Source organism: Microbacterium sp. TWP3-1-2b2, from assembly GCF_049896145.1.
Classification (GTDB): Bacteria; Actinomycetota; Actinomycetes; order Actinomycetales; family Microbacteriaceae; genus Microbacterium.
Window position 1 is genome coordinate 222,724 of the sequence record NZ_JAFCTS010000001.1, and the last position, 56,456, is coordinate 279,179.

Below are 56,456 nucleotides of genomic sequence, written 5' to 3' on the forward strand. Positions count from 1 at the left end.
GGTTCTCGGGCTCGCGGTGCTCTGGCGCACGGAGAAGGTGCGCGTCGTGCTCGTGTTCCTTCTGATCGCGGTCGGAACCGCCGTCGTTCGTCAGGCCGTGCAGGCGCAGCAGTTCGGTATCGACTTCGACCTTGCGACCGCGCTCCAGTTCGCGGTGCTGCAGACCCCCTTCCTCTTCCTCGGCGCATTCATGGTGTCGGAGCCGTTGACGAGCCCTCCGCGGCGCTGGCAGCAGTTCTGCGTCGCGGCGCTCGTCGGCGTGCTCGCCGGATGGCCGATCTTCGTCGGTGATCTGTTCACGCTCGGTCAGGAGCGTGCCCTGCTGATCGGCAACCTGCTGGCGTTCGCCTTCGCATTGCGCGGATCCGTGCGGCTGACACTCGAGAAGCGCGAGTTCATCACCCCGACCGCACAAGAGCTCACCTTCCGCGCCAAAGGGAAGTTGAAGTTCCTGCCCGGCCAGTATCTCGAGTTGGACGTGCCGCACCACCACCCGGACGCGCGCGGCACACGGCGGGAGTTCAGCATCGTCTCGGCACCGGCCGATCTGCCGACGCTGCGGATCGCATACAAGAACGGCGATCAGAAGCATCCGTCGAGCTACAAGCGCGCGCTCGCAGCCGCGGAGCCAGGCGCCACGCTCGCTGTCACCGGCACCTGGGGCGACTTCGTGCTGCCACGCGGAGAGACCCCAGTGCTCATGGTGGCCGCGGGCATCGGCGTGACGCCGTTCGTCTCGCAGCTTCGACAGCTGCGCTCCGAAGGACGCACTCGCGATGTCGTGCTGGTCTATGTGGCCGCGGAGGCGTCTGAGCTGGCTTTCCTCGCCGAGCTCGCCGAGACCGGTGTTCGTACGGTGGTCTTCACCAGGGACGCCCCGGCCGACCTTCCGGCGCATTGGACGTGGGCGCAGGGCGTGCGTCTGGATGCCGAGGGCCTCGAACGCGTGGTCTCCGACATCTCGGCGCGCCATGCGTTCATCTCCGGCCCTCCGCGGCTCATCGCCGACCTCGCACCCGCATTGCAGAAGGCGCGCTCGCTGACGACGGACGCGTTCGCCGGGTACTGATCTTCCACACTGATGCCGGCGCTGACTGCCCGTGCCATGCACATCTGCCCGCCCGTGCCATGCACACCTGCCCGCCTGTGCCGTGCACATCTGCCCGCCCGTGCCATGCACACCTGCCCGCCTGTGCCGTGCACATCTGCCCGCCCGTGCCATGCACACCTGCAGGGTGATCGTACGGATGCAGGGCGACACGCCGCCGGATGACCCCACATCCGTGCATCGGCCCTGCATCCGTGCGCGATTCCCGACAGATGCAGACGGGTGACTCGTTCTGCACATTCTCGAGATCTGCGAGTCCGTCCACATTCTGAAGCGGGCGGCGTCTTGAGAGAAGTCGGCACGGCAGTGTTGTCGGATGCTGCAACCGACCCATCTCATCGCACAACAGGGCGGGATCGCTCGAGGGAGCCAGCTCCAGAGCCTCGGCTTCACCAGACGGATGCTGTCGACGGAAGTGGAGAATGGACACATCGTGCGTGTACGTCCGGGGGTCTTCGCCCTGCCATCCACCGTTGCGGAGGTCGTCGAGGCCGCTGCCCACGGCGGCGCGTTGACGTGCGCGTCGGCACTCAGGCTGCACGGCATCTGGACGCTGAACGACGATCCTGAGGTGCACGTCTGGCTGGGCGGAACGGGGAGAGTTCATCATGTCTCGGGGTGCTCGTGTGTGGGGCACTATTTCGCCGGGACCATGCAGCTCGGACTCGCTCCGCTGGAGATCGTGCTTGCGCACGTCTACCACTGCCACGGCGATGAGGCATTCTTCGCCGCATTGGAATCGGGGCTTCGACAGCGAAAGATCGCGTCTGCCGCGAGGAATCGCATCCGTTCGCGGATTCCGACAAGTGCCCGTTGGCTCGTCGACTTCGCCCGACCGGATTCTGACAGCGGCCTCGAATCGCTTCTGCGTCTGCGCCTTCACCTGCTCGGCATCCGTCTGGAATGTCAGGTGACGATACTCGCTGTCGGCATCGTCGACTTCGTCGTGGGAGATCGCCTGATCCTGGAGACGGACGGCAGGGAGAATCACGACGGTATCTCGCACCGACACAAGGATCTGCGCAGGGATGCAGCGGCTTCTCGGCTCGGCTACGAGACGCTCCGTTTCGACTATGCCCTCGTCATTCATGACTGGCCGACTGTCGAGGCGGCGATCCTTGCAGCGTTGGCGCGGATGGTCGAGCGCGGTTGACTCTCTCACCCCGGTGAATACGAGCACACCTGCAGGGTGATCGTACAGATGCAGGGCGACTCGCCGCCGGATGACCCTGCATCCGTGCATCGGTCCTGCATCCGTACGCGACCTCCGACTACGGGGTGGAGTCGGGAGCGGACGACGGTGCGGATGCCGGCGTCAGCGGGAAGCGCACGGTGAAGGTCGTATCGCCGGGGGCGCTCTCCACCGCGATCTCTCCGTTGTGGCCCTCCACGATGGCCTTGGCGATCGCGAGACCGAGCCCGGTGCCGCCGGTCTGACGGGCACGAGAGGTGTCTCCTCTGGCGAACCGGGCGAACAGCTCGTCGCGCACCTCAGGATCGATCCCAGGGCCGTCGTCGTGCACGCGGATGACCGCATCGTCACCCTCCCTGGCGACGCTCAGGGTGATCGTGGTGCCCTCCGGCGTGTGCGTCCGCGCATTGGCGAGCAGGTTCGCCACCACCTGATGCAGACGCCCGGCGTCGCCGAGCATGACCACTGGCTCCTCGGGGACGTCGATGATCCAGTGATGCGCCGGAGCGGTCGGACGCGCATCGGTGAGACCTTCGAGCGCCAGTCGGGTGAGATCGACTGTGCCGTGCACGAGTTCCTGTCCCTCGTCGAGACGGGCCAACAGCAAGAGGTCCTCGACCAACCGGGTCATCCGCAGCGACTGCGCCTGGATGCGCTCCAAGGCCGTCTGCGCGGTCTCCGGCAGCGCACGATCACGTAGCGACAGCTCCGAGTATCCGCGGATGGATGCCAGCGGCGTGCGCAGTTCATGACTGGCGTCCGCGACGAAGCGTCGCATCCGCTCCTCGTTCTTCTGACGCGATGCGAGCGAGTCGTTCACGTGATCGAGCAGCCTGTTCAGCGCAGCGCCCACCATCCCCGTCTCGGTGCGAGGGTCTGCCTCTGCGTCCGGCACGCGCTCGCTGATGGTCACCTCGCCGCGATCCAGTGGCTGATTCGCGACGCGAGTCGCGGTGCCCGCCACCGCGCGCAGCGGCCGGAGGCTCACTCGGATCGTGATCGCCGTCGTCAGGGCGAGCAGGATGAGTCCGCCGAGCGTGGCGAGCGTGATCACGGTGAGCAGCTGCGCCATCGTGCTCTGGACTTCGTCACGGGGGAGACCCGTGATGATTCCGACGCCGCCGTACTCCCTGACGGTTACTGAGAAGGATCCGAGCCCGTCGAGGGTCACCGATGTGTTCGGCGACTCGTTGACGGCGTCAGTGAGTGCGTCGAACTGCGAATCCGTGAGAACAGTCGTCCCGTCGGATGTGACCAGAGCGCCGCTGACCCCGTCCTCTGATGCGATCGCCAGGAGCAAGCCGGGATAGTGCTGGCCTGCGAGCACGTTCTGTGCGGTGAGCGGCCGGCCGGCGACCGTCAGGATCTGCGCCTGCTTAACGAGAACCGTCGTCTGGCTGGCGATCCGGTTCAGCTGATCCTGCAGGCGTCCTTCCAAGGATGTGCCGAGCGTCGCACTGGTGATGACGGCGACGATGATGAGGATGAGCGACACGAACCCGATGACGGCGGCCATCAGCCGCGTCTGCAGAGTCAGCGGGCGCCGCGCCATCCTCCTGGTGGTCAATTCGGGGCCTTGATCATGTATCCGACACCGCGGACGGTGTGCAACAGCGGGGCGCGACCGGCATCGATCTTCTTGCGCAGGTACGAGATGTAGAGCTCCACGACGGAGGATTTTCCGCCGAAGTCGTAGCTCCACACCCGATCGAGGATCTGGGCCTTCGAGAGCACGCGGCGCTCATTGCGCATGAGGTACCGCAGCAGCTCGAACTCGGTCGCCGTCAGTTCGATCTCGGCGCCGTCGCGCTCGACCTCGTGGCTGTCCTCGTTCAGCGTGAGATCGCCGACGCGGAGGATCGACTGACCGTCGTCCGTGCTGGCGAGGCCAGTGCGACGGATGATCGCCCGCAGGCGAGCGATGACCTCCTCGAGGCTGAACGGCTTCGTGACGTAGTCGTCTCCACCGGCGGTGAGCCCTGCGATGCGCTCGCTCACGGCATCCTTGGCCGTCAGGAACAGCACCGGTACGAGGTTGCCCGATTCACGGAGACGCCGCAGCACACTCATGCCATCGAGGTCGGGCATCATGATGTCGAGCAGCAGAGCATCCGGCTCGAAGTCGCGTGCCACCTGGAGCGCCTCGAGACCGGACGATGCGGTGCGCACTTCCCATCCCTCCATGCGCAACGCCATCGCGAGCAGGTCGGTGAGCATCTGCTCGTCGTCCACGGCGAGGATGCGCAGAGGTGAGCCATCTGGGCGGCGCAGTTCGGGCTGATCACTGGTCATGAACCCATTCTGAGGAATCACCTATGGGATTTCTATGGAATGCGCTATGGGTGACCTGTGAATGACAGCGATGGGTATCAGCCGATGATCGGCGCCTTCTGCTCCCAGATCGAACTCATCTCGGCGAGCGTGCGGTCCATGATCGACACCATCGAGGCCGCGGCCTTGTCGGCGTTTCCGGTCTGGATCGCTGTCGCGATGTCGACGTGCATCTGCAGTGCCTCTGGTGCGGGGAACTGGGGCATGAGGTCGTACTGGGTTCGGCCGGTGAGCACCTCCGCCACGAGATGGTGCAGTTGGGCGAACATCTCGTTCCCGCTCATCGTCAGGATGAGGGAGTGGAACTCCTTGTCCAGGTTCAGGAACTTCTCCGCGTCGCCTTCCCGCCCGGCAGCCCACAGCCGTCCCGCGAGGCCGACGAGGTCGCTCGCCTGATTCAGTGGTGCGCGCATCGCCGCCATCCGCGCGGCGGCAGGTTCGATGGCTCCGCGCAGTTCCGTGAGCGAGCGCAGCTGCGCGACTCGACTGGGGCCGGCGAGTCGCCAGCGGATCACCTGCAGGTCGTACACATTCCAGTCGGTGAGGGGCAGGACCCGCACGCCCACGCGCCTCTTCGGGGTGATGAGCCCCTGTGCCTCGAGCGCGCGCAGCGCTTCGCGGACCACCGACCGCGACACCTGGAATCGGCTCTCGATCGATTCGGTCGTGAAGGTCGTCTGCGGTCCGATGATGCCGGCGCAGATCTCTCGGCCCAGCGTGTCGAACACGAGGTTGCGGCGGCCCACGGCGGGAGCGGAAGCAGTGGACGAGACCGGATCGGCCTCGATGCCGGAGAGCGGGGTCATGGCTAGATCATATCTTTCTGATCACGGGTGTTGAATAGTATGACTTGTGGCTACTATCTTGGCCACTGAGCAGACGTAACGGAACATCTGCACCAGGGAACCTCGCGACGGAGCGCGGTTCAGGACGGAGTCACAGTGAAGTACCGATCCAAGACCGCCCGCTTCCTCGCGGCGGCAACCACGGCAGTCGTCGCAGGAACGCTGGTCAGCTGCAGCTCGGGCTCGGAGATCGACGAGAGCGAGGGAATCGAAGGCACCACCATTCGTGTCACCCTCGCCAACCACGTCTGGACCGAGACCATCAAGGAGCTCATCCCAGAGTTCGAGGAGGAGACCGGAGCGAAGGTCGAGATCTCTCAACTGGCGGAAGACCAGCTCTCAGACCAGTACAACGTCAAGCTCAATGCCGGCACTGACGAGATCGACGTGCTGATGTACCGCCCGCTGCAGGAGAACAAGCTGTTCGCCAGTAACGGCTACCTCTCTGACATCACCGAGCAGGTCGAAGACGATTCGGATTGGGACTGGTCCGATTTCCAGTCCGGACCGGCATCGCTGACCACTTATGAGGATGCGGTGGTCGGCGTCCCGATCATCACTGAGCGGACCGTCCTCTACTACCGCAAGGACCTGCTCGAAGAAGCGGGACTCGAGGTTCCGACCACTCTCGAAGAGCTCGACGCCGCCGCAGCGGCGATCCACGAGCTGCACCCCGAGGTCGCCGGTTACATCGGGCGCACCGGGAAATCCGCGGCCGTGACCCAGTTCAGCGCATTCCTGTTCAGCTCCGGAGGCCAGTGGATCGACGAGGACGGCGCCTCGGCGATCGACAGCGAAGAGGCCCGCGGCGCCTACCAGTACTACGGCGACCTGATCAGCAAGCACACCGACGCCACCATCAACCCCGAGATGAGCTGGCCGGAGGCGTTCGCAGTGTTCCAGCAGGGGCAGGCCGCGTTCATCGCAGATGCCGACAGCCTCTACAAGAACATGACAGACCCCTCGCAGTCGACGGTCTCGGAGCAGGTCGGCTTCGCCGCCTTCCCCGAGGGGGATGCCGGTTCGAAGCCGTACAACGTGGCGGCGTGGGCACTCGCGATCAACGAGAGCTCTGAGAATCAGTCTGCGGCGTGGCAGTTCATCCAGTGGGCGACCTCGAAGGAGATCACGCTCGAGATGTCGAAGCTCGGTGTGATGGGCGCTCGCACCTCGGTGTGGGAAGACGCGGACGCCACCGCCGAATACCCTGCCGAGCTCGTCGAGGCGATCAAGATCAACGGTGAGAACGGTGTGGGTGAGGATCGTCCGCTCGTCATCCAGGTCGCCGAGGCCCGTGAGATCGTCGGTGAGCCGATCGTCGCCGCGATCTCCGGTGGCGACGTGGATGCCGCGGCCGAGAGCGCGAACAAGGCGTTCGACGAGTTCCTCCTCGAAGACGCCTATCACCCTCGCCGATCCGGGCGCCCCCCGGTCCCGAACGGGGGGCGGCGACGGCAGACCCTCACGGAAGCACTCATGACTGCACTACGCACCCCCGAGGACGTCGGGGCGAGGGAGCACTTCAGCCTCTGGGCCAACCGGCATCGCAAGTGGCTGTTCGCAGGTCCCTCGATCGTGTTCACCGCGCTGCTGCTCGCGATCCCGCTGGGCTGGACGCTCTTCCTGAGCTTCACCGACGCCAAGCGCTCGGTCAGACGCAAGTTCGATTTCAACGGACTCGACAACTACGTCGAGGTTCTCACCGACACCGAACGCTTCTGGCCCGCCGTCTGGCGCACATTCGCATTCACCGGTGGAGCCCTCTTCTTCGAGCTGATCCTCGGGATGATCATCGCGCTGCTGCTGTGGAAGCCGTTCCGGGGTCAGGGCGTCGTGAGGACGATCATCCTGCTGCCACTGGTGGCGACTCCCGTCGCGGTCGGCATGATGTGGCGGCTCCTGTTCGAGCCGAACATCGGCTTCGTGAACGAGATGCTGTCCTGGGTCGGCATCCCCCCGCAGCCATGGTTGGCCGACCCGGCCACCTCACTGGCGACGCTGACGTTCGTCGACATCTGGCAATGGACGCCGATGGTGGCGCTCATCCTGCTCGCGGGGCTCACGGGCCTCTCAGAAGAGCCGCAGGAGGCCGCGAAGGTCGATGGAGCGAACGGCTGGCAGCGGTTCTGGTACGTGACGGTACCGCTGATGCGGCCCGTGATCATCGCCGCCGTGCTGCTTCGCGGCATCGACGCGCTGAAGACATTCGACATCCTCTACGCCACCAAGGGCAAGGGCGGTGGCGCCTTCCACGACGTCGAGACGCTCAATGTCTACGCATACGGGTTGAGCTTCGACTACAACGAGTACGGATTGGCGTCGGCGGTTCTCATCCTGTTCTTCCTGCTGATCCTGGGTGTGATCTGGGTTCTCCAGATGCAGAGAAAGGGCAAGGACTCATGACGACCACGGCAGACACCCGCACGCTCGTCACCGGCGGTGCGAAGCCTCCGATGCGGCGTCGGCGGAAGTTCCGCTGGGGCCCGGTCGGGCGATTCGTCGGGCTGGCGCTCATCGTGCTCGCCTTCCTCGGGCCGATCGTATGGATGGTGCTGGCGAGCTTCAAGCTCAACGTGCAGATCTACGATCCGACCAAGGCGTTCCTGTTCGATCCGACGCTCGAGAACTACGGCACGGTGTTCGATCCGCGCCGCGGCAACTATCTCGTCTACATCTGGAACTCGTTCTTCGTCGCCTTCATGGCCACGGGCCTCTCTCTCGTGCTCGCCGTGCCTGCGGCGTACGCGATGAGCCGATTCCTGATGAACAAATCCGCGATGGTGGTGCTGCTCGCGCGCATCATCCCCGGCGTCAGCCTGCTGGTGCCGTGGTACTTCATCTTCGCTCAGTTGAAGATGACCGGTGGCTACCTGCCGCTGATCCTCTCGCACATGTTCGTGTCGCTCCCGCTGATCCTCTACATCATGATGTCGTTCTTCGACCAGTTGCCGGAGGAGCTGGAGGAGTCAGCGCAGGTGGATGGCCTCACGGCGATCGGGGCGTTCTTCCGGATCACCCTGCCGTTGTCGGTGCCTGGCATCGCGACCGCGACGATCCTGTCGTTCATCTTCTCGTGGAACAACTTCATGTTCGCCCTCGTGCTCTCCGGCAATGCGACGAAGACGCTGCCGGTGGCGATCTTCGACTTCATCGGCTACGCCTCGATCGACTGGGGTGCGCTGATGGCGGCCTCGGTGGTCGTGACGACGCCGATCATGCTGATCGCGCTGTTCACCCAGCGCTACATCGTGACCGGACTCACCGCCGGCGCGACGAAGGGTTGAGGCATGGGTACGGGAAGCCCAACGTCGATCGTGGTGATGGGAGTGCAGGGGATCGGCAAGTCGACGATCGGCCGGATGCTCGCGCAGCGACTCGGCGCCCGGTTCATCGACGGCGACGAGCTGCACTCGCCGCGAAACGTCGAGCTCATGGCATCGGGGACGCCGCTTTCGGACGAGGACCGCGTGCCGTGGCTGCACGCCGTCGGCGAGGCTCTCGCCGCTCATGAGGATGGGGACGGCGTCGTGGTCGCCTGCTCCGCCTTGCGGCGCGAGTACCGCGATCTCATCCGCGGTCATGAACCACTGGTGTATTTCGTCGAGCCGTGGGGGCCCATCGAGTTGGTGCGCGAGCGGGTGGGCTCGCGCACGCACGAGTACATGCCGGCGTCTCTGCTGCAGTCGCAGTACGACACGCTCGAACCGCTCGCCGCCGACGAGCGCGGCATCCGGGTCAGCGTGACCGCCGAGCCGGATGAGATCGTCGATGTGGTCGCGAGCGACTACCGCTCGCAGACAGGAGGACTCGGATGACGGCCATGATCGACCGCGTCGAGTCCTTCCCCGTCGCGCCGCGCTGGCTCTTCGTCCGCATCGAGACCAGCGACGGACTCGTCGGCTGGGGCGAGGCGTCGCTGGAGGGCTACGCCGATGTCGTGAAGGCGGCGGTGGATCAGTTCGCCGAGTACCTCATCGGCACCGATCCAGGGCTCATCGAGGATCACTGGCAGGTGCTCACCAAGAGCCAGTTCTACCGTGGCGGTGCGGTACTCGCGAGCGCAGTGTCCGGCATCGACCAGGCGCTGTGGGACCTCAAGGGCAAGCGCCTGGGTGTGCCGGTGCACGATCTGCTCGGCGGTGCCGTGCGTGATCGGATCCGCGCGTACGGGTGGGTCGGAGGCGATGACCCGGCGGAGATATCGGACCAGATCTCGGCGCAGCTCGATGTCGGGCTCACGGCGGTCAAGATGAACGGCTCCGGGAAGATGAGTCGCAATGGGTCGGTGGCAGAACTCGACGCTGTCGTCGCGCGGGTCGCCAGTGCGCGCGCGACCCTCGGGCCCGACCGTGACGTCGCCGTCGACCTGCACGGTCGCTTCACTCTCGCGACGGCGCGTCGATTGGCGCCGATGCTGGAGCCGTTGCATCCGTTCTTCATCGAGGAGCCTGTCGTCCCCGAGAACTCGCATGTGATCGAGAGGATGGTGGATGCCACGAGCATCCCGATCGCGACGGGTGAGCGACTGTACAGCCGACAGGAGTTCCTCCCGGTGCTGCAGGCCGGCATCGCGATCGCGCAGCCCGATCTCTCGCACGCCGGCGGCATCTCCGAGGTGCGTCGCATCGCGTCACTCGCAGAGACATTCGACGCGGTGATCGCACCGCATTGCCCCCTGGGACCCCTTGCGCTCGCCGCGTGCCTCCAGGTCGGTTTCGCGACGCCGAACCATCTGATCCAGGAGCAGTCGATCGGCATCCACTACAACAAGGGCGCAGAGGTGCTCGACTACGTGCTCGACACATCGCCATTGAAGTTCGTCGACGGCAGCTTCGAGCGGTTGACCGGGGCGGGCCTCGGCATCGAGATCGATGAGAGCGCAGTACGTGAGGTCTCCTCACGCTGGGAGAGATGGCAGAACCCGATCTGGCGTCACGCGGACGGATCGGTGGCGGAATGGTGAACATCCCCAGGAGACGACCATGACCACCACGATGCCGGCCGTGATCAAACGCGGACCAGGACTCGAGGGGATCGCGATCGGAGCGGTGGAGGTTCCCATCGCCGCGCCGGGCCAGGCGGTCATCGACGTGTTGGCGACCGGGATCTGCGGCACCGATGTGCATATCGCCCACGACGAGTACGCGCATGAGCGTCCCGTCGTCATGGGACACGAAGTCCTCGGCGTCGTCTCTTCCGTCGGCTCGCAGACGGATGCGGGCTGGCTCGGAGCGAAGGTCGCGGTCGAGACGTATTTCTCGGCGTGCGAGGTGTGCGACATGTGCCGGGCCGGACGACGCATCCTCTGCGCAGATCGCCGCTCGATCGGGTCGTTCCGCAACGGCGGATTCGCGGAGAAGATGCTGATCCCGGTGCTCAATCTGCATCGCCTCCCCGACACGCCGGGTGACCTCGACGGCGTGCTGAGCGAGCCCCTCGCCTGTGTGGCGCAGTGTCTGCTCGATCCGCCTGTCGTGCAACCGGGGGATCAGGTGCTCGTCACCGGCCCTGGTGCGATGGGCCAGCTCGCCGCGCAGGTCGCGAAGGCATCCGGCGGTGTCGTCACACTCGCAGGGCTTCCTGCCGATGCCGAGCGCCTCGCCGTTGCCGCCGTCATCGGCATCGAAACCACGACTGAAGCGCCGGTGGGTGACTCGTTCGATGTCGTCATCGAATGCTCGGGGTCGGCACAGGGCTCCGCGGGTGCGCTGTACGCGGCACGTCGAGGAGCGCGCTACGTGCAGGTGGGAATATTCGGACGCGACGTCACGCTGCCGTTCGACACCGTGCTGTACAAGGAGGTCACCATCACCAGCGGCTTCGCATCGACTCCGACGTCATGGCGCACGGCGATGCGGCTCATCGAGGAGGGCGATGTCGTGCTGACCCCGCTCATCACCGAGCAGGTGCCGTTGAACGACTTCTTCGAAGCCCTGGATGCCGCAGCGCGCGGCGCGGGGCTGAAGACCGTCGTCGTGCCGAAGGACGGACGGGTTCGCTGACGGCGAAGGCCGGATGTGCGCGGTCCGGCCACGATGTCGGCGTCGCTCGCTAACGTGAGCGCATGACAGAAAGCCAACTCACAGTACGTCCGGCGACGCCGGAGGACGTCGCCGCTCTGGTGCGCCGCGCGCACCAGGATTCACACATCATCACGATCGTCTCCGGCGGCCACGGGCCGTGGTCGCGCGATGCATCAGACGGAATGCGCATCGAGCTGACCGAGCTCGCCGACATCCGGATCGACGGCACCACTGTGCACATCGGCGGTGGAGCGACCTGGGGTGCGGTCGCGGCAGCGCTCTCCGAAGCAGGGCTGGCCATCAGCTCCGGCGACACGTCCACCGTCGGCGTCGGCGGATTGACGCTGGGCGGCGGTATCGGCTGGATGGTGCGCGCATGGGGACTCGCGATCGATCAGCTGGTGGGGGCGCAAGTCGTCACGGCATCAGGGGAGATCGTCGAGACCTCTGCACACGAGAACGCCGACCTGTTCTGGGGACTGCGCGGCGGCGGGGGCAACTTCGGTGTCGTCACGCGCTTCGACTTCGAGGCGCACCCGATCGCCGGGATCGTGCACGGAGAGTATGCGATCGGCGGGGATGCGGGTGCGGCCTTGCGCGCCACTCGCGACGTGATGCGCAACGCACCGCGCGAGCTGACCGTGACGTACATGGACGTTCCGGCGATGGATCCGAGTGCGCAGGCAGGGGCACGTCTCGCCGCGGTCTGGGCGGGAGACGACGAAGCGGCGCTGCGATCCACGCTCGCGCCGATCGCAGCGCTGGAGGGGATCGTGTCTGACGTGACGACCCCGGCGTACCGCGACATCCTGCTCGAGATGCCCGCGCCGGAGGCGGGGGAGGACGCGCCTGCTCCTCCCGGTTTCATCGGGGGCAACGGCCTCTATGCCGAACTCGACGACGATCTCATCGACCGCCTCGTGGCGTTCCGCGCGGCGTACCCGGCTTCGGTGGTGTTCCTGCGCTCGCTCGGTGGGGCATTCGGCGACGTGTCTCAGGAGGAGACGCCGTTCCCTGCTCGATCGGCGTCATGGTTCGTGATGGCCGGAGGATTCGACATCCCTGGGATGATCGATGACGCCGCACGAGCCGCGATCCTCGCCGACTGGCGTCAGATCGAATCGGGTCGGCTCGCCGAGTACGGCAACTTCGCCGACACGGAGCGACCTCAGGCGGTGGCCGGCATGTTCACACCCGCTGCTCACGACCGGTTGCGCACGGTGAAGGCGAAGTGGGACCCGCAGAACACCTTCCGACGCAATCACAACATCGCCTCGTGACGCACGAGGGGCCGGCGACCTCGCGGTCGCCGGCCCCTCCACACGGGTCGCGTGTCAGTGAGTGTCTTCGGCTTCGATCTCGGTGCGGTCGCCTGACCACAGCGTGTGGAAGGTGCCTTCCTTGTCGATGCGCTTGTAGGTGTGCGCGCCGAAGAAGTCGCGTTGTCCCTGCACGAGGGCTGCGGGGAGGCGGTCGGCGCGGATGCCGTCGTAGTACGACAGCGATGACGAGAACGCCGGGGCCGGGATGCCGGCCTGAGCTGCCGCGACGACGACGCGGCGCCAGGCGGACTGCGCACGCGTGATCGCCTCGGCGAAGTACGGTGCGGTCAGCAGGACGGGCAGGTCGGCGTCGTCCGCATACGCGTCGGCGATGCGGTTGAGGAACTGGGCGCGGATGATGCACCCGCCGCGCCAGATCTTCGAGACCGCGCCGAGGTCGATGTTCCAGTCGTACTCTGCCGCACCGGCACGGATCTCGTCGAAGCCCTGGCTGTAGGCGACGATCTTCGAGGCGTAGAGGGCGAGGCGGACGTCTTCGATGAACGCGTCGTGGTCGGCGACGACGAACTCGTCGTCAGGGCCGGGGAGTGCGGTGGCTGCGGCGCGCTGTTCGGGGTGCGAGGACAGCGAGCGGGCGAAGGTGGCTTCGGCGATGCCGGAGACGGGGACGCCGAGTGCGAGGGCGGTCTGCACGGTCCATGCACCGGTGCCCTTGGCGCCGGCCTGGTCGACGATGACGTCCACGAGCGGCTTGCCGGTGGCCTGGTCGATCTGGCGGAGGACTTCGGCCGTGATCTCGATCAGGTAGGACTCGAGCTCGCCCTTGTTCCATTCGGCGAAGATCTCCGCGATCTCGGCCGGGGTCTTGCCGGTGCCGCGGCGGATCAGGTCATAGGCCTCAGCGATGAGCTGCATGTCGGCGTACTCGATGCCGTTGTGCACCATCTTCACGAAGTGGCCGGCGCCGTCGTGGCCGATGTGCGTCACGCACGGCTCGCCCTCGGCGACTGCGGCGATCGACTTCAGGATCGGTCCGAGCGTGACCCACGACTCGTCCGAGCCGCCGGGCATGATCGACGGGCCGAGCAGTGCGCCCTCTTCACCGCCGGAGATCCCCGCGCCGACGAAGTTGATGCCGGTCTCGCGGACGGCCTTCTCGCGGCGGATCGTGTCGGGGAAGTACGCGTTGCCGCCGTCGACGATGATGTCGCCAGGCTCGAACACCTCGGTCAGCGCGTCGATCACGGCGTCGGTCGGACCGCCGGCTTTGACCATGATGATCGCAGTGCGCGGCTTCTGCAGCGATGCCGCGAACTCGGCGTAGTTCGTCGCGGGAATGAATCCGGCCTCGGGGTGCGCCGTGACCAACTCCTCCGTCTTCGAATAGCTGCGGTTGAAGATCGCCACCTTGTTGCCCTCGCGGGATGCGAGGTTGCGGGCGAGATTCGAACCCATGACGGCGAGTCCGACGACTCCGATGTTCGCTGATGCTTCGGGCACAGACTGCTCCTCGGTTGTGAAGTAGGGGACGGTCCCAGAATATCGCCGCGGGTACGGCCGGTGCGCGTGTGTGTCGCCGGATGCCGCGGCCGATGACCGGGGCTCAGTCCTTGCGGTAGCTGGTGCGTCCCATCGAGAACAGCGCACCGATGGTGAACACGGTCGCGCACACCGTCATGGCGCCGATGAGCCAGAGGAGGACGTGTGAGAGGAAGGCGCCGTCGAGCATGCCGGACTCCGAATTCTGCGAGGGGAAAGAAGCTGAGTTTCAGCCTACTCGGTGATCCGGTACGATAGAGGAGTTCCTCGGCGAGGGATGCTCCGCGTGCGCGGCATCCGTTATCGACGCGGCGAACCAAGCCTCGTGGCTTTTTCGCACGTCTGCGTCCGGGAAGCCGACCAATAGACCACCACGCGGCGAGTAGTTCGCCGTGTGCCCCGAAGGAGAATCCATGTCTGAGGACACCAAGGTCCACGCCGAGGTCCGCGAGCAGTTCGGCAAGGGCTTCGCCCGTCGCCTGCGCGCAGCCGGCAAGATCCCCGCCGTCATCTACGGCCACGGCACCGAGCCTGTGCACGTCGCACTGCCCGGCCACCAGGTCTCGCTCATCATCCGCCGCGCGAACGCGCTGCTCGAGCTCGACATCGAGGGCACGGCCTCGCTCGCCCTCGTCAAGGACGTTCAGCGCGACCCCGTGCGCCAGATCATCGAGCACATCGACCTTCTCGTCGTGAAGAAGGGCGAGAAGATCCAGGTCGACGTTCCGATCGTCGTCGTCGGTGAGCCGTTCGCAGGCACCGTCGCCAACCTCGATGCGACTTCGCTCGCCGTCGAGGTCGAGGCTACGCACATCCCGCAGAACTTCGAGGTCTCCGTCGAGGGACTGGAAGAGGGACAGCACATCACTGCTGCCGACGTGAAGCTCCCGAAGGGCGCATCGCTGCTGGCCGACCCCGAGACCTTGATCGTCGCGATCTACGTCCCGACGGCTGAAGCCACCGAAGACGAGACCGAAGAGGTCTCCGCCGAGGGCGAGGCCGCTGAGGCACAGTCCGACGAGGCTGCTGCGGAGTAATCCACTCGCACTTCGTGCACAGGCACACCACCGCAGAGGGGACGCGAGCGCATCGCGTCCCCTCTGTCGTATCCTGACGACGTTCGAAAGGCGTGAGAGGTATGGCCGACACCTGGCTGATCGTGGGACTGGGCAATCCAGGACCCCGGTACGAGCCGACCCGGCACAACGTGGGGCAGCTGGTCGTCGACGAACTCGCCGCACGCCGTGGCGAGAGCTTCCGTGAGCACAAGGGCGGTGCGCGCGTGGTGGAGACCTGGGTGCGCCCCGGCGCCGAGAAACTCGTGCTGGCGAAGCCGAATACGTTCATGAACGTCTCTGGCACTCCGGTGGCAGCTCTGGCCAGGTTCTATTCGGTCCCACCCGAGCGCACTGTCGTGGTCCACGATGAACTCGACATCCCTTTCGACACGCTCAAGCTCAAGATCGGCGGCGGGCACGGGGGACACAACGGCGTTCGTGATGTCGCGCGCGCGATCGGCACTGCTGACTTCCCCCGAGTGCGCGTCGGAATCGGCCGGCCACCTGGACGACAGGATCCCGCTGACTGGGTCCTGTCACCGTTCGGGAAGACCGAGCGGGAGACGCTTCCGATCCTCGTCGCCGACTCAGCGGATGCGGTTGAACTGCTCGTCACCGAAGGGCTGCTGGCTGCGCAGCAGAAGCATCACGCTCCGCGCTGATCCCGCCACACCAGTGCCGCTCGATCAGGCGCCGTAGAACGTCGCGGAACCGGCGCCCGCACCGACTCCGAGCGCGACACCGAGCACTGTGAAGAAGATCACCGGACCGATCACGCCGAGAATCAGCGCAGTGATGCCCCATGCGCGACCCGCGCGCTTCACGATCGCTATGATGCCGAGGACGATCGAGGCGATGCCGGCGAGTGTGCCCAGCCAGAACGATACCTCGCCCATCAGCACCTGATCGCGCACCGGAGCGAGGAAGGACAGATCGCTCGTCGACTCGTTCATCTCCTGCATCACGGTCGGGAGAGTGAAGCCGATCTGGTAGCCGGCGGCACCGCCGATGATCGACGCGACCACGGCGGCGACGACCGACAGCGCGAACGCCACGATGCCGAGCGCTGAGGACTTGGGCGCCTGCGGAGCATCTGACGGCTGATACCCACCCGCAGGTGCACCGTAGCCGCCGACAGGCGCCGGATATGCGCCCGGAGGTGCCTGGTACGCCGGGGCAGGCGGCAGTTGGCCGTCTGGGGCAGCAGGCGTCTGATATCCGGGCGCCGAGTACGACGGAGTGATCGGCGGGTGTTGCCCTGGCGCCATCGGAACCGGAGGCACATGGCCGTTGGACGAGGGCGGCGGAAGCTGCGGGTCGGTCACGGACACCATCCTAGAGCGCGGGGCTGACGGGCTCGTCAGACTCGACGCAGCAGGCCGACCTTCTCGTAGACATCGGCGAGCGTCGCATCGGCCGCCGCATCGGCACGTGCCGCGTTCGCGGCGAGGATGCGGTCGAGTTCGGCGGGGTCGTCCAGGAGCTCGAGGGCGCGTGTGCGCACCGGCTCGAACTCAGAGACGACGACCTCGGCGAGGCCCTTCTTGAAATCACCGTAGCCGCGGCCGGCGTACTCATCTTCGATCGCGGCGACCTGGCGGCCCGAGAGCGCCGCGTAGATCGTCAGCAGGTTCGAGACGCCGGGCTTGGACTCCCGATCGAATCGCACGCTGCCTTCGTTGTCGGTCACGGCGCGCATGACCTTTTTGGCCGACTTGGCCGGGTCCTCCAGCATCCAGAGCACGCCGGCGTCGCTCTCGGCAGATTTGGACATCTTCGCCGTCGGATTCTGCAGGTCGTAGATGCGTGCCGTGTCCTTCTGAATCACCGGCATCGGCACGGTGAAGGTCTCGCCGAAGCGCGAATTGAATCGCTCGGCGAGATCGCGGGTCAGCTCGACATGCTGCTTCTGATCGTCGCCGACCGGCACCACATCCGTCTGGTACAGCAGGATGTCGGCGGCCATCAGCACCGGATAGGTGAACAGACCGACCGAAGTCGCATCCGCTCCGTAGCGGGATGACTTGTCCTTGAACTGGGTCATGCGCCCGGCTTCACCGAAACCGGTGATGGTGCTGAGGATCCATGCGAGCTCGGCGTGCGCACGCACGTGGGACTGCACGTACAGCGTCGACTTCGAGGGCTCGATTCCTGCCGCGATGTACTGCGCGGCAGTGCGGCGCGTCTTCTCGCGCAGTTCAGCGGGGTTGTTCGGCTGGGTCAAAGCGTGCAGGTCGACCACCGAGAAGTATGCGTCGTACGACGTCTGCAGATCTCGCCACTGCAGGAGCGCCCCGATGTAGTTTCCGATCTGGAGGGAGTCGGCGGAGGGCTGCATTCCTGAGTAAAGGCGAGGTTTCGTCACGGTCTCAATCCTACGGGGATGCCGGCAAGCACTCTGCGTCGCTCGCCATCAGCTCACGTGTGCCCGCATCGTCCTGCGCCGCACAACCCCTCCTTGGGTCGCGCAGCGGGTCGTCAGAGCGAATAGTCCACGACCACCGGCGCGTGATCGCTCCAGCGCTCCGCATACGACGCGGCGCGTGCCACGCTGTACGTCTCGACCCGTGCCGCGAGCGACGGCGTCGCCAGGTGGTAGTCGATGCGCCAGCCGCTGTCGTTGTCGAACGCCTGACCTCGCATCGACCACCAGGTGTACGGCCCGTCGATCTCCCCGTGGAAGCGACGCCCGACATCGACCCAGCCGAGCCCGCGCCCGGTCGTGCCGTCGACGCCGGTGATCTCCGTTCCCGCCTCACCGAGGAAGCGGTCGAAGTATGCACGCTCGCGGGGGAGGAAGCCGGCCTTCTTGCGGTTGCCGCGCCAGTTCTTGATGTCGAGTTCGCGGTGACCGACGTTGAGATCGCCGGTGACGAGCGCGAGAGCGTCATCTCGGCCCAGTTCCACGAGTCGATCGCCGAACGCCTCGAGGAACTTCCATTTCTCCTCTTGTCTCGGCGTCTCCGCCTCGCCGGAATGCACGTAGGCGCTCACGACCGTCAGTGTGCGGTCACCGATGAGGAAGTCGCCTTCGATCCAGCGGCCCTTCGAGTCGAAGTCGTCCGCCCCGAAGGCGGTACGGGCCGCCAGCGCGGGGGTGCGGCTCGCGATCGCGACGCCTGCGCGGCCCTTCGCGGTCGCCTCATCGTGGACGATCGACCAGCCCGGAAGGGCGGCTTCAAGGTGTTCATCCTGACCGCGGACCTCTTGCAGGGTGAGGATGTCGACGTCTGCGGTGTCGAGCCAGCTGCTCATCCCGTTGCGGGCTGCCGCCCGGATTCCGTTGACGTTTACCGAGGCGATACGCAGATGAGGCATACGATCAAGCCTAGCCAGCGCCTCCGACATCGCGTCGCGACCGCGCGAGTTCTGTCAGCAGTCGATGAGGGGCAGCGGTGTCCGGCATCGTGATCTTCGGCGGGTCGGCGAGGAGTGCGTCGAGTTCCGCCGAAGCAGCGCGCACCGCCCGCTGCGTGCTCCATGCGCGGTACCAGCTGGCATCTTCCTGCGCTTGTCTTGCCTCGCGCAGACGCACCCGTGCCGCGACCACCAGCGCCTGGTACTCGGCGGCGATGCGCTCGTCCTCGCTCTGCCGCAGGAGCGGAAGATCGCGATCCTGGGCTGAGACGGCGATCCAGGCGGAAGCCACCAGCATGACCACGCCGTTGATGCGGAACCACAGCAGAAGACCGACGAAGATCGCGAAGGTGGCCAGGAGGGGATTGGCCGGGGTGTAACTGAGCAGGAAGCCGGCCCCGAACTGCAGCAACGTCATGGCCGCACCGCCGAGCAATGCACCCGGCCAGATCGTGCGCCAGCGCAGAGACGTCCCGGTGAGGAAGCGGACCATCGCCGCCAGGGCGGCTGACAGCAGAGCGAACGAGACCGCGACACTGCCGATGCGGATGAGCGCATCGACGGCACCGGATCTGTAACCCCACCCGAGCTGCGTGAGGAGCCAGCTCAGCAACGCCGCACTCGCAGAGCTGAGTGCGGAGCCGAGGATCAGTGCGATGCCGAAGATCGCCGCAGCGAGCAGGTCCCGCGCCTTGAGCAGCAGGTAGCTTCGTCGGTCAGGAGGAAGGCCGAAGATGTCCCGCACGGCACGGCGGGAGAACGTCACCCACCCGATGGCCGTCCAGATCACCGCTCCGAGGGCGATGAGGCCGGTGACGCTGAGGACTCCGCTCATGTTCGCGGCGATCTCCTTCGCGTCATCAGGGGTGAGGAAGTCGCTGTCAGGACTGATCAGGTTCGGGACGTAGCTGTTGACGACACCGATCAGCGCGTCGACGGCCTCGCTGCTGCCGCCGAGCCACAGCCCGGCGATCGCGAACGCGAGGTAGATCGCGGCGAAGATCGCGAAGAGCGCCTGATAGCTCACACCGGCAGCGAGGAGGAACCCGTTGTTCTGGAGGAAGTGGCGCCAGACGCGCACCGGGAACAGCGCCAGGGTGCGCCGTGCCAGGGCGGTCGCGCGCTCCACGGCACCGTCGACACGCCCGGTGGACGCATCCGCCTCAGAATCAGACACGCCCTCACCCTATCCAAGGGCGAGGGCGTGTCTGGGACGCGTCAGGTCAACGTCGTCCGCGTAGGACGGCCTGCTTGACCTCGGCGATCGCCTTGGTGACCTCGATGCCACGGGGGCACGCCTCCGAGCAGTTGAAAGTCGTACGGCAGCGCCAGACGCCTTCCTTGTCGTTGAGGATGTCCAGTCGCACATCGGCGTTGTCGTCACGGGAGTCGAAGATGAAGCGGTGCGCGTTCACGATCGCGGCCGGGCCGAAGTACTGGCCGTCGGTCCAGAACACCGGGCAGGACGACGTGCACGCTGCGCACAGGATGCACTTGGTGGTGTCGTCGAAGATCGCACGGTCGGCGATCGACTGCACGCGCTCCTTACCCTTCTCGGGGGTGGAGTTCGCGACCAGGAACGGCTGCACCTCGCGGTAGGAGGCGAAGAACGGCTCCATGTCCACGATGAGGTCCTTCTCCAGCGGAAGGCCCTTGATCGCCTCGACGTAGATCGGCTTCGAGATGTCGAGATCCTTGATCAGCGTCTTGCAGGCGAGGCGGTTGCGACCGTTGATGCGCATGGCGTCCGAGCCGCAGATGCCGTGTGCACAGGAGCGGCGGAACGACAGCGAGCCGTCGACCTCCCACTTGATCTTGTGCAGCGCGTCGAGCACTCGGTCCGTCGAGAACAGTTCGACGTCGTAATCCACCCAGCGCGGCTCGGCGTCCTGCTCGGGGTCGAATCGGCGGATGGTGAAGGTCACCAGGAAGGACTGGATGGCGGGGTCGGCCGCGGCCGGTACCTCTGCGACAGCGTTCGACATTGTCAGTACTTCCTCTCCATGGGCTGGTAACGGGTCATGACGACGGGTTTCCAATCGAGCTTGATGTGGTCGGCCGGCGTCGACGAGTGCGGGTCGCCGGTCAGATAGGCCATCGTGTGCTTCATGTAGTTCTCGTCATCGCGCTTCGGGAAGTCGTCGCGCATGTGCCCGCCACGGCTCTCCTCGCGGTTCTGCGCGGCGTAGACGACGACCTCGGCGATGTCGAGCAGGAAGCCGAGCTCGACGGCCTCGAGCAGGTCGGTGTTGAACCGGTGGCCCTTGTCATCGACGTAGACGTTCTTGTAGCGCTCGCGCAGTTCCGCGATGACGCCGAGCACGTGCTCGAGGGACTCCTGGGTGCGGAACACCTGAGCGCCCAGGTCCATCTCCTCCTGCAGCTTCTTGCGGAGGACGGCGACACGTTCGGTGCCCTTGCTGTCGCGAAGCTGCTCGAGCAGCCCTGAGACGAATGCTGCCGGGTTCTCCGGCAGGGGGACGAAATCTGCGGTCTTGGCGTACGCGACCGCGTTGTTGCCCGCGCGCTTGCCGAACACGTTGATGTCGAGCAGCGAGTTGGTGCCGAGGCGGTTCGAGCCGTGCACCGAGACGCACGCGCACTCGCCGGCGGCGTACAGACCCGGAACGACGGTGTCGTTGTCGGCGAGCACCTCGGCGTTGTTGTTGGTGGGGATGCCGCCCATCGCGTAGTGCGCGGTCGGCATGACAGGCACAGGGTCGGTCACCGGGTCGACGCCGAGGTACGTGCGGGCGAACTCCGTGATGTCCGGGAGCTTGGTCTCGAGCACCTCGGCGCCCAGGTGGGTGCAGTCCAGGTACACGTAATCCTTGTGCGGGCCTGCGCCGCGTCCGTCGAGCACCTCCTGCACCATGGATCGCGCCACGATGTCGCGGGGCGCGAGGTCCTTGATGGTGGGGGCGTAGCGCTCCATGAAGCGCTCACCGGAGGCATTGCGCAGGATCGCACCTTCACCGCGGGCGCCCTCGGTGAGGAGGATGCCGAGACCGGCGAGGCCGGTCGGATGGAACTGGAAGAACTCCATGTCCTCCAGCGGCAGGTTCTTGCGCCACACGATGCCCACGCCGTCACCGGTGAGTGTGTGCGCGTTGGATGTCGTCTTGTAGATCTTGCCGAAGCCGCCGGTGGCGAAGACGATCGCCTTGGCCTGGAAGACGTGCAGCTCTCCGGTGGAGAGGTCATAGGCGACGACACCCGCGACCTGTGTGCCGCCGTCCTCGCCCTTGACCGTGATCAGATCGAGCACGTAGAACTCGTTGAAGAAGTTGATGCCGAGCCGGACGCAGTTCTGGAACAGCGTCTGCAGGATCATGTGACCCGTGCGGTCTGCTGCGTAGCAGGCTCGGCGGACGGGTGTCTTGCCGTGCTCTGCCGTGTGACCGCCGAAACGACGCTGGTCGATCTTGCCCTCAGGGGTGCGGTTGAACGGCAGACCCATGTTCTCGAGGTCGATGACCGCGTCGATGGCCTCCTTGGCGAGGATCTCGGCGGCATCCTGGTCGACGAGGTAGTCGCCGCCCTTGACCGTGTCGAAGGTGTGCCACTCCCAGCTGTCCTCCTCGACGTTCGCGAGGGCTGCCGCCATACCGCCCTGCGCTGCACCGGTGTGCGAGCGGGTCGGGTAGAGCTTGGAGATCACCGCCGTCTTCGCGCCAGGTCCCGCCTCGATCGCCGCCCGCATGCCGGCGCCGCCGGCGCCGACGATGACGACGTCGAACTGGTGGTAGTGCACGCCGTCGCGGACGACGGAATCCTGTGTCTCAGTAGTCACTTCTCGTTGCTCTCTTCTCAGTTCCCGACGACGCCTGCGGCAACGCAGGTATCCCACAGCGTGCTGGATTCGGTCACGCCGAGGCAGGGGTCGAAGGTGAAGACGACCAGCGTGCCGAGGACGATCAGGAGTCCGGCAGCGAGGCCGATCGCCCAGACCAGGGCCTTGCGCACCTTCTCGTTCGTGACGTAGTCGTTGGTGATCGTGCGCATGCCGTTGCCGCCGTGCAACAGGGCTAGCCACAGCATGAGCACGTCCCACCACTGCCAGAACGGCGTGGCGAACTTGCCGGCGATGAACGCGAAGTCGAGGGCGTGGATGCCTTCGCCGACCATGAGGTTGACGAAGAGGTGGCCGAAGATCAGGACGATCAGCACGACCCCGGAGGCGCGCATGAACAGCCAGCCCCACTTCTCGAGGTTGACGCCACGGCGACGGCGCGCCGGTGCGGCGACGGTCTGAGCGGACATCAGTGACCCCCTCCGAACCCGGCGAACGCGAGCATCAGGTGACGCGGCACGAACCCGGCCATCAGTATGATCCACACGGCGATGACGCCCCAGAACAACTGCCGCTGGAAGCGGGCGCCCTTCGACCAGAAGTCGATCAGGATGATGCGGAGACCGTTGATGGCGTGGAACACGATGGCCGCGACGAGGACGACCTCGCCGAGCGCCATGATCGGGTTCTTGTAGGTGCCGATCACGGCGTTGTACGCCTCGGGGGAGACCCTGATGAGTGCTGTGTCGAGCACATGCACCAGCAGGAAGAAGAAGATCGCGACTCCGGTGATGCGGTGGAGCACCCATGACCACATGCCTTCGCGACCCCTGTAGAGGGTTCCGCGTGGCGTCTTGGAAGTGGTCTCCGAAATCGACGGTGCCAAGCGAGTGCCTGCGGACACGGTCGTCCTCCCTGATCGATACGAGGTCGGCAGCGCGTACTGGGTCTGAGCTGACCGCAGACGTGCCCGATCGTGCTCCATCCTATTCCCGTTCGATCCTCGGGAGCGACGAAGGGTCGCCTAAGTATCTCGACGTCGAGATTGTTTCAGCGGCTACGCTGGGGTCATGAGCGAGCCGATCGAGGACTTCTACGCCGTGATCCCCGCAGGGGGTATCGGAAGCCGCCTGTGGCCGCTTTCCCGTGCAGATGCGCCCAAGTTCCTTCACGACCTGACCGGCTCGGGCAACTCCCTGCTGCGCGACACCTGGGATCGACTTGAGCCGCTGGCCGGCTCCGATCGCATCGCGGTCGTCACTGGCCGCGCGCACCGTGCGGCCGTCGAGGCGGAACTGCCCGGCATCCCCGATCTGAACGTGTTCCTGGAATCGGAGCCGCGCGAGTCGGCTGCGGCGATCGGTCTCGCCGCCGCCGTCCTGCACCGCCGCAACCCCGATGTGATCATCGGCTCGTTCAGTGCAGACCACGTCATCCGCGGCACGCGGGTGTTCGAGTTCGCCGTGCGCGATGCCGTGGAGGTCGCGCGCGAGGGATACATCTGCACGATCGGAATCCCGCCCACCGAGCCCGCGGTCGGCTTCGGATACATCAAGAAGGGCGAGGAACTCGTCGTGGACAGGGCGCGCGAGGCCGCACTCGTGGAGAGCTTCGTGGAGAAGCCGGACCTCGAGACGGCCAAGGCGTACCTCGCCGATCGCGATTACCTGTGGAATGCGGGGATGTTCATCTCGAAGGCGAGCGTCCTCCTCGACGAGTTGGCCACCAACGAGCCGGAGCTGCACGCCGGTCTCATCGAGCTCGCCGAGGCGTGGGACGATCGTGACCGTCGCGGCCCGGCGGTCGACCGCATCTGGCCGGGGCTGAAGAAGATCGCCATCGACTACGCGGTCGCCGAGCCGGCCGCTCGCCGTGGCCGCCTCGCTGTGATCCCCGGGCACTTCGACTGGGACGACGTGGGGGACTTCGCCTCGCTCACCAAACTCATCAGCAACGGTCGCAAGAACGACCTGGCAGTGCTCGGCCCGAAGGCCAGAGTGCTCTCGGATGCCGCGACCGGAATCCTCGTCAGTCAGACCTCTCGCGTGATCAGTCTCGTCGGAGTGAAGGACATCGTGGTCGTCGATACTCCCGACGCGCTGCTGGTCACGACGACCGAGCATGCGCAGCGGGTGAAGGGCGTCGTGGAATCCCTCAAGCTCACCGGGCGTGGAGACGTGCTGTAGTCATTCATCACGGGTCTATTGCGAGTTTGTAACCATTAACCGCAAGCGTGATGTCGTATGGCGTAACACTGGGTAACTTATCCCCACGGGGCTCTGCGAATGGCGCAGGCCAGTAGTCGTGGAGGCTTACGTGACCATTTCCACCAAGAAGCGCGCTCTCGCCGCGCTCGTGGCGACAGGCGTCGCCGTCGCACTCGCAGGCTGCGGAGCCGCTCCGGAGGACAACGGCGGAGACGCAGGCGGCGAGACGATCGACTTCCTTCCCTGCATCGTCTCCGATGCCGGCGGATTCGACGACAAGTCGTTCAACCAGCTGTCCTACGAGGGCGTGGTGCAGGCTGCCGACGAGCTCGGCGTCGAGTACAAGAACGTCGAGTCCAACAGCGAGACCGACTTCGCTCCGAACCTGGAGAGCCTCGTCTCCCAGGGCTGCAACGCCGTCGTCTCGGTCGGCTTCGCGCTGTCGGCCGCGACCGTCGAGGCTGCGACCGCCAACGAAGGCATCGACTTCATCCTCGTCGACGACGCCGCCGACAACGACTTCGACGGCGAGAAGGACGCCGAGAACGTCAAGCCGCTGCTGTACGACACGGCTCAGGCCGCGTTCCTCGCCGGCTACCTGTCGGCCGGGTACTCGGAGGCAGGCAAGGTCGGCACTTACGGCGGCATGGAGTTCCCGACCGTCACGATCTTCATGGACGGCTTCTACCAGGGCGTGAACTACTACAACGAGCAGAACGGCACCGCCGTCGAGGTCGTCGGCTGGGACGGCAAGGCCGGCTCGTTCACCGGTGGCTTCGAAGCAGGCCCCGAGGCCAAGACCGTCGCGCAGAACATCATCGACCAGGGCGTCGACGTGCTCCTGCCGGTCGGCGGACCGATCTACCAGTCGGGTCTGCAGGCCATCAAGGAGTCGGGACGCGACATCGCACTGATCGGCGCCGACGCTGACCTGTTCGTCACCGACCCGACCACCGAGGACTTCGTGCTCACCTCGATCCTCAAGGACATGAAGCTCTCCGTCTACGAGGCGACCATGAGCAGCGCGAACGAAGAATTCGACGCCGAGGCGTACGTCGGAACGCTCGAGAACAAGGGCGTCGGCATCGCCGAGCTGCACAACTTCGAGGACAAGGTCGATCCTGAGCTGTGGACTGAGGTTCAGGACCTGCAGCAGCAGATCATCGACGGTGAGGTCACCGTCACCTCGTACCTCGGCTGATCGAGGAACGAACCACAGGGGGAGGTCGGCGACCCGCCGGCCTCCCCTCGCCGTTGCCCGGGCTCCCACAGGAACCTGGGACGAAGCACCTTTGCTGATTAGGATCTGACACATGAAGCTTGAACTGCGCGGCATCACGAAGAGGTTCGGCGCGCTGACGGCCAACGACCATATCGATCTCACCATTGAACCCGGAGAGATCCACTGCCTCCTGGGAGAGAACGGCGCCGGGAAATCGACGCTGATGAACGTGCTCTACGGCCTGTATCAGGCGGATGAGGGCGAAATCCTGCTGGACGACGTCGAGCAGCACTTCGCAGGCCCTGGCGACGCGATGGCCGCCGGTATCGGCATGGTGCACCAGCACTTCATGCTGATCCCCGTGTTCACGGTGGCCGAGAACGTCATGCTCGGCCACGAGAAGACGACGTTCGGCGGACGCCTCGACCTCGCCGCCGCTCGTGCGATGGTGCGCGAGATCTCCGATCGCTTCGGCTTCCAGGTCGACCCGGATGCCGTCGTCGAAGACCTTCCCGTCGGCGTGCAGCAGCGCGTGGAGATCATCAAGGCGCTTTCGCGCGATGCCAAGGTGCTCGTGTTCGATGAGCCCACAGCCGTGCTCACGCCGCAGGAGACCGACGAACTGATGGCGACGATGCGTCAGCTGCAGGCCGGCGGCACCTCGATCGTCTTCATCACCCACAAGCTTCGCGAGGTTCGCGAGGTCGCGGACCGCATCACGGTCATCCGGCTCGGCAAGGTCGTCGGAGAAGCATCGCCGACGGCCAGCAACGAAGAACTCGCCTCACTCATGGTGGGACGCGCCGTCGAGCTCAAGGTGCACAAGGACGCACCGAAGCTGGGTGAGGAACTGCTCGTCGTGAAGGAACTCACGGTCACCGATCCGTTCGGAACCGTGCTCGTCGACGATGTCTCGTTCTCGGTGCGAGGCGGCGAAGTGCTCGTGATCGCCGGTGTACAGGGCAATGGACAGACCGAGGTCACCGAGGCGATCGTCGGCCTGCAGCCGCGCGTCGAAGGCAGCGTGCGCCTCAACGGCGCCGAACTGGTCGGGCGATCTGTGCGCGACATCCTCGACGACGGAGTCGGGTTCGTCCCGGAGGACCGCAGCGTGGACGGACTGGTCAAGGAGTTCTCGATCGCCGAGAACCTCATGCTCGACCGCTCGGTCGGCGGGCCGTTCGTCAAGGCGGGCACCCTGCAGCTGGGCGCGCTCGATGATTTCGCTCGCGAGAAGATCACCGAGTTCGACATCCGCACCCAAGGACCGGCGCAGCAGGCCGGACGTCTCTCCGGCGGAAACCAGCAGAAGGTCGTGCTGGCCCGCGAGCTCAGCCGCGAACTGTCGCTGTTCGTCGCAGCGCAGCCGACGCGAGGCGTCGATGTCGGCTCGATCGAGTTCATCCACAAACGCATCATCGAGACCCGTGACTCCGGCATCCCGGTCATCGTCATCTCCACGGAACTCGACGAGGCTGCGGCGCTCGCCGACCGCATCATGGTGATGTACCGAGGCAAGGTCGTCGGCATCGTGCCCGGCGACACCACCCGTGAGCAGCTCGGCCTGATGATGGCCGGAATGATCGAGACCGACACGACGGCCGTGGCCGCCACGACGGCAGCCGACACCGAGGAGACCAGCGCATGACCGGCCCAGAGCTGAAGCCGATCCCCTCGGCCCCCGCTGACTTCGGGACGGAGTCCGCTGGCCAAGGCACTGAGCCCTCGCGCTGGCACGGAGCCTTCCGGCGCATCGTGACCGGCAACGGGCTGATCTCGGTGCTCTCGGTCATTCTGGCGCTCATCGCGGGATCGATCATGATCGCGTTCACCGATCCAGAGGTGCAGAGCACCGCCGGCTACTTCTTCGCGCGGCCCGGTGACATGCTCGCCGCCGTATGGAGCTCGATCTCCGGTGCGTATGTCGCCCTGTTCCAGGGGGCGATCTACAACTTCCGCGTCGACGGCTTCGCCGCCGGCATCCGCCCGCTCACGGAGACGTTGAAGTTCGCCACGCCGCTCATCGCCGCCGGCCTCGGAGTCGGACTCGCCTTCCGCGCCGGTCTGTTCAACATCGGCGGCCAGGGCCAGATGCTGATGGCCGCTGCGGCCGCCGGCTGGGTGGGCACGAGCATGAACCTCCCGTGGCCCCTGCACATGCTCGTCGCCATCGTCGCCGGCATCGTCGCCGGAGGCATCTGGGCGGGCATCGCCGGCATCCTGAAGGCGCGCACCGGCGCGCACGAGGTGATCGTCACGATCATGCTCAACCACATCGCCGTCTATCTGCTGGCCTGGATGCTGGCCACCCAGGGCATCCTGCAGGCGCCTGGTTCGAACAACCCGAAGACGGCTCCGATGGCGGATTCCGCCGTGCTTCCCGGCATCCTCGGACCCCAGTACAAGCTCCACGCGGGCTTCATCCTCGCCCTGATCGCCGTCGCGTTCACCTGGTGGCTGCTGGAGCGGTCGAGTCTCGGCTTCCGATTCCGCGCTGTCGGGGAGAATCCCAGCGCCGCGAAGGTGGCCGGCATCAGCGTCGGGAGGATGTACTTCTACGTCATGCTCATCGCCGGAGGCCTCGTCGGCATCGCCGGCGTCAGCCAGATGCTCGGGACCGTCACGAGCGGTTTCGGTGGTGATATCGACGCCGGCATCGGCTTCGACGCGATCACCGTCGCCCTTCTCGGGCGCTCGACGCCGTTGGGCATCCTGGCCGCAGGCATCCTGTTCGGCGCATTCAAGGCCGGTGGGTTCGCCATGCAGGCATCCGAGAACGTGCCGATCGAGATCGTGCTCGTCGTCCAGTCCCTCATCGTGCTGTTCATCGCGGCGCCGCCCCTGGTGCGTGCGATCTTCGGCCTGCCGCAGCCGGGTGCGCGGAAGAAGCCGAACAAACCCAAGAAGCCGAAGAAGAACGCGGCGCAGATCGCCGAGGAGGTGTCCGCATGACAATCACGGCTGAAGCGGTGGTCAGTGACGAGCAGCGTCACGTCGCCATCACCTCCTGGAAGACGCCCATCATCTTCGGGCTGTTCACCGTGCTGTTCGCGCTGCTGCCGCTGCTCGCCCCGCGCGAAGGCGACAGCACGTTCCGGCTCGTCCGCTCCGCTGACGCGGCCATCCAGCTTCCCGAACTCGTGCTGCCGGCCAACGCCACGGCGTGGGTCGCCGTCGTCCTGCTCGCCGCGATCACGGCACTGTCGGTGGTGTGGACGCGTGCTCGCCGGCGGCTGCCGTTGTGGTTGACCGTCGTCTACGTGATCGTGCTTCTCGTCGGCTTCCTCGCCTGGGCATCAGCCGGCGGGACCCTTCCGATGATCGGCCTGCTCGGCGGTGCGCTCGCGCTGGCGACGCCTCTGATCTTCGGTGCTCTGGGTGGAGTGATCGGAGAGCGGGTCGGGGTCGTCAACATCGCGATCGAGGCGCAATTGCTGGCCGGTGCGTTCATGGCCGCGCTCGTCGGGTCGGCGACGGGGAGTCCGTGGGCCGGTCTGATCGCCGCGATGGTCGCCGGTGTGCTGGTCTCGCTCGTGCTCGCCGTGTTCGCGATCACCTACTACGTCAATCAGGTGATCGTCGGCGTCGTGCTGAACGTGCTCGTGGCCGGACTGACGACGTTCCTCTATCGACAGGTGCTCAACGCCAACCCCGAGACACTGAACTCCCCGCCGTTGTTCCCGGTGCTCCCGATCCCGTTGCTCAGTGAGATCCCCGTGCTCGGGCCGGTGCTGTTCCGCCAGACGATCATCGTGTATCTGATGTACATCACGGTGTTCCTGGTCTGGTACGGCCTCTACCGCACCCGCTGGGGGCTGCGGCTGCGAGCCGTGGGCGAGCACCCGCAGGCTGCTGACACCGTCGGCATCAAGGTCGCCCCCACACGTTACTGGAACATGATGCTCGCCGGTGCCATCGCCGGCATGGGTGGTGCGTTCTACACGCTCGTCACGAACCCGCAGTTCGGCCGGGAGATGACCGCAGGTGCCGGCTACATCGCGCTGGCCGCGGTGATCTTCGGCAAGTGGGACCCTGTGCGTGCCACCTTGGCCGCGCTGCTGTTCGGCTTTGCCACCAACCTGCAGGGCGTGCTCTCGGTGATCGGCTCCCCGGTTCCGAGTCAGTTCATGCTGATGCTGCCGTACGTCGTGACGATCTTCGCCGTCGCCGGGCTTGTCGGGCGGTCACGTCCTCCGGCAGCCTCCGGCGAACCGTACATCAAGAGCTAGAGGAACAATGACTGACATCGACTGGGACGAGCTGCGTCAGATCGCCACCGACGCCATGCGCAAGGCGTACGCCCCGTACTCGCGGTACAAGGTGGGGGCGGCCGCCCTCGTGGACGACGGCCGCATCGTGGCCGGCTGCAACGTGGAGAACGCGTCGTACGGGGTGACTCTGTGCGCCGAGTGCGCGCTGGTGGGTGACCTCCACATGTCCGGAGGGGGAAGGCTCGTCGCGTTCGTGTGCGTGAACAACGACGGGCAGACCATCATGCCGTGCGGTCGCTGCCGTCAGTTGCTGTTCGAGCACTCCATGCCGGAGATGCTGCTGGAGACCGTTTCGGGCATCCGCACGATCGATGAGGTGCTGCCCGACGCGTTCGGCCCGCGCGACCTGGAGGACGTCCGATGACCCTTCGACGGGATCAGGGACCAGCTGTCGAGCCGTTCGACGCGATCGACGTCATCCGCGCCAAGCGCGACGGCGGGGTCGTACCGGAGGCCGCCCTACGCTGGATGGTCGATGCGTACACGCGCGGTTACGTCTCTGATGCGCAGATGGCATCCTTCGCGATGGCGGTGTTCCAGCGCGGTATGCAGCGCGACGAGATCCGCGTGCTGACCGATGCCATGATCGCATCGGGGGAGCGGATGAGCTTCACGTCCCTGGGCAAGAAGACCGTAGACAAGCACTCGACCGGTGGTGTCGGCGACAAGATCACCCTTCCGCTCGCACCCCTGGTTGCGTGCTTCGGTGTCGCAGTGCCGCAGCTCAGCGGCCGCGGGCTGGGACACACCGGCGGAACGCTCGACAAGCTCGAGTCGATCCCCGGCTGGCGCGCCGCGCTGAGCAACGAGGAGATGTTCGCGCAGATGCAGGGCGTCGTCGGTGCGGTGATCTGCGCCGCGGGCTCCGGTCTCGCGCCCGCAGACAAGAAGCTCTACGCACTTCGGGACGTCACCGGTACCGTCGAGGCGATTCCGTTGATCGCGTCGAGCATCATGTCGAAGAAGATCGCAGAGGGGACGGATGCGCTCGTCCTCGACGTGAAGTTCGGCTCAGGCGCCTTCATGCAGGACATCGATCGCGCTCGTGAGCTCGCGCAGACCATGGTCGCGCTCGGCACCGACTCGGGGGTGGCCACCACTGCATTGCTCACCGACATGAACGTGCCGCTCGGCCTGGCGATCGGCAATGCGAACGAGGTCCGCGAGTCCGTCGAGATCCTCGCCGGAGGTGGACCCGCCGATGTGCGGGAGCTGACCCTCGCTCTGGCACGGGAGATGCTCACGCTCGCAGGACATCCGGATGCCGACGTGGAGGCGGCGCTGGATGACGGTCGGGCGATGGACAACTGGAAGGCGATGATCCGCGCGCAGGATGGCGACCCGGATGCTGCGCTTCCGACCGCACGCGAGACGCATGTCGTCACGGCTCCGGCCGACGGCGTCGTGACTCGTATGGACGCACTGCCGTTCGGCATATCGGCGTGGCGGCTCGGCGCCGGACGCGCCCGCGCCGAGGACCAGGTCGTGCATGCCGCGGGCATCGATCTGCACGTCAAGCCCGGCGACCGTGTGGCGGCAGGCCAGGCGCTGTTCACGCTCTCGGCAGAGGACGAGGCGCGCTTCCCCCGCGCGCTCGAGGCGCTCGATGACGCGTGGTCGCTCGGAGACACCGCGCCCGAGATCGGGCCACTCGTCCGCGAGCGCATCACCGCGTAGGCTGGAGGCGCCTTCGCCGAGTCTGTCGGGGCGCCGATTCCGAGAGGACACCATCCATGTCGATCGCCGCCGACGGTGACAAGAAAGTGCAGGGGATCTCGCTGCGCTCGCTGCCGAAGATCTCGCTGCACGACCATCTCGATGGTGCGGTGCGACCGTCGACGATCATCGAGCTCGCCGTCGATGCGGGACTGCAGCTGCCTGCCACCGACGCGAGCGCGCTCGGAGACTGGTTTGCCGCGCAGAGCGACTCAGGTTCGCTCGTGAACTACCTCAAGACGTTCGAGCTCACGGTGGGCGTCATGCAGACCGCCGAAGGCCTCACCCGCATCGCGCGCGAGTTCGTCGAGGACCTCGCTGATGACGGCGTCATCTACGGCGAGGTCCGTTGGGCGCCGGAGCAGCACCTCGCAGGCGGGCTGTCGCTCGACGAGGCCGTCGAAGCGGTGCAGCAGGGCATAGAGGACGGCGAGGATGCCGTCGATCGCTCCGGGCGCAGCATCCGCGTCGGCCAGATCCTCAGCGCGATGCGTCACAGCGACCGTTCCGTCGAGATCGCCGAGCTCGCACTCGACAACCGCGAGAGCGGCGTGGTCGGTTTCGACATCGCGGGGCCGGAAGACGGCTACCCGGCCTCGGATCACCGCGAGGCGTTCGACCTGCTCGCCGAGAACTTCTTCCCCGTCACGGTGCACGCGGGTGAGGCCGCGGGCCTTGCATCCATTCGCAGCGCGCTGATCGACGGCCGTGCGCTCCGTCTCGGTCACGGCGTGCGCATCGTCAGCGATCTCGACGTGATCGAGCGCGACGGCGACGAGGTTCAGGTGCGCTTCGGCGATCTCGCCCGCTGGGTGCGCGATCGGGAGATCCCTCTCGAACTGTCGCCGTCCTCGAACGTGCACACGGGTGCGATCGAGGCCTGGGGCACCGAGCTCGCCGATCACCCGTTCGATCTGCTGTACCAGCTGGGCTTCTCCGTGACGGTGAACGTCGACAACCGCACCATGAGCCGTACATCGCTGACTCGGGAGCTCGCGCTGCTCGTCGACGCGTTCGGCTACGACCTCGACGACCTGGAGGCCTTCCAGTTCAACGCGGCATCGGCGGCGTTTCTGCCCGTGGAGGAGCGCGAGGAGCTCGTCGAGATGATCGCCGAAGGCTTCCAGAACGATTGATCGGACGCCGCGCAGTCATGACCGCTCCCGCTGTCTTCATCGCCGGTCCGGCATCCTGGAACTCGATCGTCGTCCTCGATCGGCTCCCCGAACCGACGCCGCACATGCAGTTCGCCGAGGCGAGCTGGGAGACGGTGGGGGGAACGAGCGCAGGCAAGGCACTGAGTCTCGCAGCGCTCGGAACGTCGGCCGTGCTGTACGCGCTCGTCGGTGCTGATGAGTCAGGACGCAAGGTCGAAGCGGCGTTGACTACAGCCGGAATCGACGTGTTCTGGGGAACCAGCGCCACGACCGAGCGGCACCTCAATCTGATGACTCGCGCCGGGGAACGTGTCTCGCTCTACCTCTCAGGGGTGTCGGAGCAGACGGCGCGGGTGCCCGTCGACGTACGAGCGGCCATGGCCGATGCCGAGGTCGTCGTGCTCGATCTCGCGGCTGAACCGCTGCGGCTGCTGCCACTCGCGAAGGCGAGCGGCAGAGCGGTGTGGGTCGACGTGCACGACTACGACGGCGAAGCCGAATATCACCGGCCGTTCCTCGCGGCGGCGGACGCGGTCTTCTGCAACGCTGACAACCTGGTCGATCCTGTCGGATTCCTGAGATCACGCGTCTCTGCCGGGGCATCGTTCGCGGTGTGCACGCTCGGCGCCGAAGGCGCAGTCGCAGTCGATGCCGACGGCGAGATCTATCGGGTGGATGCGGTGCCCGTCGATGTCATCGACACCAACGGTGCCGGTGACGCATTCTTCGCCGGAGTGCTGGCGGCATGGCTGGCCGGCGCGGAGCTGCCTCAGGCACTCGCGTCCGGCGCGTCGTCGGCATCGACGGCTCTCGGCACCAGGCACCTGCATCCGATGCTCGACAGCGTGCTGTGACATCAGCGTGCGCTGAGGCAGGACTCAGCGCGCGGAATCGACTTCGCTCGCGAACGCGCCGACGAGGCTGCTCAGCTGGGCGGTCATGTCTTCGTCGGAGATCGTGGATGTACCGTCGCCTGCCTGCGGCCCGTATGCTCCGAACGAGGAGTGAGCTGCCCCCTCGATCTCGACGAGCTCGGCGTCCTCCGGCAGCAGATGCCTGGCGTCCGCGATCTTCTCCGGCGTCGAAAGGCCGTCCGCACTGCCGGCGATGCTGAGTACCGGCAGATCCGTGTCGCTCAGGTCTGTCGCGCAGTACGACGCGAACAGCACGAGTGCATCGGTATCCGTCGCGAGTTGGCAGGCCCGCACGCCGCCGAGGGAATGGCCTCCGGCCATCCACAGATCGATGTCGGGCGCGAGTGAGGTGAAGGCGTCCAACGGACGCAGATCGAAGAAGGCGAGATTGAGCCACGGCTTGGTGATGACGACGGTGATGTCATCTTCCGCGGCGAGCTGCTGCAGCGTCGAGGCATATGCCCACGGGTCCACCTTTGCGCCCGGGATGAAGACGAGACCCATGTCAGAGGATCCGTCTGAGGGGGACAGGACGATACCCGCCGCATCATCCGTGATCGTCACGTCTGGGTTCGCACGTACGGCAGCAAGAGGCTCGGCTTCGGCCCCGCTCACGCCGATCTGGCTCCAGGCGATCGTCCCTCCGATGAGGAGGACGACGACGAGGAGGACACCCCATCCGACCCTGGCCAGGATTCTCCGGCGTCGCTTCTTCTGCACACCGCCAGCGTAGTGGCGACTGCATCGTGCTCATCTCAGCGCGTCACGCTCGCGGCGCACGGCTGAGCGGTACGCATGGTTGTTGACGTAGTACGCCATGCGATCGAGACCGAGGTAGCGGTATCCGCCGGTGACGTCCGGCCATGGACTGCCGGTCACCCGCTCGCGGAATCGCTCGGCGCTCTCCGGCGCTCTCTCGGACGCTGCGAGGTAGCTCGCCAACAGCTCCGCCTGCTCGAACCGGCCCTGCCAGCCGATGCCGGATGCTTCGATCATGCCCATCACGTACAGGCCGTTGAACGTCGCAGGGAACATGTTCAAGAACAGCCGAGGAGCGGCGCCCCGCCACTGCAGGTGCTCCCGATCGACGAACGCATAGTCCAGACGGTACCCGGTCGCGAGCATCACAAGGTCGTAGTCACCACTCGATCCGTCACGGAACAGTGCGCTGCGACCGTCGAACCGCTCGACATCGGCGCGCACGCGCAGGTCGCCCTGCCCGAGGTGGTTCAACACCATCGTGTTGACGATCGGGTGGGATTCGTAGATGCGGTAGTCGGGTGCGGGGAATCCGAAACGCACAGGGTCGCCGGTGAACGCTTTCAGAACGTGGGAGTCGACCGCCTGTTTGATGCGCGCCGGGAGGGGCCGCCCCTGGTTGAGCGTGTCGCTCGGCCTGCCGAACAGGTAGCGCGGCACGAAGTAGTAGCCGCGCCGCACGCTCATGTCGACTGATGCGGCGTGGTGTACGGCATCCACGGCGATGTCGCAGCCGGAGTTCCCTGCGCCGACGATGAGCACCCGTCGCCCGTCGAGCTGCGACGCGCTCTTATATGCGCTCGTGTGCATGAGTTCTCCGGTGAACTCTCCCTCGAAGGACGGCACGTGGGGTTCCGCGAGGGTGCCGTTCGCGATGATGACTCCGGCATACCAGCGCGTGCTCTCGCCGTCCCGCCCGGTGTACGAGAGATCCCATCCGCCGTCGCGTGGTTCGAGCCGGGTGACGCGGGTGTCGAAGTGGAACAGCGACATGAGTCCGAAATGGTCCGCGTACGACTGGAAGTAGTCGCGCAGCACCCGGTGGCTCGGGTAGTCGACTCCCGTTCTCATCGGGAACTCGGCGAACTCCGTCGTCGTGCGAGATGAGATCAGGTGAGCTGATTCGTACATCGTGCTGCGCGGGTTCGTGATGTCCCAAAGACCCCCGACGCCGTGGGACGCCTCGAAGCCCTCGATCTCGATGCCCTGCGCCTGCAGTGCCCGCGCTGTGGCCAGGCCGGATGGCCCCGCGCCGATGACGGCGTATCTGCTCATGGTGCTCCCCGCACGACGGTGTGCTCGATCTGTCGCCCCCCAGGCTCGATCGTAGCGGCATCGTCGTGCGGGAAGTCGTCAGAGCGTGTGCAGCTCCTCTTGTCGTGCGGCGAACACCTCGTGAACGGCCCCGAAGAGCGGATGCTCCGGCTCCAGACCGGTGACGGTCGCGGTGAGCACATCCGCGTCCTCGGTGCGCAGCATCCGCTGCAGCTCGACGGACTGCTCATCCGACGCGTCGTCGAAGGCGACGGCCGCGGCCACGGCGGCGACGAGCGCCGAGGTCGACAGTCCACGTTCCGCGGCCTGGACGGCCGGGCCGATGAATCGTTCGTTGCGCGACAGCTTGCGCAGCGGCTGGCGCCCGACTCGCTGCACCGTGTCGACGAGCTCGGGGTTGCGGAACCGCTCGAGGATCGTGGCGCGGTACTCGGCGAGCTCGTCGGGATCCAGCCCGTGCACGACGCTGAGTACCGCCGAGGTCTCCTCCAGCGCCGCACCGACGCGCGCGGCGATCAACGGATCGGCGAGCGCATCCGAGATGCGCGCGTGGCCCGCCTGCGCACCGAAGTACGCCGTCGCCGCGTGCCCGGTGTTCACGGTGAACAGCTTGCGCTCGATGTACGGGCCGAGGTCGTCGACGAAATGCGCGCCGGGAATGCTCGGCAGATCGTCGCCGAACGGACCGGACTCGATCGCCCACTCGAAGTAGGGCTCGACGGTGACGTCGACACCGCCGTCCGCGGGCTGCGCCGGCACGATGCGGTCGACGGCGGTGTTGGCGAACACTGCACGATCGGCCGCGGACCGATCCAGTTTCTCGATCTCGGCGCGCAGCTGATCAGTGGCGCCGATCGCGTTCTCGCACGCCATGATCTTCAAGGGCCCGAGGTCGGGGGAGCGACGCTTCAGGCCGGCGACGATCGTCGGAGCGATGAATCGCAGCACGGTCGGACCGACAGCGCACGTGACGAGATCGGCGGTCGCGACCTCATCGGCTGCGGCATCCGGGTCCGTCTGGCTGTTGACCGCACGATAGCCCGTGACCTTTCGGTCGACGCCACCAGGGCCGGCCTCATGCACCGTGTACGAGTCGGTCTGGTTGATGGCGTCCACCAGGGCGCCGGCGACGTCGGAGAAGACGAGCTCGTAGCCGCCTTCGTGCAGCAGCAGGCCGACGAATCCGCGCCCGATGTTGCCGGCACCGAAGTGGACGGCCTTCATCCTTCGTTCACCGCCGACAGCAGTGCGTACAGGTCATCCGGCGTCTCGGCCGCGTTGAGCTTGGCGACATCGTCCTCGTCGGAGAACAGGATCGCGATCTGGGAGAGGATCTCGAGATGCTCGTCGCCGCGACCGGCGATGCCGATCACGAACGTGGCGCTCTCTCCGGCCCAGTCAACACCGCCGTCGTACCGCACGACCGAGAGCCCGGAGTCGAGGATGGCATCCTTCGTCTCGTTCGTGCCGTGGGGGATGGCCAAGCCGTTCCCCATGAACGTCGAGACCGTCTCCTCGCGCTGCCGCATCGCATCGACGTAGGCGGGGGTGACGGCGCCGGCTGCGACGAGGATGTCCGTCGCCTCCTGCAGCGCTTCGTCCTGGGTGGCGGAACCGGAGTGGATTCGGACCTGTCCGATGCTGAGAACGCTCATTCTTCTTCCTTCTTCTGTGACTGCACCATTTCGACGACCTCTTCATACTGCGGCGCATTCATGAAGTTGTCGACCGAGACGTGGAGCGAGTTCGGGGACTTGCCCTTGGCGCGATCGGTCAGCTGCTGCTGGGTGATCACCAGATCGGCGGTGCCGTCGAGGTTCGCGATGGCCTGGTTCGTGACCTTGACGTCTTCGATACCGGCCTTCTTCAGCTTGTTGCGAAGAACGCTCGCCCCCATCGCCGACGAGCCCATGCCGGCGTCGCAGGCGAACACGATGTTCTGGATCGGCGCGATCGCAGTCGCGGTGGATCCTGCCGCGGCAGTGCCACCTGCGGCCGCTGTTGCGGCGAGGTTCGAGAGGTGCTCGGACTTCTTTCCCTTGTTCGCTTCGGTCTGCGCGATCGCCGCACCGAACGTGTCGCCTTCGGCCGCGAGGTCGCGCTTGCGCGAGGCGCGGAGGATGACGCCGGTGATGAGGAAGGTCACGGTGGCGGCGATGACGACCGACAGATACACGACCAGCAGGTTGCCCACGCCGGGGCCGATGGCTGCTGCCGTCACTGCGATGATGCTTCCAGGTGCCGCCGGGAACGCGAGCCCGCCTCCGAGCAGCATGTTGGTCGTGACGCCGGCGGCGCCACCGGCGATGAGGGCGAGGATCGTGGTGGGCTTGCTGAGCGCGTAGGGGAAATAGATCTCGTGGATGCCACCGAAGAACTGGATGATCGCCGCGCCGGGTGCGGACGCCTTGGCAGCTCCGACGCCGAAGAACGTGAACGCGAGCAGCAGACCGAGGCCGGGGCCGGGGTTGGCTTCGATGAGGAACAGGATCGACTTGCCGAACTCCTGCGCCTCCTGGATGCCGAGCGGCGTGAACACGCCGTGGTTGATGGCGTTGTTCAGGAACAGCACCTTGGCCGGCTCGACGATGATCGACACGAGCGGCAGCAACTGCAGCGTCACGAGCCAGTCGACAGCTGCGCCGAGCACGGTGCTGATGCCGAGCATCACCGGGCCGAATGCGAAGAAGCCCGCGATCGCGAGGATCATGCCGAGGATGCCGGCGGAGAAGTTGTTCACCAGCATCTCGAATCCGGGCCGGATCTTGCCGTCCCAGAGCCGGTCCATCTGCTTGGTGATCCACGCCGCGAGCGGCCCCATGATCATCGCGCCGAGGAACATCGGGATGTTGGTGCCGACGATGACGCCCATGGTGGCGATCGTCGCGACCACGCCACCGCGTTCGCCGTAGACCAGGCGACCTGCCGTGTTCGCGATGAGCAGTGGGAGCAGATAGGTCACCATGGGACCCACGAGTCCGACGTAGCCGAAGAAATTGCCGCCGTCGCCCTCGGCCAAAGCGGTCATCGCGCCCGGCCAGTTGATGAGCGCGGAGTCGCCGCCGCCGCCGATGATCTCGGCGACAGGGGCCCAGTGCCATCCGAACGGGCTCTCAGCACCGAAGAATCCCGCGGGGATGAACAGCATCGTGATGAAGCCCCAGGCGATGAAGGCGGCGATGTTCGGCATGATCATTCCCGAGAGGAATGTGCCGAGTCTCTGCACTCCGACTCGGAGGCCGCCCTTCTTCGGGGCGTCGGTTGACGTCGTCGTCATGATGTCGTCTCTTTCTGGTGTGTAGGAAGTGCCGCGGCGGCTTCAGCCACGGCGTTGCGGGCACTTGCGGCATCATCTGCCGCGAGGGCCACCTCGGCGAGGTGCTTGGCCTCGTCGAGGGTGCGCTCGGAGAGCGCGAGTCGTACATCGGCGAGTGCCGCCGACGCCATTGACAAGCTGGTGGCGCCGAGGCCCACCAGCACCACCGCCAGCAGGGGATCTGCAGCGGACTCGCCGCAGACGCCTACCGGTTTGTCCAGGCGTGCGCCTGCAGCGCCCACCTCGCCGACCAGCCGGAGCACTGCGGGATGCCACGGGTCTTGGAAACCTGCGACGGAGCCGAGCATGCGGTCGGCGGCCATCGTGTACTGGGTGAGGTCGTTCGTGCCGATCGAGGCGAAATCGGCGTGCGCGAGCACCCGGTCAGCGAGCAGCGCGCTGGCAGGCACTTCGACCATGACTCCGGCGGTCTTCAGCCCGTATTCACGGGCGAGGCCGGTGAAGTAGGCGGTCTCCTCCACGGTGGTCACCATCGGCGCCATGACCCACAGATCCGCCTCCGTGGCGGCATCCGCCTCGGCGAGGGCCGTGAGCTGCTCCCTGAGGATGTCCTCACTGGCGCGCAGCGACCGCAGCCCGCGAAGACCCAGTGCGGGATTCTCCTCGTGCGCGTCGTTGAGGAACGCCAACGGCTTGTCTGCGCCGGCATCCAGCATGCGCACGACGACCTTCTTGCCAGGGAAGGCCGTGAGCAGTTCTCGATACGACTCGCGCTGTTCGGCCACAGTGGGCGCGTGGGCCGAGGAGAGGAACAGGAACTCGGTGCGGAAGAGACCGACGCCTTCGGCGCCGCGCTGCACCGCGTCAGCGGCATCCGAGGGCTTTCCGAGGTTGGCGAGCAGCGCGACGGCCGTGCCGTCGGCGAGTGCACCAGGGGTGAGGGGCGCGCCCTCGGCGGCATCGCGCGCCGCTGCTCGCTGAGCGGCCCGCTCCTGCTGCTCAGCAGTGGGGTCGGTCGTGACGGTGCCTGCCGCCGCATCCACGATGACGGTCGTCCCTGTTGCCAGCGTCGTGGCGTCCGTCGCCCCCACGATGGCGACGATCCCCTTCTCTCTGGCGAGGATCGCCGTATGGGAAGTCGGTCCGCCGTCCGTGGTGATCAACGCCAGCACCTGTTCGAGATCGAGCAGTGCGGTGTCGGCGGGTGCGAGGTCGCGGGCGACGAGAACGAACGGGTGTCCCGGGTCCGGGACGCCTGGCGCGTCGAGGCCGCGCAGGTGGGCGAGCACGCGCTGCGCGATGTCGTCGAGATCGGCTGCTCGCTCGCCGAGGTAGCCGCCGACTGCTTCCAACGTGGCGCGGAATCCCGCGAATGCGTCGTGCACGGCCCATTCGGCTGTGCCGCCGTCGTCGATGCGGGAGTCGACCTCGTCCTGCAGCGTGGGGTCCTCGGCGATCATCGCCTGCGCCTCGAGCACCTCCTGTGCGGAGCCACCCGCCGTGTCGGCGCGCTGCTGAAGCTCCGCGGCAACAGCCGTCACGGCCTCTCTGGCTCGGGCGCGCTCGGCATCTGCGCCGATCGTGCTCGGAGTGTTCTCCGGCGCCGGCAGCGCTTCGGCCATACGGACGACGGGCCCCTGCCCGATGCCGCGGCCGATTCCGACGCCCCGCAGCTCGGTCATCCGGCCGCCTCCTGATCGTGGTCGGTCGTCAGCAGTTCCGTGAGGGTGTCGAGCACTCCCTCGGCGCCGTCTCCGTCAGCCGACAGAGTGACGTAGTCGCCGTGCTCGACAGCGAGCGCGATGACGCCGAGGATGCTCGCGGCGTTGACCGGCTTCCCCGAGTCCTTCGCGATGGTGACGGGGATGCCTGACTCCTTCGCCGCCTGCGCGAAGAGCTTCGCCGGCCTGGCGTGCAGTCCGTGGGAGGATCCGATGCGGACGGTGCGTGAGATCGCGGTCATGATGTTCCTTTCGCAGTGGGCGGGGAGTCGAGGAGGCTCGCGCGGGCGACATCGAGAGTCCTGGTGCCGTCACGGTCGGCGAACACGTCGTCCGGAAGGACGGCGACAGGGCCACGTGATGCGGCGCGGATCGCGTCGAGGCGGTCGGCGAGATGCGGGCCGACGAGCACGAGATCCGCGAATGCGGTGGAGATCGTGCGCTCGGTGCCGGCGGCGGTGTCCCAGTCCAGGCCGGCGGCGGATGCTGCACGCCGCAGTCTCTGGGCGACGAATGTGCTGGACGCTCCCGCGCCGCACACCACCAGGATCCTCATCGATGCCACCTCTTCCTGCTCTCCATTCTGGGAAGTCGCTGGGAGCGGCGCCACCAGGTTCCCTTCCGCCCCTGCGGAACGTTCGGCTCCGACCCGCCGGTGCCGCGGTGCTGGCATCATGGGAGCATGTCGCGCCAGCGCCAGGATCAGCTCCTGCAGACCCTCCTCCGGCAGGACGACTGGGCGACGGCGGCAAGCCTCGCCGATCTGTTCGGCGTGACGCCGCGCAGCATCCGCTCCTACGTCGCAGCGCTCAACGCCCGCGCGGCAGCCGGCGATGCCGTGGAGTCGGGACCCGCCGGATACCGGGCGGGCACAGGGGCTCATGCGACTCTGCGCTCGCGCGCGACGGGGGAGTCGGCTCCCCGAGACCGCCTTCACACCGTGGTGCGAATGCTGCTGGACGAATCCGGCGGCATCGACGTGTACGCCACGGCCGAGCTGCTGCACGTCAGCGAGGCCACCCTGGAGTCCGACCTCGCCCGGGTGCGCGGGCTGCTCGACGGCGCGGATCTTCGGCTGGAACGCGAGCGCGAGATCGTCCGGCTGCGGGGGACGGAGATCGCGCAGCGCCGGCTGCTGAGCCGTCTCGCGCATGACGAGATGGATGCCGGATCGTTCCATCCGGAGAGCATCCGCCGCGCGCTCACCGGCAGCGCCGTCGCCGCTCACGCTGTCGCTCCGTTCAAGACTGCGCTCGTCCGAGAGCTCGGTGCGCTCGGGTACTACGTGAATGAACTCGCGATCTCCGATGTGCTGCTGCACATCGCGATCGCCGCTGACCGGGTCTCGGCCGGTCGCGCACTCGAGACCCCGCAACCCGGCGCCTCCGAAGAGATCTCGAAACTGGGCGACGTCATCACCCAGCTCGCCGCCGAGCACTTCGGAGTGGCTCTCGGCGGAGGCGACAGCACGCACCTCGCGACACTCGTGCTCACCAGGGCGATCGCACCCGGCCAGAGTTCAGGCAACGGTGCGGCTCGCAGCGGCGTCGATCAGGGCGTCGAGGCCGCGGTCCGCGCCGAGATCGTGCAGGCGGCGGCGGACTACCAGATCGATCTGGTCGATGAGGCCTTCATCCTGCGACTGGCGCTGCACGTGCAGAATCTGCTTCGCCGCGCAGAGGAGCGAGCATGGACCCGTAATCCGCTCACCCGGTCGCTGAAGTCGTCGTATCCAATGATCTTCGAGGTCGCAGTGTCGATCGCGAGCGGTCTGCATGACCGGCTCGGAGCGCCCATCCACGACGATGAGATCGCATACATCGCCATGCACATCGGCGGGCGGCTGGAGCGCAGTCGCAAGGCCGAATCGATCCTCACAGCGACGATCGTCTGCCCGGGATACTACGAGCTGCACGAACTGCTGCGTTCGAGCGTCGACCGTTCGCTCGGGTCATCGGTCGAGGTCACCAGCGTCGTCACGAGCGTCGACCCGGACTGGGCGGCGATCGACACCGACCTCGTGCTGAGCACGATCGAACCAGGAGCGACGGGGGAGCGCTATGTGCGCATCCAGCCGTTCCTCACCGACGCGGATGTCGAGCGCGTGTCGCAGGCCGCGGCACGGATGCGTCGCGCCCGCCGCCTCACCCGCCTGCGCGAGGAGCTGTCGCGTTACTTCGTCGCAGACGCGTTCGTGAGGCCACTGCCCGACGAGGGCGAAGAGGCCGTGATCCGTCGCCTCGGCGGGCTGCTCGTGGATACCGGTCTCATCGCAGAAGACTACGTCGAGAACACGATCGTCAGAGAGCGCATGTCGTCGACGGCTTTCACAGACGCGCTGGCGGTGCCGCATGCACTGCAGATGACCGCGCAGCGCACCGCGATCGCGATCGGTGTGGCAGACGGATCCGTCGCGTGGGGCGAAGGCCGTGTGCAGGTCGTCGCGCTCGCGGCCTTCAGCGAGAGCGACCGGACGGCGTTCCAGACTGTGTTCGAGCAGCTGGTCGAGGTGTTCAGCGAACGAGAGAGCGTGCAGCGCATCGTGCGCCGAGGCACGACGTTCGAGGCGTTCCTGGATGAGCTCGTGGCGGTCATCGACGGCTGAGCCCCTTCAGTCGCGCCTGGCGAGCACCTCCGTCAGCGCATCCAGCACGCTCACGGCGTCCGCCGATTCCGCCGTGGACAGCACGACCTCGTCACCCTGCGCCAGGCCGAGATCCATCACCGCCAGCACGCTGCTGAGATCCACCTCCGCACCGCCCGTCGTCCGCAGTATGATCGCGTCACGATGGGACTGCGCCAGACGAACCAGTTCTGCGACAGGACGAGCGTGCACACCGTTGTGCGCGCTGATGATCACATGTCGGGTCGGCATACAGCGATGCTAGCCGTGCTCAGCTCGCGACTGTGAGAACCCCACGCAGGAACACGACGACCGTGCCTGCCCAGGCGCACCACAGCATCACTCGCCTCGCCAAGACGACCGGGACGACCCTGGTCAGAAGCGCACCGCCGAGGATGCCTGCAGCGGTGCAGACGCCGAGCACGATCAGATCCGCCGGGGAGACCGTCGGCAGCCCGCGCAGCAGCACCGAGACGAGGCCGTACCCGAGCAGGATCACCTGAGCACTCGCGGCGAAACGACGCTGATCCCACCGGTCTCCGACCGCGAATGCCGCCAGCGCGGGGCCGGAGAGCCCGCTGGACGCGTGCATGAATCCGGCGACGGCTCCCGACACGATCGCTCCCCGGGTTCCGCGCAGCGACGCAGCCACGATTCCGCCGAGCAGATGCGCGAGCAGGGCGACGGCGGCCATCCCCGCGATCGTGAACAGCAGGGCGGCCTCCGGCAGAAGCCTGGTCAGCAGCACCCCGAACGGCGCGGCGACGAGCCCGGCAACGAGCAACCACAGCGTCCGGCGCCAATCCACCTCCCGCCATGCGGAGGGAAGAGCGATCGCCGAGGCGATGATCGCGAGCAGCACCGCGACGGTGACGCCTTGCACCGGGCCGTACACCAGTACCGCAGGACCGATGAGGACGAGTATGAAGGCGAGCCCGGTGACGCGCTGGATCACCGCCGCGACGACGGCCGCGACGCACACGAGGGCGAGGATCATCGTGCGAGCGGGATCAGGAGTGCTCCTCCAGAAGGGCGCGCACGCCCGTCTCAACGTCGGCGACCGCGCGACGGGCATCCTCCGCCGAATCCGCCTGCGCGTCGATGTACACCTTGAGCTTGGGCTCCGTGCCGCTCGGTCGCACGATCACGCGCGAACCGTCGGCGAGGCGGTAGCGCAGCACATCGCCGGCGGGCTGCCCGGCGGATCCCTGCAGCAGGTCCTCGGCCGACTGGATCGCCGTGTCGCCGATTCGCGTCGGCGGCAGCGTGCGCAGTGCGAGCATGATCTTGCTGATGATCGAGAGATCGTCGACCCGCACCGAGACCTGACCACTGGCGAAATGGCCGTACGTGTCTCCGAGCTCGGTGAGAAGCGTGGCAAGGGTGTCACCGCGCTCGTGCGCCTCTGCGGCGAGACCGAGCACGGCGATCGCGGCCGAGATGCCGTCCTTGTCGCGCACCGTCTCGGGGTTCACCAGATACCCGAGTGCTTCCTCGAACCCGAACACCATGCCTGGTGCGCGCGAGATCCACTTGAATCCGGTCAAAGTCTCATGGAAGTCGAGCCCGTGGTGCGCGGCGATCGCTCCGAGACCGGGGGAGGAGACCAACGAGCATGCAAGGGACGCCCCTGGGCGACCCTGCGCGGCGCGGGCGGCACGCGCTCCGAGGAGCAGCCCCACCTCATTGCCGCTCAACCGGCGCCAGCCGCCATCGACGGAGTCATCAGGGATCGCGACAGCCAGACGGTCGGCATCCGGGTCGTTCGCGATGATGAAGTCGGCGCGGGCGCGCGTGGCTGCGGCGAACGCGAGATCCATGGCCCCCGGCTCCTCCGGGTTCGGGAACGACACCGTGGGGAATCGCGGATCGGGGCTCAGTTGCTCCCCGACGGTCTTCGGCTGCGGATACCCCGCCTCTCGGAGAATGCGCGTGAAGGTCTCCCATCCCACCCCGTGCATCGCGGTGTAGACCCAGTTGAGGTTCTTCGCCGAAGGGGGAGCGGGAGCGAGAGCGGCTGTCTCGCGGATGTAGGCCGAGATGACGTCTTCGTTCGCGGTCTCGTACGTCGTCGAACGCGGCAGGGAGGTGACATCCGAGTCGTCCGCCACGCTCTGGATGTGGGCGGCGATCTCGATGTCGCCTGGTGAGACGATCTGCGAGCCGCCGTCGACTCCGCCGAGGTACACCTTGTAGCCGTTGTCATCCGGCGGGTTGTGGCTGGCCGTGACCATGACGCCGGCATCCGCGCCGAAGTGACGCACCGCGAATGCCAGCACGGGTGTCGGCAGCAGACGAGGCAGCAGGATCGTGCGCAGCCCTGCGCCGGCGAACAGTTCGGCCGAGTCGAGGGCGAAGCGCCGGGAGTTACGGCGCCCGTCGTAGCCGACCACGACAGTGGGTGCGCTGCCGTGGACGTGTGCTCGCAGATACGCCGCGAAGCCGGCAGCGGCCTGGGCGATCAGCACCCGGTTCATGCGATTGCTGCCGGCGCCGAGGGCGCCGCGGAGCCCGGCGGTGCCGAAGGCGAGGCGCGTACCGAAGCGATCGTCGAGATCTGCGATCGCCGCAGCATCACCGGATGACGCTCGTGTGATGATGCCGGCGAGCTCGTCGCGGGTCTCGGCATCCGGGTCCTGCCTCAGCCAGGCGCGGGCCTGGGCCAGCCGCGCCTCGACCTGCTCGCTCACAGCGCCTCCACCACTCGTGCGAGCAGCGCCGAGATCACCGGCTCAGCCTCACGACCGGCTTCGATGACCTCTGTGTGGCTGAGCGGCGTCTTCTGGATGCCGGCGGCCAGGTTCGTGATCAGCGAGAAGCCCAGCACCTCGAGACCTGATTCGCGAGCGGCGATCGCCTCCAGAGCGGTCGACATGCCGACGATGTGGCCGCCGATCGCCTTCGCCATCTGCACCTCGGCGGGAGTCTCGTAGTGCGGTCCGCGGAACTGCGTGTAGACGCCCTCGTCAAGCGACGAGTCGATGGTGCGGGCGATGTCGCGCAGCCGCGCCGAGTACAGGTCGGTCAGGTCGACGAAGTTCGCGCCCTCCAGTGGGGAGTCCGCGGTGAGGTTGATGTGGTCGCTGATGAGCACGGGCTGACCGGGCTTCCACGTCTCGCGGATGCCGCCGGCGCCGTTCGTGAGCACCATGATCTCGGCTCCGGCTGCGGCGGCGGTTCGCACGCTGTGCACGACGCGGCGGACGCCGTGATCCTCGTAGTAGTGCGTGCGCGCGCCGATGACCAGGACGTTCTTGCCGCCTGGAGTGCGGATGCTGCGCAATGTTCCGACGTGGCCTTCGAGAGCCGGCTTGGAGAAGCCGGTGACGTCGGTCGCCGCGATGGTGGCGGTGGTCTCGCCGAGCAGATCGGCGGCTTTGCCCCATCCGCTTCCGAGGGTGAGGGCGATGTCGTGCTTCTCGACGCCACTGAGCCGCGTGATGTCTGCGGCTGCGAGGGCAGCGACCTCGAACGGATCGGCGTTCGGGTCGTCGAGAGGGTTGTCGTGAATTTCGGTCATGGATCCACTCTAAAGACGGTGACGGCAACACAGCGAGGATTACGGAAGAATGGAAGCCATGTCCTCCACTCCTTTCGAGCGCACTCAGCGCGTCGCCGTCCTCGGCGGCGGTCCCGGCGGTTACGAAGCGGCGCTCGCCGCAGCCCAGCTCGGTGCTGAGGTGACACTCGTAGAGCGCGTAGGCGTCGGGGGCTCGGCCGTGCTCACCGATGTCGTGCCGTCGAAGAGCCTGATCGCCACGGCGGATGCCGCGGTCGCGATCTCGGAGGCGAGTGACCTCGGAGTGCAGTTCTACGCGAAGGGCGCTGGTGGTCAGCCGCTCAAGCCGGAGATCGCGATCAACCTCGCTGCCGTCAACAAGCGTCTGCTCGCCCTTGCCGGGCAGCAGTCGGAGGATATGCGCGAGACTCTTCTCGAGGCCGGCGTTCGTATCCTCTCCGGTCACGGGCGTCTCGAAGGTCCGAACGCGATCGTTGTCGCGACGGGCCCGGGCGGCACTGACTTCGATCGGGTCGAGGCCGACACCATCATCGTGTCGGTCGGCGCGTCGCCGCGCGAGCTCGACAGTGCGAAGCCGGACGGCACGCGCATCCTGACCTGGACGCAGTTGTACGACATGAAGGCACTCCCCGAGCACCTCATCGTCGTCGGCTCCGGCGTCACAGGCGCAGAGTTCGCCTCGGCGTACATGAACCTCGGCGCGAAGGTCACGCTCATCTCCAGCCGCGACCAGGTGCTGCCAGGGGAGGATCAGGATGCTGCGCGCGTGCTGGAGAAGGTCTTCAAGCGCGGCGGCATGACCGTGCTGTCCAAGTCGCGCGCCGACAAGGTCGAGCGCACCGATACCGGCGTGCTGGTGACGCTCTCGGACGGTCGTACCGTCGAGGGCAGCCACTGCCTGATGGCGGTCGGGTCTGTTCCGAACACCGCGGGGATCGGCCTGGAGGAGGCCGGTGTCGAACTGACCGATTCCGGCCATGTCCGCGTGAACCGCGTCGCCCGAGCGTCCGTGCCGAACATCTACGCGGTCGGCGACTGCACGAACTTCATGCCGCTGGCTTCGGTCGCCTCCATGCAGGGGCGCACCGCCGTGTTCCACGCACTGGGCGACATCGTCATCCCGCTCGAGAAGATCAAGGTCACCTCGAACATCTTCACCGCCCCGGAGATCGCCACGGTCGGCTGGGGTGAGAAGGACGTCGAGGACGGCGTCGCCGATGGTCTGGTCTACAAGCTGCCGCTTGCCGCGAACCCGCGCGCGAAGATGATGGGCATCAAGGACGGCTTCGTGAAGATCATCGCCCGCAAGGGCTCCGGCACGGTCATCGGAGGTGTGATCGTCGCGCCGAAGGCGTCGGAGCTGATCTACCCGATCGCCGTGGCCGTCGAACGTCGACTGACGGTCGACCAGGTCTCACGCGTCTTCGCCGCCTACCCGTCGCTGTCGAGCAGCATCACCGACGCAAGTCGCGCGATGCACCTCGTGAACATCGCCTGACTCCGGTCCGCTTCCGCTGCCGAGACCCCGTCTTCGCGCCGAGACCCCATGCTGCGTATGTCTGCAGCATGGGGTCTCGGTGACAGAGGGGGGTCTCGGCGATAGAGGGGTCTCGCGAGGCTAGGAGATCAGCAGCAGCTGGTGTCCGGACGAGACGGTGGCGCCGGCGGTCGCGTTGATGCCGCCGATGACACCGTCCTTGTGCGCCTGCAGGGGCTGCTCCATCTTCATCGCCTCGAGCACGATCACCAGGTCGCCCTTGACGACGTGCTGTCCCTCTTCGACCGCGACCTTGACGACCGTCGCCTGCATGGGCGACTTCACCGCATCACCCGAGGCGCCGGCTGAGACCGACGTGGCATGACTGCGCCGCGACGGCGGCACGGCGGCCGGACGGCCGGAGACGCCGGTGGCCACAGCGACCCGGTCAGGCAGACTCACCTCGAGACGGCGGCCTCCGACCTCGACCACCACCGTGTGGCGGCTCTCTGCGGCCGACGGGGCCTCCAGCTCGCCATCCCAGGCGGGGATGTCATTGTCGAACTCGGTCTCGATCCATCGGGTGAAGATGCCGAACGTGCCGTTCTCACCCGTGAAGGCGGGATCGCGCACCACCTTGCGGTGGAACGGGAGCACGGTCGGGAGCCCAGACACCTCGAACTCGTCCAGGGCACGGCGAGCGCGTTCTAGAGCCTCGGCGCGGTCGCGGCCCGTGACGATGATCTTCGCCAGCAGCGAGTCGAATGCACCGGATACCGCGTCGCCGGCGGTGACACCGGAGTCGAGACGGATGCCTGGTCCGCCGAACGTCTTGAAGACGTGGATCGGGCCGGGCTGGGGCAGGAAGCCGCGACCGGGGTCTTCGCCGTTGATGCGGAACTCGAAGGAGTGTCCCTGGGGCGTCGGGTCGTCGTAGTCGATGGTGCCGCCGGCGGCGATGCGGAACTGCTCGCGCACCAGGTCGATTCCGGTGACCTCTTCGGAGACCGGGTGCTCGACCTGCAGGCGGGTGTTCACCTCGAGGAAGGACACGGTGCCGTCGGCGCCGATGAGGAACTCGCAGGTGCCGGCGCCGACATAGCCGACCTCTTTGAGGATCGCCTTCGACGCGGAGTACAGCAGGTCGTTCTGCTCCTGCGTGAGGAAGGGCGCTGGGGCCTCTTCCACGAGCTTCTGGTGGCGGCGCTGCAGCGAGCAGTCGCGCGTCGAGATGACGACGACGTTGCCCTCGGCATCCGCCAGGCACTGGGTCTCGACGTGCCGAGGCTTGTCGAGGTACTTCTCGACGAAGCACTCACCACGGCCGAAGGCGGCGACCGCTTCGCGCGTGGCGGACTCGAACAGCTCCGCGACCTCGTCGAGCTCGCGGGCGACCTTGAGTCCGCGCCCCCCGCCGCCGTATGCCGCCTTGATCGCGATCGGCAGACCGTGCTGCTCTGCGAACGCCACGACCTCGTCTGCCGTCTCGACCGGGCCGGGCGTGCCGGGGGCGAGAGGCGCGCCGACCTTCTCGGCGACGTGTCGCGCGGTGACCTTGTCGCCGAGCGCCTCGATCGCCTCGGGCGACGGGCCGATCCAGACCATGCCTGCGCCGATCACGGCACGAGCGAACTCGGCGTTCTCCGCGAGGAACCCGTAGCCGGGGTGGACGGCGTCGGCTCCGGCGCGGCGTGCGACGGAGAGGATCTTGTCGATCTGGAGATACGTGGTGGCGCTGGTGTCGCCGTCGAGGGCATACGCCTCGTCCGCGAGGCGGGTGTGCAGCGCATCCCGATCCTGGTCGGCGTAGACGGCGACAGAGCCGATCCCGGAGTCACGGGCGGCGCGGATGATGCGTACGGCGATCTCGCCGCGGTTCGCGATGAGGACCTTGGCGATATCAGGCATGAATGTCAGCCTAGCGAGATCGACCCCGATACTTTTGACGACTCCCCACAAGAAACTCTCGAGAACATGGCGTGATCTCTACGACCACGCCATCTCTAGGTCCACAGCTCTGTCCACGTGACGCCCAGCTCGCCGCCCAGCCGGCGGATCGTGGAGAGGGACATGCCGACGACCGTGGACGGGTCGCCGTCGACGCGGGAGATGAACGCGCCGCCGAGGCTGTCGACGGTGAAGGCGCCCGCGACGTGCAGCGGCTCGCCGCTGGCGACATAGGCAGCGATCTCGTCGTCCGAGATGTCGTCGGCGAACGTGACGGATGCCTCGGCGATCGCGGTGGCTTCTCGCAGCGCGGCGCCTGGTTCGATTCGGAACACCGAGTGTCCAGAATGCAGGACGCCGGTCGCCCCTCGCATCTCATGCCATCGGCGGGTCGCCTCTGGTGCGGTGTACGGCTTGCCGTACACGCGACCGTTGAGCTCGAACATCGAGTCTCCGCCGATCACGAGTCCGTCGAAGTCGGGATCGGATGCTGCGAGCCGACGCGCCACGTCCGCGGCTTTGGCCCGTGCGAGCAGCAGCACGAGCTCGGTGGGCGGGAGCGCAGAGCCTCGCTCTGCCGCCGCCGAGGCGGCGATCGCATCCTCATCGGTCTGCGGGGCGAGGGTGAGCGGCTCTATCCCGGCCTGACGCAGCAACATGAGACGAGCGGGGGAGGTGGAAGCCAGGCAGACGCGCATGTCCATCACCGTATCCTGGAGGGATGACTTCTTCTGCGGGCCAAATGCTCGACCTCGACATCACCGGCATCGCGCACGGTGGCACCTTCATCGCGCGTCACGAGGGTCGCGTGGTGTTCGTCTCTGACGCGATTCCGGGCGAGCGAGTGCGTGCACGAGTGACCGACGGCGCGAAATCATCGTTCTGGCGCGCTGAGACGGTCGAAGTGCTCGAGGCATCGCCGCATCGTCGTGCGCACGTGTGGAAGGAAGCCGACGTCTCGCGCGCTCCTGCCGATCGAGCCGGCGGCGCAGACCTCGGTCACATCGACCTCGCGCACCAGCGCACGCTCAAGCGTCAGGTGCTCACCGAGGCGCTCGACAAGTTCGCCGGATCCGGTCTCGAGGCTCCCGAGATCATGGCGATCGACGATGGTGACGGCACAGGCTGGCGCACGCGTGTCTCGCTGCATGTGGATGCCGACGGCGTGGTCGGACCGTTCGCCGCACGCAGCCACCGCGTGATCCCCGTGCAGTCGCATCCGCTCGCGCGTCGCCGCGTGGCAGCCGAGGCGTTGTCGTTGAAGAACGCCAAGCCGGGTCGCATCGATCTCGTGCAGTCCGCTGACGGCAAGGTTCACGTCCTCCGACGCCCGGAACGCGGCAAGCGCCCGGCAGCCGAGGTCATCAAGGAGCAGGTGGGTGAGCGCACCTTCCGCGTGGATGCCGATGGCTTCTGGCAGGTGCATGCGCGTGCCGCTGACACCCTCGACACGGCTGTGCGCTCCGTCCTCGAGGGTCGGGTCGACCCGGCCAAGACGCATCTCGACCTCTATGGGGGCGTCGGGCTGTTCGCCGCGTCCCTCGCCGAGCTCGGAGCGACCGACCTCGTCACGGTGGAATCGAGCAGTCGCGCGACCGAGCACGCCAAGCACAACCTCGACCCGTTCGACGTCGCCGCAGTCACTGATCGCGTCGATCGTTATCTGGGCGGACTCCCGTCTGGAATGCAGGCAGGAACCGTCGTGCTGGATCCGCCTCGTGCGGGAGCCGGACGCGCGGTAGTCGACGGCGTTCATGCCCTGAGCCCCGACGCGATCGTCTACGTCGCCTGCGATCCGGTGGCGCTGGCCCGCGACCTCGGCACGTTCCGTGATCTCGGATGGAACGTCGAGTCTCTGCAGGGCTTCGACCTCTTCCCCCACTCGCACCATTTCGAGGTCATCGCGCTGCTCAGTCGGTGAGTTCTCAGCAGATCGATAGGGTGGAGCAATGAGCAGGGTCGCACTCATCGATGATCACGAGTCCGTCCGTCTCGGGCTCGAGCTCGCGTTCGAGCGCGACGGCGAGCAGACGGTCGTCTTCTCGGGCAGCACGGTCGGCTCGTATCTGGGATGGCGTATCTCCACGATCTCGCCTCCGGCTGATGTCGTCGTGCTCGATCTGACGCTCGGCGACGGTACGACGGTCACCGAGAATGTGAGAGCCCTCGTCTCCGACGGCGCGAGTGTCGTGATCCACAGCGTCGCCGACCGCCCTGCCGCGGTGCGCGAAGCACTCGCCGCCGGTGCTGCCGGTGTCGTGAGCAAATCCTCCGCGCTGGATGACGTGCTCGATGCGATCCGCACCGTCGCGCGTGGGGATGCGCTCAACAACGTCGAATGGGCCAGCGCTGTCGAGGGCGACCGCGAGTTCGCTGACGCGCAGCTGTCGGTGCGTGAGCGCGAGGTGCTGCGCCTGTACGCGGCGGGACTGCCCCTTAAAGTGGTGGCGGAAAGGCTCGGCGTCGCGTATTCCACCGCCAAGGAGAACATCACACGCGTGCGCGTGAAGTACGTCGAGGTCGGTCGGCCCGCGCCGACCAAGATCGACCTGCTGCGCCGCGCGATGGAGGACGGAATCGTGGCGGCCGACGGGGCCTCCAATGCAGGCTGACACGGTCCTCAAAGACGCCTGGAGCCGGATTCCGACCCTCGGCACTGCCGAGACGGCCTTCGAACGCTTCACCGGGAAGCGGATGGAGCGCATTCTCGCCACAGTCGTCGCGATCGGCTCAGCGATCCTGGGGACGCAGGCGATGTTCGCGGCAGTCGGAAGCATGTCGTCCGGGACCTCGTCCGTTCGCATCGTCCTGCTGGTCGTCGTCTACGTCTCGCTGGTCGCGATGCTCGTCGGCTGCGTGATCGGCCGCGGCGTGCGGTTGGCCGCCGGAGCCTTCGCCGTCGTCTACCCGGTGGCACTGGCCATCTGGCCGTTCACGGTCGACGCGAGCGACGAGCGAGCGACGAACCAGCCGTGGATCTTCTTCCTGGTGAATGTCGGGGTGGTGGCCGCCATGCTCGCCTTCCCCGTGCGTGTGCAGATGATCTGGGCGGTCGGTGTGCCCCTCGTCTACGGATACGTGCGCCTCGTGGAGGGCGAGTTCACCGGTTCGTTCTGGACTCGTACGGCCTTCGACGTCTCGTTCACGCTGATCCTCGGCGTCGTCATCCTTTCGTTGGGCTGGATGTTCCGCTCTGTCGCAGCCGGTGTCGACGACGCGCGTGGTCGGGCGGTCGCGTCCTACGCCTCGGCTGCAGCCGCGGCCGCAGCCGAGGAGGAACGAGTCGCGATGGCCGCTCTCATGCACGACAGTGTGCTCGCTGCGCTGATCGCCGCCGAGCGGGCCGATACGGATCGCGCTCGTGATCTGGCGGTCGCCATGGCGCGGGAGGCGCTGACGCGGCTCGCGAACACCGAGGCCGCCGTGGCGCAGGAGGGCAGCGATGAGCCGGTCGGAACTGCACAGATCGTGATCGAGTTGCGGCGTGCGCTCTCGGAGCTGGGTGCTGATGCGATCGTCGAAGAGCGCGGTGGCTCCGGCCTCATTCCTGGTCGTGCGGCGCGTGCTCTGGTTCTCGCCGCGCGACAAGCGGTCGGCAACGCGGTCGCTCACGCACACGGGCGCGGTCTGCATCTCATCGTGGAGGGCCACGGCGACGACGGGCTCACCGTGACGATCATGGATACCGGCGACGGGTTCGACATGGATGCGATCGGGGAGGACCGGCTCGGTATCCGCGCATCGATCATCGCGAGGATGGCCGGCGTCGCAGGCACGGCCACGATCGAATCCGACGGTGAAGGAACCACCGTCGTGCTGGGATGGATGCGCGAATGAACCGCTCTGTCCGCAGTGTCGCGACTTCGCTCGCAGTCGGGTTCGCCGTGTACTTCGCCGCGCGCGCCGTGTGGTGGACGGTGCAGCCGACTGCTCCGTTGCTGATGGTGGCGGCGATCCTGCTGTATCTCGTCGTCGTGGTGACGACAGTGCTGCTCGAGTCGCCGTCCGGACCGCAGCTGCCGCGATGGCTGGCCGCAGTGGCGGTGCTCGTCAGCGCGGTGATCCCGATCATGGCGAGCGAATCGATGCAGCCCGCGCACCGGACGGCCCCTTTCGCAACCTGGTACATCGGTGCTGTCGGCCTGCTCGCCGTGGTGTGCATCGTCCGGCGACGAGCCATCGCCGGTTGGCTGGCGCTCGGTGCGCTCACTGTGTCGTCCGCGGTGTGCATCGGCCTGCTCGTCTCTCTCGAGTTGGGGCTGGTCGGATCGATGATGTGGGCGGTCGTGGCACAGCTGCTGGTGCTGTTCTGGGATCGGGCAGTGCGTGACACCGAGCATCTGGCGGACATCCAGCAGGCGGTGTCGGCATGGCATGCCACCCAGCTCGTGCGTCAACGCGAGCGTCGCGTCCGTGTGAAGTATGCGCTGGGCGTCGCCGGGCCCGTGCTGACGAAGACCGTCACCTCCCGCGGGCGTCTCACGGATGAGGATCGTCTGGAGGCGCGCCTTGCCGAGGGGCGGCTGCGCGACGAACTGCGCGGTGCGAGTCTGCTGAACGACGCGGTGCGCGATGCGATCCAGCAGGCGCGTCTGCGCGGAGCGACCGTGACGGTGTTCGATGAGGGCGGGCTCGACGAACTCGATGAGAGCCGCCGCGCCGAGATTCGCGATGAACTCGCCGAAGTCCTGCGAAGTGCCGAGGTCGGGCGAGTGATCATCCGCGCGGCACGCGATCCTCAGACCGCTGTGACGGTGGTGGGCCGCTCCGGATCGGGTGATTCCTCGGACGAGGACTCCGTGGGGCTGTGGCACGAGATTCCGCGTGAGCCCGCGACGGATGCCGTGCACACACGGGGTGAGGGTTGAGCCGCCGCAGCGGGGATGCCTGCAGGGATTGAGATGGGCGAGGGGCGGCGAAGCCGCCCGCCCCTCGCCAGTTGCGATTCAGTTACCCGAAAACTGACCGCAGATGGTCGATCACCGTCTGCCTACCCTGGGGCAAAGAGACCGACCGAACGCGAAGCGTTGATCCAATTCTGGTGCGGGGCGCACAGCTTGTCTGTAGGTATTTTGGGGGACACGGGATTCCTGCGTGTCGAGTCGGCATCAGCCAGAGAATCGGCCCCATGGGATGTCACGGCGCAGCGGCGTGCGCAGCGGACGCTGTGTGCGCTGCCAGGCCGAGATCCGAGGTTCTTCGGCGACAGCATCCGCCGTCTCGGAGGCATACGCATCGCTGACGACGGCCACGAGCGCCGCGAGTTCTTCCTCACTGGCGGCGCCGCGGATGATCCGCACGTCGGACGAGGGCTGTTCGGATGCGGTCACAGCGGGATGTTCCCGTGCTTCTTCGGCGGCAGCTCGCTGCGCTTGCCGCGGAGTGATCTCAGCGCCTTGGCGATCGAGACGCGCGTGTTCGCGGGTTCGATGATGCCGTCGATCTCACCGCGTTCTGCGGCGAGGAACGGCGACGTGACGCTGTACGTGTACTCGTTGGCGAGGCGGGTGCGGACGGCGGTGACATCCTCGCCGTTCTCTTCGGCCTTCTTGATCTCGCCCCGGTACAGGATGTTGACGGCGCCCTGGCCGCCCATGACTGCGATCTCCGCAGTGGGCCACGCGAGGTTGACGTCCGCGCCGAGCTGCTTCGAGCCCATCACGATGTACGCGCCGCCGTATGCCTTGCGGAGGATCACGGTGACCAGCGGCACTGTCGCTTCGGCGTAGGCGTAGATGAGCTTCGCGCCACGGCGGATCACGCCGGTCCACTCCTGATCGGTACCAGGCAGGTAGCCGGGCACGTCCACGAGCGTGACGATCGGGATCGAGAAGGCGTCGC

At 66.7% G+C, this 56,456-nt stretch carries 54 protein-coding genes (2 of these 54 only partly in view); 25 read left to right on the forward strand and 29 right to left on the reverse strand.

Annotated features, from left to right (window positions below; translation table 11 throughout):
- Both ACP7AR_RS01115 and ACP7AR_RS01120 read left to right on the forward strand, forming a co-directional pair.
- Positions 1 to 1,069, forward strand: the 3' portion of a protein-coding gene (locus ACP7AR_RS01115) for an FAD-dependent oxidoreductase (RefSeq protein WP_426181648.1). The gene continues 506 nt to the left of window position 1, outside the view; 1,069 of the gene's 1,575 nt are visible here — the last part of the coding sequence; its start codon lies beyond the left edge, outside the window; it ends in the stop codon at positions 1,067 to 1,069.
- Positions 1,070 to 1,424: 355 nt separating this feature from the next.
- Entirely contained in the window at positions 1,425 to 2,261 is an 837-nt protein-coding gene (locus ACP7AR_RS01120) for a DUF559 domain-containing protein (protein ID WP_426181651.1), read from the forward strand.
- A gap of 118 nt (positions 2,262 to 2,379) precedes the next feature.
- Here the strand turns inward: ACP7AR_RS01120 and ACP7AR_RS01125 are convergent, their stop codons facing one another.
- From ACP7AR_RS01125 to ACP7AR_RS01135, 3 genes are all read right to left on the reverse strand, one after another.
- Positions 2,380 to 3,816, reverse strand: coding sequence for a sensor histidine kinase (locus ACP7AR_RS01125; protein WP_426181654.1), 1,437 nt, complete (start codon positions 3,814 to 3,816; stop codon positions 2,380 to 2,382).
- A 47-nt stretch (positions 3,817 to 3,863) separates the two neighbouring features.
- Complete coding sequence (locus ACP7AR_RS01130) at positions 3,864 to 4,592, reverse strand: response regulator transcription factor (RefSeq protein WP_426181657.1); 729 nt, start codon at positions 4,590 to 4,592, stop codon at positions 3,864 to 3,866.
- A 77-nt stretch (positions 4,593 to 4,669) separates the two neighbouring features.
- Entirely contained in the window at positions 4,670 to 5,437 is a 768-nt protein-coding gene (locus tag ACP7AR_RS01135; RefSeq protein WP_426181660.1) for a FadR/GntR family transcriptional regulator, read from the reverse strand.
- 135 nt (positions 5,438 to 5,572) lie between these two features.
- Between ACP7AR_RS01135 and ACP7AR_RS01140 the strand changes: the two genes are divergently transcribed.
- From ACP7AR_RS01140 to ACP7AR_RS01165, 6 genes are all read left to right on the forward strand, one after another.
- Positions 5,573 to 7,879, forward strand: coding sequence for an extracellular solute-binding protein (locus ACP7AR_RS01140; protein WP_426181662.1), 2,307 nt, complete (start codon positions 5,573 to 5,575; stop codon positions 7,877 to 7,879).
- A complete protein-coding gene (locus ACP7AR_RS01145) occupies positions 7,876 to 8,760 on the forward strand; it encodes a carbohydrate ABC transporter permease (protein WP_426181665.1) in 885 nt (294 codons plus the stop codon). Before ACP7AR_RS01140 ends, ACP7AR_RS01145 begins: the two co-directional genes overlap by 4 nt.
- 3 nt (positions 8,761 to 8,763) lie before the next feature.
- Positions 8,764 to 9,291 (forward strand): gluconokinase, encoded by a 528-nt coding sequence (locus ACP7AR_RS01150; RefSeq protein ID WP_426181668.1) that lies wholly within the window; start codon positions 8,764 to 8,766, stop codon positions 9,289 to 9,291.
- Positions 9,288 to 10,439, forward strand: coding sequence for a galactonate dehydratase (dgoD, locus tag ACP7AR_RS01155; protein WP_426181671.1), 1,152 nt, complete (start codon positions 9,288 to 9,290; stop codon positions 10,437 to 10,439). Before ACP7AR_RS01150 ends, dgoD begins: the two co-directional genes overlap by 4 nt.
- A 19-nt stretch (positions 10,440 to 10,458) precedes the next feature.
- Positions 10,459 to 11,478, forward strand: a complete 1,020-nt coding sequence (locus ACP7AR_RS01160) for a zinc-dependent alcohol dehydrogenase (RefSeq protein WP_426181674.1) — start codon at positions 10,459 to 10,461, stop codon at positions 11,476 to 11,478.
- A 62-nt stretch (positions 11,479 to 11,540) separates the two neighbouring features.
- On the forward strand, positions 11,541 to 12,779 hold the full coding sequence (locus tag ACP7AR_RS01165; RefSeq protein ID WP_426181676.1) for an FAD-binding oxidoreductase: 1,239 nt from the start codon (positions 11,541 to 11,543) through the stop codon (positions 12,777 to 12,779).
- Positions 12,780 to 12,833: 54 nt separating this feature from the next.
- On the opposite strand, the gene gndA is transcribed toward ACP7AR_RS01165, so the two are convergent.
- Together gndA and ACP7AR_RS01175 are read right to left on the reverse strand one after the other, a co-directional pair.
- Positions 12,834 to 14,282, reverse strand: a complete 1,449-nt coding sequence (gene gndA, locus ACP7AR_RS01170) for an NADP-dependent phosphogluconate dehydrogenase (RefSeq protein ID WP_426181679.1) — start codon at positions 14,280 to 14,282, stop codon at positions 12,834 to 12,836.
- 103 nt (positions 14,283 to 14,385) lie between these two features.
- Complete coding sequence (locus ACP7AR_RS01175) at positions 14,386 to 14,511, reverse strand: hypothetical protein (RefSeq protein ID WP_426181682.1); 126 nt, start codon at positions 14,509 to 14,511, stop codon at positions 14,386 to 14,388.
- 223 nt (positions 14,512 to 14,734) lie between these two features.
- Here ACP7AR_RS01175 and ACP7AR_RS01180 point away from each other — a divergent pair, with 223 nt between their 5' ends.
- Complete coding sequence (locus ACP7AR_RS01180) at positions 14,735 to 15,358, forward strand: 50S ribosomal protein L25/general stress protein Ctc (RefSeq protein ID WP_426181684.1); 624 nt, start codon at positions 14,735 to 14,737, stop codon at positions 15,356 to 15,358.
- Positions 15,359 to 15,459: 101 nt separating this feature from the next.
- Positions 15,460 to 16,041 (forward strand): aminoacyl-tRNA hydrolase, encoded by a 582-nt coding sequence (gene pth, locus ACP7AR_RS01185; protein ID WP_426181686.1) that lies wholly within the window; start codon positions 15,460 to 15,462, stop codon positions 16,039 to 16,041.
- Positions 16,042 to 16,065: 24 nt separating this feature from the next.
- Here pth and ACP7AR_RS01190 read toward each other — a convergent pair whose 3' ends face one another.
- The 8 genes from ACP7AR_RS01190 to sdhC all read right to left on the reverse strand — a co-directional run bounded on the left by ACP7AR_RS01190 (position 16,066) and on the right by sdhC (position 23,433).
- Positions 16,066 to 16,704, reverse strand: a complete 639-nt coding sequence (locus ACP7AR_RS01190) for a DUF4064 domain-containing protein (protein WP_426181689.1) — start codon at positions 16,702 to 16,704, stop codon at positions 16,066 to 16,068.
- Positions 16,705 to 16,739: 35 nt separating this feature from the next.
- Complete coding sequence (trpS, locus tag ACP7AR_RS01195; RefSeq protein WP_426181692.1) at positions 16,740 to 17,744, reverse strand: tryptophan--tRNA ligase; 1,005 nt, start codon at positions 17,742 to 17,744, stop codon at positions 16,740 to 16,742.
- Positions 17,745 to 17,857: 113 nt separating this feature from the next.
- On the reverse strand, positions 17,858 to 18,697 hold the full coding sequence (locus ACP7AR_RS01200; RefSeq protein WP_426181695.1) for an exodeoxyribonuclease III: 840 nt from the start codon (positions 18,695 to 18,697) through the stop codon (positions 17,858 to 17,860).
- Positions 18,698 to 18,707: 10 nt separating this feature from the next.
- Positions 18,708 to 19,913: a YihY/virulence factor BrkB family protein gene (locus ACP7AR_RS01205; RefSeq protein ID WP_426181697.1), complete on the reverse strand. Its 1,206-nt coding sequence runs from the start codon at positions 19,911 to 19,913 to the stop codon at positions 18,708 to 18,710.
- A 46-nt stretch (positions 19,914 to 19,959) separates the two neighbouring features.
- A complete protein-coding gene (locus tag ACP7AR_RS01210) occupies positions 19,960 to 20,721 on the reverse strand; it encodes a succinate dehydrogenase iron-sulfur subunit (protein WP_426181700.1) in 762 nt (253 codons plus the stop codon).
- A gap of 2 nt (positions 20,722 to 20,723) precedes the next feature.
- A complete protein-coding gene (gene sdhA, locus ACP7AR_RS01215) occupies positions 20,724 to 22,529 on the reverse strand; it encodes a succinate dehydrogenase flavoprotein subunit (RefSeq protein WP_426181702.1) in 1,806 nt (601 codons plus the stop codon).
- A gap of 17 nt (positions 22,530 to 22,546) precedes the next feature.
- Positions 22,547 to 22,999, reverse strand: coding sequence for a succinate dehydrogenase, hydrophobic membrane anchor protein (gene sdhD / locus ACP7AR_RS01220; protein WP_426181705.1), 453 nt, complete (start codon positions 22,997 to 22,999; stop codon positions 22,547 to 22,549).
- On the reverse strand, positions 22,999 to 23,433 hold the full coding sequence (gene sdhC / locus ACP7AR_RS01225; RefSeq protein WP_426181708.1) for a succinate dehydrogenase, cytochrome b556 subunit: 435 nt from the start codon (positions 23,431 to 23,433) through the stop codon (positions 22,999 to 23,001). The genes sdhD and sdhC overlap by 1 nt, the downstream gene beginning before the upstream one ends.
- A 166-nt stretch (positions 23,434 to 23,599) precedes the next feature.
- Between sdhC and ACP7AR_RS01230 the strand changes: the two genes are divergently transcribed.
- From ACP7AR_RS01230 to ACP7AR_RS01270, 9 genes are all read left to right on the forward strand, one after another.
- The gene (locus tag ACP7AR_RS01230) at positions 23,600 to 24,715 is read left to right on the forward strand and encodes a mannose-1-phosphate guanylyltransferase (RefSeq protein WP_426181710.1); all 1,116 of its coding nucleotides are present in this window, start codon (positions 23,600 to 23,602) and stop codon (positions 24,713 to 24,715) included.
- A 130-nt stretch (positions 24,716 to 24,845) separates the two neighbouring features.
- The gene (locus ACP7AR_RS01235) at positions 24,846 to 25,937 is read left to right on the forward strand and encodes a BMP family lipoprotein (protein ID WP_426181713.1); all 1,092 of its coding nucleotides are present in this window, start codon (positions 24,846 to 24,848) and stop codon (positions 25,935 to 25,937) included.
- Between the two features lie 112 nt (positions 25,938 to 26,049).
- Positions 26,050 to 27,606 carry an ABC transporter ATP-binding protein gene (locus ACP7AR_RS01240; protein ID WP_426181715.1) on the forward strand — a complete coding sequence of 519 codons (1,557 nt, stop codon included), beginning with the start codon at positions 26,050 to 26,052 and terminating at the stop codon, positions 27,604 to 27,606.
- Positions 27,603 to 28,910, forward strand: coding sequence for an ABC transporter permease (locus tag ACP7AR_RS01245; protein ID WP_426181718.1), 1,308 nt, complete (start codon positions 27,603 to 27,605; stop codon positions 28,908 to 28,910). Before ACP7AR_RS01240 ends, ACP7AR_RS01245 begins: the two co-directional genes overlap by 4 nt.
- Positions 28,907 to 30,187, forward strand: coding sequence for an ABC transporter permease (locus ACP7AR_RS01250; protein WP_426181721.1), 1,281 nt, complete (start codon positions 28,907 to 28,909; stop codon positions 30,185 to 30,187). Before ACP7AR_RS01245 ends, ACP7AR_RS01250 begins: the two co-directional genes overlap by 4 nt.
- Before the next feature lie 7 nt (positions 30,188 to 30,194).
- The gene (locus ACP7AR_RS01255) at positions 30,195 to 30,593 is read left to right on the forward strand and encodes a cytidine deaminase (protein WP_426181723.1); all 399 of its coding nucleotides are present in this window, start codon (positions 30,195 to 30,197) and stop codon (positions 30,591 to 30,593) included.
- Entirely contained in the window at positions 30,590 to 31,906 is a 1,317-nt protein-coding gene (locus tag ACP7AR_RS01260) for a thymidine phosphorylase (protein ID WP_426181725.1), read from the forward strand. Before ACP7AR_RS01255 ends, ACP7AR_RS01260 begins: the two co-directional genes overlap by 4 nt.
- A gap of 56 nt (positions 31,907 to 31,962) precedes the next feature.
- On the forward strand, positions 31,963 to 33,081 hold the full coding sequence (locus ACP7AR_RS01265) for an adenosine deaminase (protein WP_426181728.1): 1,119 nt from the start codon (positions 31,963 to 31,965) through the stop codon (positions 33,079 to 33,081).
- 17 nt (positions 33,082 to 33,098) lie between these two features.
- Positions 33,099 to 33,956, forward strand: a complete 858-nt coding sequence (locus ACP7AR_RS01270) for a carbohydrate kinase family protein (protein WP_426181731.1) — start codon at positions 33,099 to 33,101, stop codon at positions 33,954 to 33,956.
- Between the two features lie 24 nt (positions 33,957 to 33,980).
- Here ACP7AR_RS01270 and ACP7AR_RS01275 read toward each other — a convergent pair whose 3' ends face one another.
- From ACP7AR_RS01275 to ACP7AR_RS01310, 8 genes are all read right to left on the reverse strand, one after another.
- A complete protein-coding gene (locus tag ACP7AR_RS01275; protein WP_426181733.1) occupies positions 33,981 to 34,736 on the reverse strand; it encodes an alpha/beta hydrolase in 756 nt (251 codons plus the stop codon).
- A gap of 30 nt (positions 34,737 to 34,766) precedes the next feature.
- Positions 34,767 to 36,050 carry a flavin-containing monooxygenase gene (locus ACP7AR_RS01280; protein ID WP_426181735.1) on the reverse strand — a complete coding sequence of 428 codons (1,284 nt, stop codon included), beginning with the start codon at positions 36,048 to 36,050 and terminating at the stop codon, positions 34,767 to 34,769.
- Positions 36,051 to 36,128: 78 nt separating this feature from the next.
- Positions 36,129 to 37,274, reverse strand: a complete 1,146-nt coding sequence (locus ACP7AR_RS01285; protein WP_426181738.1) for a mannitol-1-phosphate 5-dehydrogenase — start codon at positions 37,272 to 37,274, stop codon at positions 36,129 to 36,131.
- Positions 37,271 to 37,705, reverse strand: a complete 435-nt coding sequence (locus tag ACP7AR_RS01290; protein WP_426181741.1) for a PTS sugar transporter subunit IIA — start codon at positions 37,703 to 37,705, stop codon at positions 37,271 to 37,273. The genes ACP7AR_RS01285 and ACP7AR_RS01290 overlap by 4 nt, the downstream gene beginning before the upstream one ends.
- Positions 37,702 to 39,327: a PTS mannitol transporter subunit IICB gene (locus ACP7AR_RS01295; protein ID WP_426181743.1), complete on the reverse strand. Its 1,626-nt coding sequence runs from the start codon at positions 39,325 to 39,327 to the stop codon at positions 37,702 to 37,704. The genes ACP7AR_RS01290 and ACP7AR_RS01295 overlap by 4 nt, the downstream gene beginning before the upstream one ends.
- Positions 39,324 to 41,009 carry a phosphoenolpyruvate--protein phosphotransferase gene (gene ptsP, locus ACP7AR_RS01300; protein ID WP_426181746.1) on the reverse strand — a complete coding sequence of 562 codons (1,686 nt, stop codon included), beginning with the start codon at positions 41,007 to 41,009 and terminating at the stop codon, positions 39,324 to 39,326. Before ptsP ends, ACP7AR_RS01295 begins: the two co-directional genes overlap by 4 nt.
- Positions 41,006 to 41,290, reverse strand: a complete 285-nt coding sequence (locus tag ACP7AR_RS01305) for an HPr family phosphocarrier protein (protein ID WP_426181748.1) — start codon at positions 41,288 to 41,290, stop codon at positions 41,006 to 41,008. The genes ptsP and ACP7AR_RS01305 overlap by 4 nt, the downstream gene beginning before the upstream one ends.
- Positions 41,287 to 41,604, reverse strand: a complete 318-nt coding sequence (locus ACP7AR_RS01310) for a PTS sugar transporter subunit IIB (protein ID WP_426187565.1) — start codon at positions 41,602 to 41,604, stop codon at positions 41,287 to 41,289. The genes ACP7AR_RS01305 and ACP7AR_RS01310 overlap by 4 nt, the downstream gene beginning before the upstream one ends.
- Positions 41,605 to 41,730: 126 nt before the next feature.
- Between ACP7AR_RS01310 and ACP7AR_RS01315 the strand changes: the two genes are divergently transcribed.
- Entirely contained in the window at positions 41,731 to 43,653 is a 1,923-nt protein-coding gene (locus ACP7AR_RS01315) for a BglG family transcription antiterminator (protein ID WP_426181750.1), read from the forward strand.
- A 6-nt stretch (positions 43,654 to 43,659) separates the two neighbouring features.
- Here the strand turns inward: ACP7AR_RS01315 and ACP7AR_RS01320 are convergent, their stop codons facing one another.
- Genes ACP7AR_RS01320 through ACP7AR_RS01335 form a run of 4 tightly spaced genes read right to left on the reverse strand, consistent with a single transcriptional unit; the run spans position 43,660 to position 47,191 of the window.
- A complete protein-coding gene (locus ACP7AR_RS01320) occupies positions 43,660 to 43,923 on the reverse strand; it encodes an HPr family phosphocarrier protein (RefSeq protein WP_426181753.1) in 264 nt (87 codons plus the stop codon).
- Positions 43,924 to 43,942: 19 nt separating this feature from the next.
- A complete protein-coding gene (locus ACP7AR_RS01325; protein WP_426181756.1) occupies positions 43,943 to 44,668 on the reverse strand; it encodes a sulfite exporter TauE/SafE family protein in 726 nt (241 codons plus the stop codon).
- Between the two features lie 13 nt (positions 44,669 to 44,681).
- Positions 44,682 to 46,361, reverse strand: coding sequence for a phospho-sugar mutase (locus ACP7AR_RS01330; protein WP_426181759.1), 1,680 nt, complete (start codon positions 46,359 to 46,361; stop codon positions 44,682 to 44,684).
- Positions 46,358 to 47,191, reverse strand: coding sequence for a purine-nucleoside phosphorylase (locus ACP7AR_RS01335; RefSeq protein ID WP_426181762.1), 834 nt, complete (start codon positions 47,189 to 47,191; stop codon positions 46,358 to 46,360). Before ACP7AR_RS01335 ends, ACP7AR_RS01330 begins: the two co-directional genes overlap by 4 nt.
- A 49-nt stretch (positions 47,192 to 47,240) precedes the next feature.
- Between ACP7AR_RS01335 and ACP7AR_RS01340 the strand changes: the two genes are divergently transcribed.
- Entirely contained in the window at positions 47,241 to 48,689 is a 1,449-nt protein-coding gene (locus tag ACP7AR_RS01340) for an NAD(P)H-quinone dehydrogenase (RefSeq protein ID WP_426181764.1), read from the forward strand.
- Between the two features lie 120 nt (positions 48,690 to 48,809).
- Here ACP7AR_RS01340 and ACP7AR_RS01345 read toward each other — a convergent pair whose 3' ends face one another.
- The gene (locus tag ACP7AR_RS01345) at positions 48,810 to 50,576 is read right to left on the reverse strand and encodes an acetyl/propionyl/methylcrotonyl-CoA carboxylase subunit alpha (protein ID WP_426181766.1); all 1,767 of its coding nucleotides are present in this window, start codon (positions 50,574 to 50,576) and stop codon (positions 48,810 to 48,812) included.
- A gap of 95 nt (positions 50,577 to 50,671) precedes the next feature.
- Complete coding sequence (locus ACP7AR_RS01350; protein ID WP_426187567.1) at positions 50,672 to 51,313, reverse strand: Maf family protein; 642 nt, start codon at positions 51,311 to 51,313, stop codon at positions 50,672 to 50,674.
- Positions 51,314 to 51,336: 23 nt separating this feature from the next.
- Between ACP7AR_RS01350 and ACP7AR_RS01355 the strand changes: the two genes are divergently transcribed.
- The 4 genes from ACP7AR_RS01355 to ACP7AR_RS01370 are packed head-to-tail and all read left to right on the forward strand — an operon-like array spanning position 51,337 to position 55,483.
- Entirely contained in the window at positions 51,337 to 52,536 is a 1,200-nt protein-coding gene (locus tag ACP7AR_RS01355) for a class I SAM-dependent RNA methyltransferase (RefSeq protein WP_426181768.1), read from the forward strand.
- A gap of 28 nt (positions 52,537 to 52,564) precedes the next feature.
- On the forward strand, positions 52,565 to 53,227 hold the full coding sequence (locus ACP7AR_RS01360; RefSeq protein WP_426181771.1) for a response regulator: 663 nt from the start codon (positions 52,565 to 52,567) through the stop codon (positions 53,225 to 53,227).
- Positions 53,217 to 54,452, forward strand: coding sequence for an ATP-binding protein (locus tag ACP7AR_RS01365; protein WP_426181774.1), 1,236 nt, complete (start codon positions 53,217 to 53,219; stop codon positions 54,450 to 54,452). The genes ACP7AR_RS01360 and ACP7AR_RS01365 overlap by 11 nt, the downstream gene beginning before the upstream one ends.
- Entirely contained in the window at positions 54,449 to 55,483 is a 1,035-nt protein-coding gene (locus tag ACP7AR_RS01370; RefSeq protein WP_426181777.1) for a hypothetical protein, read from the forward strand. Before ACP7AR_RS01365 ends, ACP7AR_RS01370 begins: the two co-directional genes overlap by 4 nt.
- Positions 55,484 to 55,723: 240 nt before the next feature.
- On the opposite strand, the gene ACP7AR_RS01375 is transcribed toward ACP7AR_RS01370, so the two are convergent.
- Entirely contained in the window at positions 55,724 to 55,945 is a 222-nt protein-coding gene (locus ACP7AR_RS01375; protein ID WP_426181780.1) for an acyl-CoA carboxylase subunit epsilon, read from the reverse strand.
- Positions 55,942 to 56,456, reverse strand: partial view of an acyl-CoA carboxylase subunit beta gene (locus ACP7AR_RS01380; protein WP_426187569.1) — the end only. It continues 1,081 nt past the right edge of the window; only the last 515 of its 1,596 coding nucleotides appear in the window; the start codon falls outside the window, past its right edge; the stop codon is at positions 55,942 to 55,944. Before ACP7AR_RS01380 ends, ACP7AR_RS01375 begins: the two co-directional genes overlap by 4 nt.

Excerpts from the sequence above, each read along its gene's own strand:
- ACP7AR_RS01255 (WP_426181723.1), top strand. The coding sequence starts at position 30,195 with ATGACTGACATCGACTGGGACGAGCTGCGTCAGATCGCCACCGACGCC.
- ACP7AR_RS01180 (WP_426181684.1), top strand. The coding sequence starts at position 14,735 with ATGTCTGAGGACACCAAGGTCCACGCCGAGGTCCGCGAGCAGTTCGGC.
- ACP7AR_RS01345 (WP_426181766.1), bottom strand. The coding sequence starts at position 50,576 with ATGCCTGATATCGCCAAGGTCCTCATCGCGAACCGCGGCGAGATCGCC.
- ACP7AR_RS01320 (WP_426181753.1), bottom strand. The coding sequence starts at position 43,923 with ATGCCGACCCGACATGTGATCATCAGCGCGCACAACGGTGTGCACGCT.
- sdhD (WP_426181705.1), bottom strand. The coding sequence starts at position 22,999 with ATGTCCGCTCAGACCGTCGCCGCACCGGCGCGCCGTCGCCGTGGCGTC.
- ACP7AR_RS01120 (WP_426181651.1), top strand. The coding sequence starts at position 1,425 with ATGCTGCAACCGACCCATCTCATCGCACAACAGGGCGGGATCGCTCGA.
- ACP7AR_RS01230 (WP_426181710.1), top strand. The coding sequence starts at position 23,600 with ATGAGCGAGCCGATCGAGGACTTCTACGCCGTGATCCCCGCAGGGGGT.
- ACP7AR_RS01145 (WP_426181665.1), top strand. The coding sequence starts at position 7,876 with ATGACGACCACGGCAGACACCCGCACGCTCGTCACCGGCGGTGCGAAG.
- ACP7AR_RS01315 (WP_426181750.1), top strand. The coding sequence starts at position 41,731 with ATGTCGCGCCAGCGCCAGGATCAGCTCCTGCAGACCCTCCTCCGGCAG.
- ACP7AR_RS01250 (WP_426181721.1), top strand. The coding sequence starts at position 28,907 with ATGACAATCACGGCTGAAGCGGTGGTCAGTGACGAGCAGCGTCACGTC.
- ACP7AR_RS01370 (WP_426181777.1), top strand. The coding sequence starts at position 54,449 with ATGAACCGCTCTGTCCGCAGTGTCGCGACTTCGCTCGCAGTCGGGTTC.
- pth (WP_426181686.1), top strand. The coding sequence starts at position 15,460 with ATGGCCGACACCTGGCTGATCGTGGGACTGGGCAATCCAGGACCCCGG.
- ACP7AR_RS01130 (WP_426181657.1), bottom strand. The coding sequence starts at position 4,592 with ATGACCAGTGATCAGCCCGAACTGCGCCGCCCAGATGGCTCACCTCTG.
- ACP7AR_RS01305 (WP_426181748.1), bottom strand. The coding sequence starts at position 41,290 with ATGACCGCGATCTCACGCACCGTCCGCATCGGATCCTCCCACGGACTG.
- ACP7AR_RS01355 (WP_426181768.1), top strand. The coding sequence starts at position 51,337 with ATGACTTCTTCTGCGGGCCAAATGCTCGACCTCGACATCACCGGCATC.
- ptsP (WP_426181746.1), bottom strand. The coding sequence starts at position 41,009 with ATGACCGAGCTGCGGGGCGTCGGAATCGGCCGCGGCATCGGGCAGGGG.
- ACP7AR_RS01260 (WP_426181725.1), top strand. The coding sequence starts at position 30,590 with ATGACCCTTCGACGGGATCAGGGACCAGCTGTCGAGCCGTTCGACGCG.
- ACP7AR_RS01325 (WP_426181756.1), bottom strand. The coding sequence starts at position 44,668 with ATGATCCTCGCCCTCGTGTGCGTCGCGGCCGTCGTCGCGGCGGTGATC.
- ACP7AR_RS01295 (WP_426181743.1), bottom strand. The coding sequence starts at position 39,327 with ATGACGACGACGTCAACCGACGCCCCGAAGAAGGGCGGCCTCCGAGTC.
- ACP7AR_RS01245 (WP_426181718.1), top strand. The coding sequence starts at position 27,603 with ATGACCGGCCCAGAGCTGAAGCCGATCCCCTCGGCCCCCGCTGACTTC.
- ACP7AR_RS01240 (WP_426181715.1), top strand. The coding sequence starts at position 26,050 with ATGAAGCTTGAACTGCGCGGCATCACGAAGAGGTTCGGCGCGCTGACG.
- ACP7AR_RS01290 (WP_426181741.1), bottom strand. The coding sequence starts at position 37,705 with ATGAGCGTTCTCAGCATCGGACAGGTCCGAATCCACTCCGGTTCCGCC.
- ACP7AR_RS01310 (WP_426187565.1), bottom strand. The coding sequence starts at position 41,604 with ATGAGGATCCTGGTGGTGTGCGGCGCGGGAGCGTCCAGCACATTCGTC.
- ACP7AR_RS01270 (WP_426181731.1), top strand. The coding sequence starts at position 33,099 with ATGACCGCTCCCGCTGTCTTCATCGCCGGTCCGGCATCCTGGAACTCG.
- ACP7AR_RS01335 (WP_426181762.1), bottom strand. The coding sequence starts at position 47,191 with ATGACCGAAATTCACGACAACCCTCTCGACGACCCGAACGCCGATCCG.
- ACP7AR_RS01340 (WP_426181764.1), top strand. The coding sequence starts at position 47,241 with ATGGAAGCCATGTCCTCCACTCCTTTCGAGCGCACTCAGCGCGTCGCC.
- ACP7AR_RS01125 (WP_426181654.1), bottom strand. The coding sequence starts at position 3,816 with ATGGCCGCCGTCATCGGGTTCGTGTCGCTCATCCTCATCATCGTCGCC.
- ACP7AR_RS01135 (WP_426181660.1), bottom strand. The coding sequence starts at position 5,437 with ATGACCCCGCTCTCCGGCATCGAGGCCGATCCGGTCTCGTCCACTGCT.
- ACP7AR_RS01150 (WP_426181668.1), top strand. The coding sequence starts at position 8,764 with ATGGGTACGGGAAGCCCAACGTCGATCGTGGTGATGGGAGTGCAGGGG.
- ACP7AR_RS01160 (WP_426181674.1), top strand. The coding sequence starts at position 10,459 with ATGACCACCACGATGCCGGCCGTGATCAAACGCGGACCAGGACTCGAG.
- dgoD (WP_426181671.1), top strand. The coding sequence starts at position 9,288 with ATGACGGCCATGATCGACCGCGTCGAGTCCTTCCCCGTCGCGCCGCGC.
- ACP7AR_RS01165 (WP_426181676.1), top strand. The coding sequence starts at position 11,541 with ATGACAGAAAGCCAACTCACAGTACGTCCGGCGACGCCGGAGGACGTC.
- ACP7AR_RS01350 (WP_426187567.1), bottom strand. The coding sequence starts at position 51,313 with ATGCGCGTCTGCCTGGCTTCCACCTCCCCCGCTCGTCTCATGTTGCTG.
- ACP7AR_RS01210 (WP_426181700.1), bottom strand. The coding sequence starts at position 20,721 with ATGTCGAACGCTGTCGCAGAGGTACCGGCCGCGGCCGACCCCGCCATC.
- ACP7AR_RS01200 (WP_426181695.1), bottom strand. The coding sequence starts at position 18,697 with ATGCCTCATCTGCGTATCGCCTCGGTAAACGTCAACGGAATCCGGGCG.
- ACP7AR_RS01285 (WP_426181738.1), bottom strand. The coding sequence starts at position 37,274 with ATGAAGGCCGTCCACTTCGGTGCCGGCAACATCGGGCGCGGATTCGTC.
- ACP7AR_RS01175 (WP_426181682.1), bottom strand. The coding sequence starts at position 14,511 with ATGCTCGACGGCGCCTTCCTCTCACACGTCCTCCTCTGGCTCATCGGC.
- ACP7AR_RS01280 (WP_426181735.1), bottom strand. The coding sequence starts at position 36,050 with ATGAGCAGATACGCCGTCATCGGCGCGGGGCCATCCGGCCTGGCCACA.
- ACP7AR_RS01265 (WP_426181728.1), top strand. The coding sequence starts at position 31,963 with ATGTCGATCGCCGCCGACGGTGACAAGAAAGTGCAGGGGATCTCGCTG.
- ACP7AR_RS01365 (WP_426181774.1), top strand. The coding sequence starts at position 53,217 with ATGCAGGCTGACACGGTCCTCAAAGACGCCTGGAGCCGGATTCCGACC.
- ACP7AR_RS01360 (WP_426181771.1), top strand. The coding sequence starts at position 52,565 with ATGAGCAGGGTCGCACTCATCGATGATCACGAGTCCGTCCGTCTCGGG.